General features: G+C 71.5%; 48 protein-coding genes and 1 tRNA gene (1 of these 49 cut by a window edge). 31 read left to right on the top strand and 18 right to left on the bottom strand.

Annotated features, from left to right (window positions below):
* Both ACHUEU_RS06720 and ACHUEU_RS06715 read left to right on the top strand, forming a co-directional pair.
* Nucleotides 1-679, top strand: partial view of a helicase-associated domain-containing protein gene (locus ACHUEU_RS06720; RefSeq protein ID WP_394215135.1) — the end only. Its footprint begins 1,481 nt before the window's first position; the window shows 679 of its 2,160 coding nt (coding positions 1,482-2,160); its start codon lies beyond the left edge, outside the window; it ends in the stop codon at nucleotides 677-679.
* A 187-nt stretch (nucleotides 680-866) separates the two neighbouring features.
* Nucleotides 867-1,130 carry a hypothetical protein gene (locus ACHUEU_RS06715; protein ID WP_394215134.1) on the top strand — a complete coding sequence of 88 codons (264 nt, stop codon included), beginning with the start codon at nucleotides 867-869 and terminating at the stop codon, nucleotides 1,128-1,130.
* Nucleotides 1,131-1,199: 69 nt separating this feature from the next.
* Here ACHUEU_RS06715 and gndA read toward each other — a convergent pair whose 3' ends face one another.
* Nucleotides 1,200-2,663: an NADP-dependent phosphogluconate dehydrogenase gene (gene gndA, locus ACHUEU_RS06710; protein ID WP_394215133.1), complete on the bottom strand. Its 1,464-nt coding sequence runs from the start codon at nucleotides 2,661-2,663 to the stop codon at nucleotides 1,200-1,202.
* A gap of 237 nt (nucleotides 2,664-2,900) precedes the next feature.
* Between gndA and ACHUEU_RS06705 the strand changes: the two genes are divergently transcribed.
* The 5 genes from ACHUEU_RS06705 to ACHUEU_RS06685 all read left to right on the top strand — a co-directional run bounded on the left by ACHUEU_RS06705 (nucleotide 2,901) and on the right by ACHUEU_RS06685 (nucleotide 8,550).
* Entirely contained in the window at nucleotides 2,901-3,740 is an 840-nt protein-coding gene (locus ACHUEU_RS06705) for a hypothetical protein (protein WP_394215132.1), read from the top strand.
* Nucleotides 3,741-3,834: 94 nt separating this feature from the next.
* Nucleotides 3,835-5,499 (top strand): DNA repair helicase XPB, encoded by a 1,665-nt coding sequence (locus ACHUEU_RS06700; RefSeq protein ID WP_394215131.1) that lies wholly within the window; start codon nucleotides 3,835-3,837, stop codon nucleotides 5,497-5,499.
* A gap of 138 nt (nucleotides 5,500-5,637) precedes the next feature.
* Nucleotides 5,638-6,171 (top strand): LapA family protein, encoded by a 534-nt coding sequence (locus tag ACHUEU_RS06695; protein WP_394215129.1) that lies wholly within the window; start codon nucleotides 5,638-5,640, stop codon nucleotides 6,169-6,171.
* Nucleotides 6,172-6,225: 54 nt separating this feature from the next.
* Entirely contained in the window at nucleotides 6,226-6,945 is a 720-nt protein-coding gene (locus ACHUEU_RS06690; RefSeq protein ID WP_394215128.1) for a response regulator transcription factor, read from the top strand.
* A 3-nt stretch (nucleotides 6,946-6,948) separates the two neighbouring features.
* Entirely contained in the window at nucleotides 6,949-8,550 is a 1,602-nt protein-coding gene (locus tag ACHUEU_RS06685; protein ID WP_394215127.1) for a sensor histidine kinase, read from the top strand.
* 20 nt (nucleotides 8,551-8,570) lie between these two features.
* On the opposite strand, the gene ACHUEU_RS06680 is transcribed toward ACHUEU_RS06685, so the two are convergent.
* Both ACHUEU_RS06680 and ACHUEU_RS06675 read right to left on the bottom strand, forming a co-directional pair.
* Nucleotides 8,571-9,125, bottom strand: a complete 555-nt coding sequence (locus ACHUEU_RS06680) for a DUF4031 domain-containing protein (protein WP_394215126.1) — start codon at nucleotides 9,123-9,125, stop codon at nucleotides 8,571-8,573.
* Entirely contained in the window at nucleotides 9,122-10,402 is a 1,281-nt protein-coding gene (locus ACHUEU_RS06675; RefSeq protein WP_394215125.1) for a DUF418 domain-containing protein, read from the bottom strand. The genes ACHUEU_RS06680 and ACHUEU_RS06675 overlap by 4 nt, the downstream gene beginning before the upstream one ends.
* Nucleotides 10,403-10,982: 580 nt before the next feature.
* Between ACHUEU_RS06675 and ACHUEU_RS06670 the strand changes: the two genes are divergently transcribed.
* Nucleotides 10,983-12,656: an HNH endonuclease gene (locus ACHUEU_RS06670; protein WP_394215124.1), complete on the top strand. Its 1,674-nt coding sequence runs from the start codon at nucleotides 10,983-10,985 to the stop codon at nucleotides 12,654-12,656.
* 42 nt (nucleotides 12,657-12,698) lie between these two features.
* On the opposite strand, the gene ACHUEU_RS06665 is transcribed toward ACHUEU_RS06670, so the two are convergent.
* The 4 genes from ACHUEU_RS06665 to ACHUEU_RS06650 are packed head-to-tail and all read right to left on the bottom strand — an operon-like array spanning nucleotide 12,699 to nucleotide 17,788.
* Nucleotides 12,699-13,667, bottom strand: coding sequence for an RNase H family protein (locus ACHUEU_RS06665; RefSeq protein WP_394215123.1), 969 nt, complete (start codon nucleotides 13,665-13,667; stop codon nucleotides 12,699-12,701).
* 48 nt (nucleotides 13,668-13,715) lie between these two features.
* Nucleotides 13,716-14,750 carry an alcohol dehydrogenase catalytic domain-containing protein gene (locus ACHUEU_RS06660; RefSeq protein ID WP_394215122.1) on the bottom strand — a complete coding sequence of 345 codons (1,035 nt, stop codon included), beginning with the start codon at nucleotides 14,748-14,750 and terminating at the stop codon, nucleotides 13,716-13,718.
* A 10-nt stretch (nucleotides 14,751-14,760) separates the two neighbouring features.
* Nucleotides 14,761-15,786, bottom strand: a complete 1,026-nt coding sequence (locus tag ACHUEU_RS06655; RefSeq protein ID WP_394215121.1) for a GNAT family N-acetyltransferase — start codon at nucleotides 15,784-15,786, stop codon at nucleotides 14,761-14,763.
* Nucleotides 15,787-15,811: 25 nt separating this feature from the next.
* Nucleotides 15,812-17,788: a glycoside hydrolase family 2 protein gene (locus ACHUEU_RS06650; RefSeq protein WP_394215120.1), complete on the bottom strand. Its 1,977-nt coding sequence runs from the start codon at nucleotides 17,786-17,788 to the stop codon at nucleotides 15,812-15,814.
* Between the two features lie 329 nt (nucleotides 17,789-18,117).
* On the opposite strand from ACHUEU_RS06650, the gene ACHUEU_RS06645 reads away from it, so the two are divergent.
* Complete coding sequence (locus tag ACHUEU_RS06645; protein WP_394215119.1) at nucleotides 18,118-19,626, top strand: DEAD/DEAH box helicase; 1,509 nt, start codon at nucleotides 18,118-18,120, stop codon at nucleotides 19,624-19,626.
* 70 nt (nucleotides 19,627-19,696) lie between these two features.
* On the opposite strand, the gene ACHUEU_RS06640 is transcribed toward ACHUEU_RS06645, so the two are convergent.
* Complete coding sequence (locus ACHUEU_RS06640; protein ID WP_394215118.1) at nucleotides 19,697-21,253, bottom strand: long-chain-fatty-acid--CoA ligase; 1,557 nt, start codon at nucleotides 21,251-21,253, stop codon at nucleotides 19,697-19,699.
* 142 nt (nucleotides 21,254-21,395) lie between these two features.
* Here ACHUEU_RS06640 and ACHUEU_RS06635 point away from each other — a divergent pair, with 142 nt between their 5' ends.
* From ACHUEU_RS06635 to ACHUEU_RS06615, 5 genes are all read left to right on the top strand, one after another.
* Entirely contained in the window at nucleotides 21,396-21,758 is a 363-nt protein-coding gene (locus ACHUEU_RS06635) for an ArsR/SmtB family transcription factor (RefSeq protein ID WP_394215117.1), read from the top strand.
* On the top strand, nucleotides 21,755-22,741 hold the full coding sequence (locus tag ACHUEU_RS06630) for a cation diffusion facilitator family transporter (protein ID WP_394215116.1): 987 nt from the start codon (nucleotides 21,755-21,757) through the stop codon (nucleotides 22,739-22,741). The genes ACHUEU_RS06635 and ACHUEU_RS06630 overlap by 4 nt, the downstream gene beginning before the upstream one ends.
* Nucleotides 22,738-24,174 (top strand): FAD-binding oxidoreductase, encoded by a 1,437-nt coding sequence (locus tag ACHUEU_RS06625; protein WP_394215115.1) that lies wholly within the window; start codon nucleotides 22,738-22,740, stop codon nucleotides 24,172-24,174. Before ACHUEU_RS06630 ends, ACHUEU_RS06625 begins: the two co-directional genes overlap by 4 nt.
* 193 nt (nucleotides 24,175-24,367) lie before the next feature.
* Nucleotides 24,368-25,399 (top strand): LLM class flavin-dependent oxidoreductase, encoded by a 1,032-nt coding sequence (locus ACHUEU_RS06620; RefSeq protein ID WP_394215114.1) that lies wholly within the window; start codon nucleotides 24,368-24,370, stop codon nucleotides 25,397-25,399.
* A 40-nt stretch (nucleotides 25,400-25,439) separates the two neighbouring features.
* On the top strand, nucleotides 25,440-26,270 hold the full coding sequence (locus tag ACHUEU_RS06615; protein ID WP_394215113.1) for a CPBP family glutamic-type intramembrane protease: 831 nt from the start codon (nucleotides 25,440-25,442) through the stop codon (nucleotides 26,268-26,270).
* 70 nt (nucleotides 26,271-26,340) lie between these two features.
* Here the strand turns inward: ACHUEU_RS06615 and ACHUEU_RS06610 are convergent, their stop codons facing one another.
* The 4 genes from ACHUEU_RS06610 to ACHUEU_RS06595 all read right to left on the bottom strand — a co-directional run bounded on the left by ACHUEU_RS06610 (nucleotide 26,341) and on the right by ACHUEU_RS06595 (nucleotide 29,855).
* Nucleotides 26,341-26,802 carry an SRPBCC family protein gene (locus ACHUEU_RS06610; RefSeq protein WP_394215111.1) on the bottom strand — a complete coding sequence of 154 codons (462 nt, stop codon included), beginning with the start codon at nucleotides 26,800-26,802 and terminating at the stop codon, nucleotides 26,341-26,343.
* 129 nt (nucleotides 26,803-26,931) lie between these two features.
* Nucleotides 26,932-28,575: a chaperonin GroEL gene (gene groL, locus ACHUEU_RS06605; protein WP_394215110.1), complete on the bottom strand. Its 1,644-nt coding sequence runs from the start codon at nucleotides 28,573-28,575 to the stop codon at nucleotides 26,932-26,934.
* A gap of 277 nt (nucleotides 28,576-28,852) precedes the next feature.
* Entirely contained in the window at nucleotides 28,853-29,452 is a 600-nt protein-coding gene (locus ACHUEU_RS06600) for a LytR C-terminal domain-containing protein (RefSeq protein WP_394215109.1), read from the bottom strand.
* A 61-nt stretch (nucleotides 29,453-29,513) separates the two neighbouring features.
* Entirely contained in the window at nucleotides 29,514-29,855 is a 342-nt protein-coding gene (locus tag ACHUEU_RS06595) for a DUF3263 domain-containing protein (protein WP_394215108.1), read from the bottom strand.
* Nucleotides 29,856-29,930: 75 nt separating this feature from the next.
* On the opposite strand from ACHUEU_RS06595, the gene ACHUEU_RS06590 reads away from it, so the two are divergent.
* Together ACHUEU_RS06590 and ACHUEU_RS06585 are read left to right on the top strand one after the other, a co-directional pair.
* On the top strand, nucleotides 29,931-30,608 hold the full coding sequence (locus tag ACHUEU_RS06590; protein ID WP_394215107.1) for a uracil-DNA glycosylase: 678 nt from the start codon (nucleotides 29,931-29,933) through the stop codon (nucleotides 30,606-30,608).
* A 228-nt stretch (nucleotides 30,609-30,836) separates the two neighbouring features.
* Complete coding sequence (locus tag ACHUEU_RS06585) at nucleotides 30,837-31,961, top strand: variant leucine-rich repeat-containing protein (RefSeq protein WP_394215106.1); 1,125 nt, start codon at nucleotides 30,837-30,839, stop codon at nucleotides 31,959-31,961.
* 107 nt (nucleotides 31,962-32,068) lie between these two features.
* Here ACHUEU_RS06585 and ACHUEU_RS06580 read toward each other — a convergent pair.
* From ACHUEU_RS06580 to ACHUEU_RS06570, 3 genes are all read right to left on the bottom strand, one after another.
* Nucleotides 32,069-32,140 (bottom strand) — tRNA-Thr (locus ACHUEU_RS06580).
* A gap of 44 nt (nucleotides 32,141-32,184) precedes the next feature.
* A complete protein-coding gene (locus ACHUEU_RS06575) occupies nucleotides 32,185-32,988 on the bottom strand; it encodes a DsbA family protein (RefSeq protein ID WP_394215105.1) in 804 nt (267 codons plus the stop codon).
* Between the two features lie 119 nt (nucleotides 32,989-33,107).
* A complete protein-coding gene (locus ACHUEU_RS06570; RefSeq protein WP_394215104.1) occupies nucleotides 33,108-34,970 on the bottom strand; it encodes a serine/threonine-protein kinase in 1,863 nt (620 codons plus the stop codon).
* 198 nt (nucleotides 34,971-35,168) lie between these two features.
* Here ACHUEU_RS06570 and ACHUEU_RS06565 point away from each other — a divergent pair, with 198 nt between their 5' ends.
* The 4 genes from ACHUEU_RS06565 (at nucleotide 35,169) to ACHUEU_RS06550 (ending at nucleotide 40,853) form a co-directional block, all read left to right on the top strand.
* Nucleotides 35,169-35,846, top strand: a complete 678-nt coding sequence (locus ACHUEU_RS06565; RefSeq protein WP_394215103.1) for an AIM24 family protein — start codon at nucleotides 35,169-35,171, stop codon at nucleotides 35,844-35,846.
* Nucleotides 35,847-35,881: 35 nt separating this feature from the next.
* Nucleotides 35,882-38,143, top strand: coding sequence for a circularly permuted type 2 ATP-grasp protein (locus ACHUEU_RS06560; RefSeq protein ID WP_394215102.1), 2,262 nt, complete (start codon nucleotides 35,882-35,884; stop codon nucleotides 38,141-38,143).
* On the top strand, nucleotides 38,136-39,164 hold the full coding sequence (locus tag ACHUEU_RS06555; RefSeq protein ID WP_394215101.1) for a transglutaminase family protein: 1,029 nt from the start codon (nucleotides 38,136-38,138) through the stop codon (nucleotides 39,162-39,164). Before ACHUEU_RS06560 ends, ACHUEU_RS06555 begins: the two co-directional genes overlap by 8 nt.
* Nucleotides 39,165-39,386: 222 nt before the next feature.
* Nucleotides 39,387-40,853, top strand: a complete 1,467-nt coding sequence (locus ACHUEU_RS06550) for an FAD-dependent oxidoreductase (RefSeq protein ID WP_394215100.1) — start codon at nucleotides 39,387-39,389, stop codon at nucleotides 40,851-40,853.
* Nucleotides 40,854-40,890: 37 nt separating this feature from the next.
* On the opposite strand, the gene ACHUEU_RS06545 is transcribed toward ACHUEU_RS06550, so the two are convergent.
* Nucleotides 40,891-42,102, bottom strand: a complete 1,212-nt coding sequence (locus ACHUEU_RS06545) for a pyridoxal phosphate-dependent aminotransferase (RefSeq protein ID WP_394215099.1) — start codon at nucleotides 42,100-42,102, stop codon at nucleotides 40,891-40,893.
* A 191-nt stretch (nucleotides 42,103-42,293) separates the two neighbouring features.
* On the opposite strand from ACHUEU_RS06545, the gene ACHUEU_RS06540 reads away from it, so the two are divergent.
* Genes ACHUEU_RS06540 through ACHUEU_RS06525 form a run of 4 tightly spaced genes read left to right on the top strand, consistent with a single transcriptional unit; the run spans nucleotide 42,294 to nucleotide 47,878 of the window.
* Nucleotides 42,294-44,528 (top strand): alpha-galactosidase, encoded by a 2,235-nt coding sequence (locus tag ACHUEU_RS06540; protein ID WP_394215164.1) that lies wholly within the window; start codon nucleotides 42,294-42,296, stop codon nucleotides 44,526-44,528.
* A 42-nt stretch (nucleotides 44,529-44,570) separates the two neighbouring features.
* Nucleotides 44,571-45,485 carry a carbohydrate ABC transporter permease gene (locus ACHUEU_RS06535; protein ID WP_394215098.1) on the top strand — a complete coding sequence of 305 codons (915 nt, stop codon included), beginning with the start codon at nucleotides 44,571-44,573 and terminating at the stop codon, nucleotides 45,483-45,485.
* Nucleotides 45,486-45,498: 13 nt separating this feature from the next.
* Nucleotides 45,499-46,458, top strand: coding sequence for a carbohydrate ABC transporter permease (locus ACHUEU_RS06530; protein WP_394215097.1), 960 nt, complete (start codon nucleotides 45,499-45,501; stop codon nucleotides 46,456-46,458).
* 10 nt (nucleotides 46,459-46,468) lie between these two features.
* A complete protein-coding gene (locus ACHUEU_RS06525) occupies nucleotides 46,469-47,878 on the top strand; it encodes an ABC transporter substrate-binding protein (RefSeq protein WP_394215096.1) in 1,410 nt (469 codons plus the stop codon).
* A 70-nt stretch (nucleotides 47,879-47,948) separates the two neighbouring features.
* Here ACHUEU_RS06525 and ACHUEU_RS06520 read toward each other — a convergent pair whose 3' ends face one another.
* Nucleotides 47,949-49,133, bottom strand: a complete 1,185-nt coding sequence (locus ACHUEU_RS06520; RefSeq protein WP_394215095.1) for an ROK family protein — start codon at nucleotides 49,131-49,133, stop codon at nucleotides 47,949-47,951.
* Between the two features lie 185 nt (nucleotides 49,134-49,318).
* On the opposite strand from ACHUEU_RS06520, the gene ACHUEU_RS06515 reads away from it, so the two are divergent.
* Nucleotides 49,319-50,008 carry a hypothetical protein gene (locus ACHUEU_RS06515; RefSeq protein ID WP_394215094.1) on the top strand — a complete coding sequence of 230 codons (690 nt, stop codon included), beginning with the start codon at nucleotides 49,319-49,321 and terminating at the stop codon, nucleotides 50,006-50,008.
* A 3-nt stretch (nucleotides 50,009-50,011) separates the two neighbouring features.
* Here the strand turns inward: ACHUEU_RS06515 and ACHUEU_RS06510 are convergent, their stop codons facing one another.
* Complete coding sequence (locus ACHUEU_RS06510) at nucleotides 50,012-50,668, bottom strand: PH domain-containing protein (RefSeq protein WP_394215093.1); 657 nt, start codon at nucleotides 50,666-50,668, stop codon at nucleotides 50,012-50,014.
* 49 nt (nucleotides 50,669-50,717) lie between these two features.
* On the opposite strand from ACHUEU_RS06510, the gene ACHUEU_RS06505 reads away from it, so the two are divergent.
* The 6 genes from ACHUEU_RS06505 to ACHUEU_RS06480 form a co-directional block, all read left to right on the top strand.
* Complete coding sequence (locus ACHUEU_RS06505) at nucleotides 50,718-51,344, top strand: hypothetical protein (protein ID WP_394215092.1); 627 nt, start codon at nucleotides 50,718-50,720, stop codon at nucleotides 51,342-51,344.
* Nucleotides 51,345-51,590: 246 nt separating this feature from the next.
* Nucleotides 51,591-52,226 (top strand): DUF47 domain-containing protein, encoded by a 636-nt coding sequence (locus tag ACHUEU_RS06500; RefSeq protein WP_394215091.1) that lies wholly within the window; start codon nucleotides 51,591-51,593, stop codon nucleotides 52,224-52,226.
* Nucleotides 52,227-53,243 carry an inorganic phosphate transporter gene (locus tag ACHUEU_RS06495; protein ID WP_394215090.1) on the top strand — a complete coding sequence of 339 codons (1,017 nt, stop codon included), beginning with the start codon at nucleotides 52,227-52,229 and terminating at the stop codon, nucleotides 53,241-53,243.
* A 93-nt stretch (nucleotides 53,244-53,336) separates the two neighbouring features.
* Complete coding sequence (locus ACHUEU_RS06490; RefSeq protein WP_394215089.1) at nucleotides 53,337-54,140, top strand: hypothetical protein; 804 nt, start codon at nucleotides 53,337-53,339, stop codon at nucleotides 54,138-54,140.
* Between the two features lie 110 nt (nucleotides 54,141-54,250).
* A complete protein-coding gene (pgm, locus tag ACHUEU_RS06485) occupies nucleotides 54,251-55,888 on the top strand; it encodes a phosphoglucomutase (alpha-D-glucose-1,6-bisphosphate-dependent) (RefSeq protein ID WP_394215163.1) in 1,638 nt (545 codons plus the stop codon).
* A 304-nt stretch (nucleotides 55,889-56,192) separates the two neighbouring features.
* The coding region (locus ACHUEU_RS06480; protein ID WP_394215088.1) for a hypothetical protein at nucleotides 56,193-56,570 on the top strand (378 nt) is incomplete at its 3' end.

Below are 56,570 nucleotides of genomic sequence, written 5' to 3'. Positions count from 1 at the left end.
CACCACGGCCTCCGTGCGTCGTGCGCTCGCGGACGGCCGCGACGGCGAGGTGCTGCTGGCGCTGCTGGCGGAGGTCTCCCGCTCCCCCGTCCCGCAGTCGCTGACCTATCTGCTGCGCGATGAGCAGCGGCGCCACGGCCGCGTCCAGGTCTCCCGGGCCACCACCGTGCTCACTGCGGAGGCGGAGGTGCTCGATCTGCTGCAGGTCGCGCCCGAGGCGGCCGCCCTCGGACTGCACCGACTCGCCCCCACGGTCGCCGTCACCCTCTCGGATCCGGGTTTCGCGCTCCAGGTGTCCCGTCAGGCGGGCCTGTCCCCGCAGGCCGTGGGGCCCGACGGCCGTCCCGTGGCGGAGGAGCTGACCCATTCCCTCCGCGGTGGTCCGGTGGAACCTGATCTGGTGACCATCGAGGGACCCGAGCTCCGAGTGCCCGCGGCCGAGGCGGTCGCCCGGCTCCGGGCCGCGGAGGAGGGCGGCGCCGACCTCTCCGTCACCGATCGGCTGCTGGACGCGATCGCCCGCAGCGACCAGATCCCGCTCGGCATCGTCGACGGGCGCGGCGGCGTGGTGGTCACGCAGGCCCAGCCGCTCTCCCTCGAGGGAGGAAGGCTGCGGGCCCGCGAGGCCGGACGCGACGAGGAGTTCACGGTGCTGGTCCACCGGGTGACGCTCGGCTGATCCATCACCTCAGGTCACGGACACGCCATGGGGAGTCCTCCCCATGGCAGGGACCCCCTGGTCCACGTAGTATTTCGCTCGTCAGGTCGGGGAGCGCGCGGACCGCCGAACGCGCGACAGCACCCGACCTGGACAGGGGCCCACTCGCGGGCCCTGCGCTCAGACCATCAGGACGAAGGGGATTCCCATGACCTCACCCACCTCGGGCTACGACATCGAAGGCATCAAGAAGAAGGCGCTGATCTGGACGATCGTCGGCTTCATCTGCGGCGGCGTCATCGCCGGCGTCTTCGGACTGCTCGGCTACCTCAAGGCCGACACCGAGCCGGAGACGGCACAGAAGTTCACGAAGTGGGCGATGATCATCACGATCATCGTGCTGGCCCTCTATGTCCTGCTCTTCGTCGGCAGCATTCTGCTCGGCGTGATGGGTGCGGCCACCGGGATGTGAGCCGCTTTCCCGATGACTGAAGGCCCCGGACCGCGCTGGTCCGGGGCCTTCGGCGTATGCAGGGGCCGGTCAGTCCTGCTTGGTCTCGCGGCGGTCCTCGGTCCACTCCACGTGGAAAGTGCCCTCGGCGTCGACGCGCTGGTAGGTGTGCGCACCGAAGTAGTCGCGCTGGGCCTGCACCAGGGCGGCCGGGAGACGCTCGGCGCGCACCGAGTCGTAGTAGGACAGGGTCGCGGCGAACACCGGGACCGGGTAGCCGCTCGCGGCCGCGAAGGCCACGATGCGGCGCCAGGCCGGGATGCACTTGGCGATCTCGGTGGTGAAGTACTCGTCGCTCAGCAGCAGCGAGAGCTTCGGGTTGCGCGCGTAGGCCTCGGTGATCCGGTCGAGGAAACGGGCCCGGATGATGCAGCCCTCACGCCAGATCTTCGCCATGTCGCCGAGGTCGATGTCCCAGCCGAACTCGTCGGCACCGGCGGCGATCTCGTCGAAGCCCTGCGAGTAGGAGACCAGCTTCGCGGCGTAGAGCGCCTTCTGGAGGTCGTCGATGAACTGCGCGGGATCGGCGATCTCGAGCGTCTGCTCCGCGCCGGGCAGAACGCCGCGTGCGGCCTCGCGCTGCGGGGTGCCGCCGGAGATGGAGCGGGCGAAGGTGGCCTCGGCGATGCCGGTGACCGGGACGCCCAGGTCCAGCGCGGTCTTCACGGTCCAGGCGCCGGTGCCCTTCTGAGCGGCCTGGTCCAGGACGACGTCGACGAAGGGCTTGCCGGAGGTGGCGTCGGTGTGGTGGAGCACCGTAGCGGTGATCTCGATGAGGAAGGACTCCAGATCGCCCTTGTTCCACTCGTCGAAGACGTCACCGATGGCGGAGGCGTCCATGCTCAGGGCCTTGGACATCATGTCGTAGGCCTCGGAGATGACCTGCATGTCCGCGTACTCGATGCCGTTGTGGACCATCTTGACGAAATGCCCGGCCCCGTCCGCACCGACATGGGTGCAGCAGGGCTCGCCGTCCTCGGCCTTGGCGGAGATCGTCTCGAGCATGGGGCCGAGGCGGTCGTAGGAGGCCTTGGTGCCGCCGGGCATGATCGAGGGGCCGTTCAGCGCGCCCTCCTCGCCACCGGAGACGCCGACGCCCACGAAGTGCAGGCCCTTCTCCCGCAGCGCGGCCTCACGGCGGCGGGTATCGGTGAACAGGGCGTTGCCGGCGTCGACGATGATGTCGCCCTCGTCCATCAGGCCCGCGAGCTCGTCGATCACGGCGTCGGTGGGGCCACCGGCCTTGACCATGATGATCGCCGCGCGGGGCTTCTGCAGAGAGGCGACGAAGTCCTCCATCGATTCCGAGGGGAAGAACTCGCCGTCGGTGCCGTGCTCGGCGATGACGGCCTCGGTCTTGCCGACGCTGCGGTTGTGGATCGCGACCTTGAAGCCGTTGCGGGCGAGGTTGCGCGCCAGGTTGGAGCCCATCACCGCCATTCCGGTGACACCGATGTCCGCGGAATCGGCGGGGGACGGAGCGAAGCTGGCCATGGGTTCTCCTCAGGTCGGGTGACTGTCGAGCAGGGCCGCAGCACCGAGACGCTCGGCGGGCGGGGCCCGGCCCATCGTCGACCATCCTAATGAACACCGCGCGCTGACTGCTGCGCGTGCCAGTGCTTGCCGTGTCGGCGGGACCGCGAGGCCCCCGTCCGACGTCTCAGGGATCCTTCCCGTCGACGTACCGTGGGGCCGTCCCGTCCGCCTGCGACCTCCGGAGAGATGCAGCAGATGACCCTTCCCCCGCACGATCCCTCCTCACCGCCCTCGCCCGCAGCGCAGGTCGAGTGGGGCCGGCCCTCCTCCGCGCCGCAGGGCGGTGGGGACGACCTGGACCCCGCCGGGCCCGCGCGGACGCCCGGCTCCGGGCCCGTCCCCGGGAGCGACCTCGGCGCCGACCTCGGCGCAGCGCTCTCCTTCGCCGGCCGGGCCCTGCTGTGGAACCCGGTGACGTACCTGGTCAGCGGGCTCATCTACTGCGTGGTCTCGCTGCTGATCGTCGGCGGCGGCGTCGTCGGCGGCTTCTTCGCGATGTTCGCGTTCCTGGGTGGCCCGGACGTGTCGGACTCCGACGAGCTCGCCGGCATGCTGGCCTTCTACGGGGTCTTCCTCGTCGCGATGCTGCTGCTGATGCCGTTCGCCCTGCTCTGGCAGTCGGGCGCGGCCCGGGCCGCCGGGATCGTCCGCGAGGGCGGCCCGCCCTCGATCACTCAGGCGATGGTCGGCCCGATGCGGGTTGTGCTCACCGCGCTGCTCTACGGCGCGATCGTCCTGCTCGGCACGCTGCTCCTGTACCTCCCGGGCCTGATCGCCGCCGCGCTGTTCCTGTTCGCGATCCCCGCCGCGCTCCGCGGCGCCACCCCGGTCGCGGCCATGAAGGAGAGCCTCGCGCTGGTGAAGGAGAACCTGGGCACCGCGATCGTCTCCTACCTGGTGCTCATGGTCATCACCTCGATCGCCTCCACGATCGTGATCCCCCTCCTCGTGCTCACGCCGTTCCTCATGCTGTTCCAGCTCGGGCTGTACGAACGGCTGAACGGTCGCCGGCTGCCGGAGCCCGCGACGGTCTGAACCGCCCGCCCCAGGATCGCGGGGCCGACGGGGCGAGTCCCGGCTCACCCCGCCGGCCCCTCGTCCGTCCTGCGCCTGCGCGTAGCCTGGAAGGATGACCGACGGCCCCCTCATCGTCCAGAGCGACAAGTCCCTCCTGCTCGAGGTCGACCACCCCGCCGCGCAGACCGCCCGGATCGCGATCGCGGCCTTCGCGGAGCTCGAACGCGCCCCGGAGCACGTGCACACCTACCGCATCACCGATCTGGGGCTGTGGAACGCGCGCGCCGCCGGCTACGACGCGGAATCGGTGGTCGCGGCGCTGGTGGATCATTCCCGCTATCCGGTGCCCCACTCGCTGCTGATCGACGTCGCGGACACCATGGACCGCTACGGCCGCTTGCAGCTGCTCTCGGACCCCGTCCACGGCCTCGTGCTGCACGCCCTGGACCGGCCGGTGCTCGAGGAGGTGTCGCGGGCGAAGCGCATCCAGGGCATGCTCGGCGCCCGGATCGACGAGACCACAGTGGTGGTGCACCCCTCGGAGCGCGGCGCCCTGAAGCAGGCGCTGCTGAAGGTGGGCTGGCCCGCGGAGGACCATGCCGGCTACGTCGATGGCGAGGCCCATCCGATCTCCCTGCGCGAGGACGACTGGCAGCTGCGCCCCTACCAGGCCGACGCGGTGGACGGCTTCCGCCACGGAGGCAGCGGCGTGGTGGTGCTGCCCTGCGGCGCGGGCAAGACCCTCGTGGGCGCCGGCGCGATGGCCGCCATGCAGCGGACCACGCTGATCCTGGTGACCTCGACGGTCTCGGCCCGGCAGTGGAAGAGCGAGCTGCTGGCCCGCACCACCCTCACGGAGGAGGAGATCGGCGAGTACTCCGGGGCGTCCAAGGAGGTGCGGCCGGTGACGATCGCGACCTATCAGGTGCTCACCATGAAGCGAGGCGGCGTCCACCCGCACCTGGAGCTGATGAGCGCCCGCGACTGGGGCCTGATCATCTACGACGAGGTGCATCTGCTGCCGGCTCCCGTGTTCCGGATGACCGCGGATCTGCAGGCCCGACGCCGGCTGGGGCTGACCGCCACCCTGGTGCGGGAGGACGGCCGGGAGGGCGAGGTGTTCTCCCTGATCGGCCCCAAGCGCTACGACGCCCCGTGGAAGGACATCGAGTCCCAGGGCTACATCGCCCCCGCGATCTGCACCGAGGTGCGGGCCACCATGCCGGCCTCGGACCGGATGACCTATGCGATGGCGGAGGCCACGGACCGGCCCCGCCTGGGCGCCGCCCATCCGGCGAAGATCGACGTCGTGCAGACGATCGCACAGCGCCACCAGGGCGAGCCGATGCTCGTGATCGGGCAGTTCATCGACCAGCTGGAGGAGATCGCCGAGCGCCTGGGCGCGGACCTGATCACCGGGAAGACCCCGGTGCGCCGCCGCCAGGAGCTGTTCGACGCCTTCCGGGCCGGTCAGATCGACCGTCTGGTCGTCTCGAAGGTCGCGAACTTCTCGATCGACCTCCCCGAGGCCTCGGTCGCGGTACAGGTCAGCGGCGCGTTCGGGTCCCGGCAGGAGGAGGCGCAGCGGCTGGGACGGCTGCTGCGACCGAAGGCCGACGGCCGCTCCGCGCACTTCTACACCGTGGTCATGCGCGATACCCAGGACCAGGACTTCGCGGCCCACCGCCAGCGCTTCCTCGCCGAGCAGGGGTACGCCTACACGATCGTGGACGCGGAGGAGCTGGAACAGCTGGAGCGTCCTGCCGACGAGCGCTGAGCCCTCCCCCGTCGGCGGTGGGTCCACCCTTGTCGGCCCCTGTCGGCGCCGACGGACGGCCCGGGAGCGCCGGCTGACTAGAGTGGATCGCGTATCCCGTCCGTCGCCGCACCGTCGGCCGTTCCCCAGGAGATCGACATGACCGCATCCGACGATCCCACCCGCCCCGCCGCACCCACCGGCGGGAACGACGCGGCGCGCCCGGGCACTCCCGCGACGGGGCGGCGTGCCGCCGAGGAGCCCGGCGGCGTCCGCGACGGGAAGCCCGCCGCTCCCCCGGCCGACGACGCCCCTCCCGCCGGTCACCGCGGCGCGGACCGACCCGTGGACCAGCAGCGAACCGTGGACCAGCAGCGACCCGCCGAGGAGCAGCAGCTGGTCGAGGAGCCGGTTGGCGGCGGCGCGAAGACCGCCGGCATGTGGATCGGGCTGATCCTCGGCGCGATCATCCTGGTGCTGCTGCTCATCTTCGTGATCCAGAACAACGTCACCGCCGGCTTCCAGTACTTCGGTGCACAGTTCGACCTGCCGCTCGGGGTGGCGATGCTGCTGGCCGCGATCGCGGGCGCCCTGGTGATGGCACTGGTGGGCTCGGTGCGGATGATCCAGATGAGCTGGACGATCCGCAAGCTGCGCAAGCAGCTGGAGAAGATCCACCGCGCCACCCGCTGACCGCACCCAGCTGACGTCCAGCCGATTCCCAAGCTCGAGGAGGACGGTGGTCTCATGACAACGCATGAGGACCAGGACTACGAGGCACGACTCCTCGTCGTCGACGACGAACCCAACATCCGCGACCTGCTCGCGACCTCGCTCCGCTTCGCCGGCTTCGAGGTGTTCACCGCCTCGACCGGCAACGAGGCGATCCGGGAGGCCACGGAGAACCAGCCCGATCTGGTGGTGCTCGACGTGATGCTTCCGGACATGGACGGCTTCACCGTGACCCGCCGCCTGCGCGACCGGGGCGAGAAGTACCCGATCCTCTTCCTCACCGCCAAGGACGAGACGCAGGACAAGGTCGCCGGCCTCACCGTCGGCGGCGACGACTACGTCACCAAGCCCTTCAGCCTCGAGGAGGTCGTGGCCCGCATCCGCGCGGTGCTGCGCCGCACCCACGGCGGCACCGAGGCCACGATCGACAGCTCCCTGGTGGTCGGTGATCTGCGCCTGGACGAGGACTCCCACGAGGTCCACCGCGCCGAGGTGAACATCGAGCTGTCCCCCACCGAGTTCAAGCTGCTGCGCTACCTGATGCTCAATGCCGGCCGAGTGGTCTCCAAGACGCAGATCCTCGATCATGTCTGGGACTACGACTGGTCCGGCGAGGTGGGGATCGTCGAGTCCTACATCTCCTACCTGCGCCGCAAGATCGATGTGATCGGTGATCCGATGATCCACACCAAGCGCGGCATCGGCTACGTGCTGCGCGCCCCCGAAGGTTCCTGAGGGTTGGCCCTGCCGAGCCTGCGCGCAGAGCGGCCCGTGTCCCTGTGGACACGGATCGTCGCTCTGATCTCGCTGCTGCTGGTGCTCGGCACCGTCGTCACCGGGAGCCTGTCGCTGTTCCTGCTGAACCGCACCCTGATCCAGTCGGTCGACAACAACCTGCAGGCCGGGATGGGCGAGATGCTGACCATGGCCCGGCACGAGCTGGCCGGGGATGACGACGCGATCCAGAAGAGCACCTACACCCCGGTCGAGTACGCGGTGGAGATCCGGGACCGGCACGGGCGGCCGATCGAGCAGGCCGTGGTCCACTACGGGCCGGGCAGCGTCACCCTCCGCTTCCCGGACCTGAGCAAGGAGCAGATCCTCCAGCGAGGGGGCCGGCCCTTCACGGTGCTGGACTCCTCGGAGAGCCGCTGGCGCGTGGTCGCCATGCTGAACTCGGCACCCCAGGGGGGCAGCGTCTACGTGGCCCTCCCGCTGACCGGGGTGGACCGCACGATGCACGAGATGGCGCTGATCATCGTGCTGGTGGGCACGCTGGTGGTGCTGGTGGGGATGGGACTGGGCGGCTACGTGACCCATCGCGCGCTGGAGCCGCTGCGCGACGTCGAGGCGACTGCCTCCCAGATCGCCGGCGGCGATCTCTCGCGCCGCGTCCCCGTCACCGACACCAGCCTCGAGGTGCACGCCCTGGCGCTGTCGCTGAACGAGATGCTGGTGCGCATCGAGCAGTCCTTCGCGGCACAGTCCGCCTCGGAGGAGAAGGCCACGATCTCCGAGGCGAGGATGCGCCGCTTCGTGGGCGACGCCTCCCATGAGCTGCGCACCCCGCTCGCGGCGATCCGCGGCTTCGGCGAGCTGTACCGGATGGGCGCCCTGCCGGCGGACGAGGACGTCGCCTCGGCGATGCGGCGCATCGAGGACGAGGCCCGACGGATGGGCTCGCTGGTGGAGAACCTGCTGCGTCTGGCCCGGCTGGACGAGAAGCCGGCGCTCGACCTCGAGCCGGTGGACTTCACCGATGCCCTCTTCGATGCGGCCCAGGACCTGCGCGCCCTGGATCCGGGCCGGCAGGTGATGGTGACCTCGCTGTCGGGGACGCCGCTGTCGGTGCAGCCGCATCTGCCGATCGGGGTGCTCGGCGACGAGGCGTCGCTGCGGCAGGTGATCCTGAACCTGGTGGGCAACGCGAACCGTCACACCCCCAAGGGCTCCCCGGTGGAGATCGCGGTGGGCTTCACCTCACCGGAGAGGGTGCGCATCGAGATCCGCGACCACGGCGAGGGCATCGACGACGACCAGCGCGAGAAGGTGTTCGAACGCTTCTACCGCACCGACTCCTCCCGGGTGCGGGCCGCCTCCCAGGGCGGCGGCGCCGGGCTCGGCCTCTCGATCGCGGCCTCGATCGTGCAGCAGCACCGCGGCGACATCGGGGTCACCGGGACCCAGGGCGGCGGCGCCACCTTCTGGGTCGAGCTGCAGGGCACCGAGATCGCCCCTGAGGAGCAGATCGAGCCCGACCAGCGCCGGGCGCTCGACCACCGCCCCGACGGGGAGGGTTCCCCGCCGTCCGAGGATCCCGAGCCGGGCCCGACCACCTGATCCCCGGCGGACCGGGCGACTCACGGGGTCTGCGCCGGCACGTCCATCACCTGGCCCACGAACCCGTTCCCGGTCCTGGCGCGGGAGAGGTCCTCCAGCCGCGCCAGCATCTCCTCGGCGCTGCGGCGGCCGAGGGCATCACGCGCCTCGATCCGGGCCGCCCCCTGCGGGGCGTCACGGGTGAGGCGGAAGGCACCGGGACGGTCGGGCAGCGGATCCACGTGGCCGAGCATCCCGACGATGAGGTCCTGCGGCACCGGATCCACGCCGAGCTCGGCGGCGTGCTCCGCGCTGCGCCGGGCTCGCGCGGCCGGGCGGTCCCGGAGCGTGATCCGCAGCCCGGAGCCGAGGAGGATCCGCGTGAGCTCGCGGTCGCCCACGAAGACCGCCCCCGCCTCCGCCAGCGCGTCCCGGGCCGCGGTGGGCCAGTCGTAATGGTCGAGGTCGAAGGAGCGCGGCGGCAGACCGGCGCGAGCGGCGGTCTCGTGCAGCTCCGCGAGCGAGGTGTCGGAGATCAGATGCCCCCACAGCATTCCGTGGCGGGGCCAGCGCGGGGTATCGGCGAAGACGGTCATGAGCCGGCTCCCTCGGCGGGGGACGCCTCCGGACGCACACGCTGCGACGCCACAGTGCGGGAGCGGCCGGTGCTGGAGCCGGCCAGGCGCCGCAGCACCACTTCGAGCGGTCCGCGGCGTCCGTGGCGGTGCAGCATGACGGCGAGCGGGATCATCACCAGCCATCCCAGCACTGCGATCCCGGCGGCCCCGGCGCTGCCGACCCTCGCCCCGAGGTCGAGCGTGTACGGCGGGAACAGCGCGAGATACAGCGCCGACTGGGCGATGTAGGCGCTGAGCGAGACGGTGCCGAGCGCCTCGATGCCCCGCACCGCAGCCCCGGTCAGCGAGGTGCTGCTCCCCCGCGGCGAGGCGCTGTCCTGCTGCGGGCCGCGGCGGCGCACCCGTTCGGCCAGCAGGGCCGCGGCGGCGGCGAGGCCGAGCGCCCCGGCCAGACCGGAGAACTGGTGCACCACTCCCAGCACCCCCAGCACCGCGGCGCTGTCGAGCCGGGCGTGAGCGGGGTCCAGCACCAGCACCGCGGTCAGCGGGATCGCGCCGAGCAGACCGCTCAGCAGCCCCCAGCGCATCATCGGGGTGAGCAGGTCGCGGTTGGCCTCGACCTGCTCGAGCAGGTGGATGCGGGCGGCGATCGCGCCCAGCGCCATCGGGGCGAGCAGGGCCACGTCGGAGACCGCTGCGAGGGCGACCTCACGCAGGGCGCCGCCCGCGCGGATCTCCAGCGAGGCGAGGTAGCTGGGGGCCGACGCCGCGGCGTATCCGCTCTGACCGGTCAGGCCGATCGTGCCGTCGATCCAACCCCACACCCCGAGGGCCGGCAGCGTGAGCACCCCGGCCAGCGGCAGTGCGAACCGGTGCCGGGAGATCAGCAGCACCACGAACATGCCGACGATCGCGTAGCCGATGAGGATGTCCCCGGAGAACAGCAGGATCGCGTGGGCCAGGCCGATGCCCAGCAGCACCAGGTGGCGCCTGCCCATCCGCAGGATGAATCCTCGTACGCTCTGCCCGCGGTCCCGTGACCGGCGGTACAGCATCCCGATGCCGTAGCCGAACAGCATCGCGAACAGCGGGAAGCCGCGGTTGTCGGCCAGCAGGGCGATCAGCACGTCGACGAAGCGGTCCAGGCCGGTGCCCTCGCGCTGCTTCAGCAGCACCGTCCACTCCTGGCCGTGCAGCCAGCCCACCATGTTGGCCAGCGCGATGCCCAGCAGCGAGACCCCGCGGGCGAGGTCGGGCCCGCCGGCGCGGCGGACGAGCGGGACGGAGGTCGTCACCGGATCCGACGCCCCGGGGCGGGATGCGCACCGGGGGTGACGGGAGTGGTCCTCATGCGTTCATGGTCCCACAGGGCGGGGTCACGCGCGGTGCGTCAGGCATCGGCGCGTGTGGTCGAGAACGTGGACGAGGTCGAGTGCTCCGGAGAGGTTCGCGGCCGCCGGGCCTGCATGGATCGGCCCGCAGATCGGACCACCCGCCTCCGTCCACATTTTTGTCGCACTCTTGACATTCTTTGTGCCTTCAGAACGACGCCATACACACATTTCGTGGGATTCTCCGACGTGATCTTCCGACCCCATTCGCCACCGACGACCCCCCTTGTGGCCAGCATGACCCGCAATCCCACTCAAGCTCGCCATCCGACAGCTTCAGATGTCTTTGAACTGTGCATTCAAGGAGAAGGTATCGCTCTGGCGCCGCGTTCTCAGGTCTCGGCAATCATCACGAAGCCCCCGCAGCCCCGACCATTCCCCCACAGTGACCGCTTATCCACATACCTGTCCACACTTCATCGAGTTATCCACCAATTTCATCCCAGGGGTGGAGATGTGTTTCGAACCTGCATACGATGAGGGCATGGATTCGACACCGATGCGCAGCGGGGACCACCCTGGCGAGGGCACTCCTCGCCAGGGCGTGGCCGCGCCGTCGGGAGATGTCCTCGAGGACGTGCTGGGGCGCTTCGGCGAGATCGAGGCCGGCCCTACGGCCCGCGCCCTGGTCGCCCAGATCCTCGCCGCGACCCTGATGTCGTTCACCCGGACCCGCTCGGTGCGGGATCCGCTGCCGGACACCGCTCCCGGGAGCGCGGAGGAGGCGCTCGCCGTCCTCGCCGGGCTCGATCATCTGCGCGCTTCCCTCGCCGCGGTCGATGCGACGTGGCAGGTCGCCGCCGAGGAGCGGATCCGGCGCGATGATGCCGCGCGCGGCGTGCCCGCCTCTCAGCAGGGCCGCGGGGCCGGGCAGGAGATCGCGCTCGCACGCCGGATCTCCCCGGCTGCCTCCTCGTTCTCCCAGGCCAAGGCGCGCCGGTTGGTGCAGAACATGCCCGTCGCCGTCGATCGCCTCTGGTCAGGCGCCATGACGGATCAGCAGGCCTCTGCGATCTCCGGTGCCCTCGACGGTGCCGGCGCGGACACCTGTCGCAGGATCGACGACCATCTCCGTGAGCATCCCGAGTTCCTGCAGGGCAAGGGCTTCAAGCGCCTGCAGTCCGACATCCGGGATCTGGTCCAGGCGCTGGAGCCCGAGACGTCCCGCGCACGTGCGGAGCGCGCCGCCCGGTCCCGGCACGTGAGGATGGAACCTCTGGACGACGGGATGGCTCGGGTGACCGCCGTACTGCGCGGGATCGATGCGGTCGGGCTGATGCACTCCCTGCGCACGCGCGCCGAGTCGCTCCGCGCCTCGGGAGCGAGGGACTCCGTCTCGGCCTTGGAGGCGGACCTGCTGGTCGACGACGCCCTCCGGACCGCCCGGCACGACGGGCACAGCACGGGCCGTGACCAGATCGCGGACGACGCCGAGACGTCGTGGCCAGAACGGCCCCGCCTCCGCCCCGGCCTGGACGTCGGCATCGTCATCACCGACACCGCATTGCTGGGGCGGGACGACGCTGCCGAGACCGCCGAACTCGAGGGCTACGGCACCATTCCTGCCCATATCGTGCGGGACAGCCTGCTCGGCCAGCCGCCAGGGCATCTGCGATCCTGCGAGGACGAGCACCCTGACCAGGTGGTCTCGGCCTTCTTTCGTCGGCTGTACCGCAGCCCTCGCACCCACGAACTGGTCGCGATGGAGTCCCGGGCCCGCGCGTTCCCCGCCGGGCTCGCCCGGATGATCCGCTGGCGCGACACCACCTGTCGCACCCCCTGGTGCAATGCGACGATCCGCCATAGCGACCACGTGGTCCCCCACCACCGGGGAGGATCCACCAGCTTCGCGAACGGTCAGGGGCTGTGCGCGCGCTGCAACCTGCTGAAGGAGCACGGTCTGTGGGTCCTGAGCCCGTTGAGCCGCTCACGAACCGGCGATGACGCCTCCGAGTCGCACACGGGCACGGGCACCGACCACTCCGGACCGGCGCTCTCCGACCCGTCGATGCCACCGGGCGCCTGGATCTGGAGCAGCCCGCACGGGGCCGTGGGCACCTCGCCCACTCCGCCCCTGATCACCCCGCGGCCTGCTCCTCCGTCCGAGGGGGACGACCACGAAGGTCCTGCACCCCCCGGGACGCCACCGGCTCGCTAGGCACCCCGAGATCTCACCGTCGCTGCGGCCGAGGGCCTCGCATCAGCTGCCGAGCGGCGTCCCCTGGTGGTGGCGCAGCAGCCATCGACCGTTCTCCCGCACCCACACGGAGGTGCGATCGGCGGTGCCGTCGGGCCCGGTGGTGAGGTAGCGCAGCAGCACCACGCCGGGGGCGATCTCGTCGGCGACGAACTCCTCGGCGTCGACATCCTGGAGCGGGGCGAGGTGAGCGAGGATCTCATCGCGGTCGAAGCGGCGTCCGCTCGCGCCGACCTCGCTGAACGCGGGATGCAGCAGCTCGGCGGCGCTCGGCGGATCGGCGCGCAGCCGGTCACCGAGCAGCGCCAGCTCCCGCGCGGTGATCTGTTCGACGTCGGTCGCGCCCGGGGCGTCGGCCACCAGCGCGGTCTCCTCGACAGCGGTGGAGCAGCCCGCCGCGGGCACCGTGGATGGCTGGTCGAAGAGGCTGAAGAGGTCGTCGCCCGGCTCATCGGCAGAGCCGGCGGCACCCGACGGCGCGACGGGCGCTGCTCCCGCTCCCCCACCGCCGCGGTAGCCGGGCCCCACCTGCGGGTCCTGCTGCTTGGAGAAGGCGGTGGCGGCGGCGTTGGCGCGCACGTCGGCCGCCTCGTTCATCGCATGTCCGGAGTGGCCCTTGACCCATTCGAACTCGACGCTGCGCCCGGCGAGAGCGCGGTCGATGTCCTTGAGCAGCTCGACGTTCATCACCGGCTTGCCGTCCTTCTTGCGCCAGCCCTTGCGCTTCCAGCCCGGCATCCACTTCGTGACCGAGTTGATGACGTACTGGCTGTCGCACAGGATGTGCAGGTGCTGGTCGGCGTCGACGGCGGTGGCCTCCAGCAGGTCGAGCACGGCCTTGAGCTCGCCCATGTTGTTGGTGCCGTGGGGCCAGCCGCCCGCGCGCCAGGTGTTCTCGTCGATGTACCAGGCCCAGCCGGCCGGGCCGGGGTTGCCGAGGGCGGAGCCGTCGGCGGCTGCAGTGATGCTCATGGGCTCAATGCTTCCACAGCGGGCGGAGCCGGCGGACCATGCCGGGCCTCACACCCAGCGGGCCACGGTCATCCCGGCGGTGGTGGGCGGCCGGTCCATCGCGGCCATCGCGGCAGGCAGCTCGGCGGCGTCGATGACGCGGCCGACGGTCCGGGACAGGTCCAGGCGGCCCTGGGCGATATCGGCCAGGAGCTCGCCGTACTCCTCGACGGCGAGTCCGTGGCTGCCGAGGATCTGCAGCTCCTGGGCGATCACGCGTCCCATGGGCAGGGACGGGTCGGCGTCCTCCCCCAGCAGCAGCCCCACCTGCACGTGACGGCCGCGGGGCCGCAGCGACGCGATCGCGGCGCGCGCGGTCGCGGCGGAGCCGAGCGCATCGAGGCTGACGTGGGCCCCGCCGGCGGTCCTCTCACGCACGCGCTCGGAGACATCCGGCGAGGTGGCCAGGGCGGTCGCCCCGAGCGCCTCGGCGGCGGCCAGCGCGGCCCGGGAGACGTCGACCGCGATCACCTCGGCGCCGGCGGCGAGCGCGATCATCACGCAGGCCAGGCCGAGCCCGCCGCAGCCGAGCACCACGACCTGTTCGCCCGGCCGGACGGCCGCCTGGGCGCGCACGGCGTGATGGGCCGTCCCCACCCGGCAGCCGAGCCCGGCCGCGAGGGTCATGTCGATCCCCTCCGGGAGGGCGACGAGGTTGTGGTCCGCCTCGACCACCACCACCTGCTCCGCCCAGGCGCCGGGCAGGTCGAAGCCGGGCTGGCGCTGCTGCGGGCACACCTGCGGGGCGCCGGCGAGGCACTGCTCGCAGTCGCCGCAGGCGAGGATGAAGGGGGCGGTGACCCGGTCGCCCACGGCGAAGCCCCGGACCTCCTCGCCGACCTCGGCGACCACGCCCGCGAACTCGTGGCCGGGGATGTGCGGCAGCTGCACCGAGTCGTCGTGCCCCTGCCAGGCGTGCCAGTCACTGCGGCACACGCCGGCAGCATGCACCGAGATCACCGCCCCGCGGGGCGGGCAGACCGGGGCCGGCACCTCCACCAGGGCCGGCACGGCCCGGAAGGCGTCGAAGCGCACTGCTCTCATCGACCGCTCCTCAGACCAGCTGGCCGACGGGCTTCTCAAAGGTGGCGTACACGGCGTCCCGGGCGAAGCCGAGGGCGTCGTACAGCCGCGTCGCGCCGGTGAGGGACTCGGCGTCGACCTCGAGCTCGGCGCTCGCGTATCCCTTCTCCGCCGCGGCGGAGAGGGTGCGGGCGAGGACCGCGCGCGCGAGCCCGCGACCTCGGGCCTGGGGGCGGGTGCCCACCAGGGCGATGTGCAGCACGCCCGGCTTGTCCTCCGAGGCGATGACGTAGGCGAGCACGGTGCCGTCGGCGTCGAGCGCGATGCTGGAGAGCTCGCGCCGTGCGGTGTGCGAGAACCACCAGCGGTTCCAGCGCTCCGCGGTGACGGGGGCGGAGCCCCAGTGGTCGGCGAAGGCGGCGAGATGGGCGAGGCGGGTGACCTCGGAGGCATCGTCCGCGGGGGCGATCACCCGCACCTGCTCGCACTCGATCTCCGGCAGGGCGGCGCCCGGCAGCTCACGGCGCATGACCAACCAGCTGCGGGCGCGCTGGTAGCCGCGGCTCTCCAGCAGCGGGCGCACGTCCGCGCCCCCGGTGAGCGGGGCGCCCTCCCCCGCGTCCAGATCGGGGTCCCGGCCGCCGGCGGCGCGGAAGACGGCCTCGGCCCCTGCGGAGTGGCGCTCGGCGGCGAGCTGCGCGGCACGCTGCTCAGCCCAGACGAAGAGCTCGGCGCCCAGTCCCTGGCGGCGACGAGCGGGATCGACGCCGCCCATCAGCTGGCAGCGCACCCGGTCGTCGCGGTCCAGTGAGGTGTGGACATCGACGACGGTGAAGGCGATCAGCACGCCCTCGTCGCGGACGGCGAGGGTGTCGCTCTCCAGGTCCAGTCCCGGCATGGTGAGCAGCTCACGGATGCTGATCTCCTCGGCGGGCTCGCCGAGATCGTCGGCCGCATCGATGCGGTTCAGCAGCGCGGTGAGCGCGGGCGCGTCCTCGAGGGTCAGCGGGGTGCGGGTCAGCGGGCGGTCGGCGAGGGAGGTGTCGGTGGAGGTCACCGGACAAGTGTAGGGAAGCGACGCGTCAGGCCTCGCGCTCGTACGCGGCGACCTGCTCCTGCACCGCACGCAGCCGCGCCAGGTCCAGCTTGCGACCCCGCGCGAAGTCCACGATGCCGTTCTTCTCCTGGAACACGTCGGTCAGCTGCGTATAGCAGTAGCCGAACATCAGCGGGTCCTCGAGCAGCACCCGGGTGAGCCCCTCGAAGCGCTCGTAGAGCTCCTCCTCGCTGCGCACCCGCGCGCCGTAGCCCCAGGACGCTGCGGCATTGCTGCCGGCCCGCTCGGCCGCCTCGGCCTCGCGGGCCTCCTCTTCGTTCCACCAGATCCCGCCGTACTCGGAGACGAAGTAGGGCTGGCCGGTGAAGGGCAGGGAGAAGGTGCCGTCGGCGAAGGGCATCTCGGCGGGGGCGAGCTCGCGGCGGTTCGCGAACGGGGCTCCGTGGGCGAGCCCGGACTGCTCGTCGCGGAAGCGCCGGGGGTCCTGCTCGTAGGAGTGGGAGTCGTAGATGTCCGCGCCGCGCACCCGGTGGGAGTAGCCGGAGGCGTCGAGCACGGGGCGGGAGGGGTCGGCGAGCTTGGTCGCGTCGTACATCGCCTGGGTGACGTCGTCGAGCTGGGTGAGGCGGTCGTGGCGCACCTGGTGGGTCTCGTTCAGCGGGCACCAGCCGATGATGCTGGGGTGGCTGAGGTCCCGCTGGACGGCCTCGACCCACTGGCCGATGAAGGAGGCCGTCGGCTGCTGGTTCTCCCCCATCGGCCCGAAGCCGGAGCTGCCCCAGTCCCCGAACTCGCCCCAGACCAGGTAGCCGTGCAGGTCCGCCCAGAACAGCATCCGCTGCTCGAAGACCTTCTGATGCAGTCGCGCGCCGTTGAACCCGGCCTCCAGCGCAAGGCGGATGTCGGTGGTCATCGCCTCGTCCGAGGGGGCGGTCATGAACGTCTCCTCCCAGTACCCCTGGTCGAGCACCAGGCGCTGGAAGACCTTCTCGCCGTTGAGGCGGAACTCGTGATCGCGCAGGGTGGTGGCGCGCAGGCCCGCGTAGGAGCGGACCTCGTCCAGCACGGCGCCGTCGGCACCCAGCAGACGGGCGGTGAGGGTGTACAGCTCGGGCGCGCCGGGCCCCCAGAGGCGCACCTCGTCCACGGGGATCACCAGCTGGAGCTGCGGGGCGAGGTCGAGGTCGGCGGCCACCTCGGCGCGGCAGACCTCCTCCCCGCCGGGGACGGCGGCGATCACCTCGAGGCGGGCGCCGCGGGGGGAGCGGGCCAACGGCGCGGTGATCGCGAAGGCGTGCCCGGCCAGCGACGGGATGATCCGCAGGCAGCGGATCTCGTCGACAGGGACGCCCTCGAGCCAGACGCTCTGCCAGATCCCGGTGGTGCGGTGGTAACTGGCATGGGTGGCGTGGAACCAGGTGGACTGCTTACCGCGGGCCTGAGGGACGTCATGCCGGTCCCGGGCACGGACCACGATCTCCACCTCGCTGCCGGGGCCCACACCCGGCACGGCGGAGAGATCCGCGGCGACGGGGGTGAAACCTCCGCGATGGCGGGCCACCTCCACCCCGTCCGCCCACACCGTCGTGTCGTGGTCGACCGCTTCGAACCGCAGTATCGGGCGCAGGCTCTCCCAGTCGGCAGGGATCACCACCGTGCGCCGGTACCAGACGGCATGGAGGAAATCGCGGTTCCCGATCCCGGAGGCCTCGGTCTCCGGGGCGAAGGGGACGGTGATCGTCTGCGCGAGCTCGCGCTCGAGCAGGCCGCGCTCCCTCCCGGAGTCCCCCTGGTCGATCTCGAACTGCCAGCTGCCGTTCAGGCTCAGCCAGGCGGGGCGCTGCAGCTGGGGGCGGGGGTGCTCCGGTCGGGGGACGTCGACGGCGGCCGACGGCGGGGCATCCAGGAGGGCGGCGAGCTCCTCGGCCCGGGCGACCAGGGCGGAGAGCGCAGCGGGCAGAGTGGGCGGCACAGGGCTCTGCGCAGGGGTCTGAGCGGACACGGGCTGCTCCTCGGCTCGGGATCGACGTCGATCGGATGCCCTCATTCCATCGCATGCGCGCGGTTCCTGCCACGCGGTGGTATCTCACACCCGCACGGCGAAGCGTCGCGCGCCGGGGCGCCTGCGGCTACTGTGAGCAGCAGTGCCGTCATCCCGCCGCGGCACAGGTCCCGAGCGGACAGCCCCGATCCGGCCCGACGCCCCGCGTCGCGCTCGCAGGTCGGCAGGCTCCGCTGCGGTGACAGCGCCGGCCGAGGATCACTGCCCAGTGCAGTGCTGCCCGACGGCGCCCCGGGTGGGATTGCACCACAGAGAACGGATCACCCTTCGTGACCACCCCTGATTTCGCGCGCCTCGGCGTGCCGCCCGTCCTGATCAGCGCCCTGGCGCCTCGGGGCATCGTCGAGCCCACCCCGATCCAGGCCGCGACCCTGCCGGACTCCCTGTCCGGTCGCGACGTGCTGGGCCGCGGCCGCACCGGCTCGGGCAAGACCTACGCCTTCCTGCTGCCGCTGGTGGCCCGCCTGATCGCGCAGCCCCGCCGTCGCGTCGCGCGCCGTCCCCGCTCCCTGATCCTCGCGCCCACCCGCGAGCTCGCCTCGCAGCTCGCCGACTCGCTGCAGCCGCTCGAGGCGGCCACCGATCTGCGCAGCACAGTCGTCTTCGGCGGTGTGGGCCAGAACCCGCAGGTGAAGGCGCTCGCCGGCGGCATCGACGTGCTCGTGGCCTGCCCCGGGCGCCTGCTGGACCTCATGAACCAGGGCCACGTGGACCTCGGCGCGGTCGAGATCACCGTGATCGACGAGGCCGACCACATGGCCGACATGGGCTTCCTGCCGATGGTGCGCAAGATCCTCGCGAAGACCCCGCCGAAGGGCCAGCGGATGCTGTTCTCCGCGACCCTCGATTCCGGGGTGAACAAGCTCGTCAAGGAGTTCCTCCACGAGCCGGTCACCCATTCCGCGGATCCGGCCACGAGCTCGGTCGGCACCATGGAGCACCACGTGCTCGAGGTCTCCCCCGCCACCCGCTTCGACGTGCTGCAGGACCTGGCCGCCGCGCCGGGCCGCACCATCATGTTCACCCGCACCAAGTACGGCGCGAAGAACCTGGCCCGGAAGCTCGCCGCTCGCGGCGTGGACGCGGTGGACCTGCACGGCAACCTCTCCCAGAACGCCCGCACCCGGAACCTCGAGGCCTTCGGCTCCGGCACCGCGACGACGATGGTCTGCACCGACATCGCCGCCCGCGGCATCCATGTGGACGAGGTGGCCCTGGTGGTCCACGCCGATCCGCCCGTCGAGCACAAGGCGTACCTGCACCGCTCGGGCCGCACCGCCCGCGCCGGTGAGTCCGGCACCGTGATCACCGTGCAGGTCCCGGAGCAGAAGCGCGACGTCAGCGATCTGATGCGCAAGGCGGGGATCCGACCCACCCACCACGCCGCGGTGACGGCCGCGAGCCCCGTGCTCGTCGACCTCGCCCCCGGCGAGCGGGTCGAGACCCATGAGCCGCGCCAGCCCGAGCCGCCCGTGGACCAGGCGCGCCTGAACGGCGAGCGCGGCGGCGGCCGCGGTCGTGGTGGCCGTGGCGGTCGCCCGGCCGGTCAGGGCCGTGGTGAGGGCCAGACCTCCCGCGGCGGCCGCCGCGGCGGCGCCCAGTCGGGTCAGCGCGAGCAGGTCGGTGCCGGCAGCGGCTCCCGCTCCGGTGGTCGCGGACGCTCCGGCCAGGGTCGCTCCGGCGGCCGTCAGGGCGGGTCCTCCACCACCTACTCCACCTCGAGCGGGGAGCGCGGCTCCGGCGGACTCGCCGCCCACTCCTCCGGGCGCGGCCGCTGAGCAGGCCCCTCCGGTCTCGACGGGACCCCGGCAGACCTCCCTCGCGGGACGGTCCGCCGGGGTCCCCTCGTCAGCGCAGCTCGCGCTTGAGGATCTTGCCGGTGGAGGTCATCGGCAGCTCCTCGTCGATGACGATCTCCCGCGGGTACTTGAAGTCCGCCATCTGCTCCTGGGCCCAGTCCCGCAGCTGCTCGGAGGTGATCGTGGCGCCCTGCTCGAGGATCACGTGGGCTTTGATCTCCTCACCCAGGCGCTCGTGCGGCACTCCGATGACGGCGACGAGGGAGACCTGCTCATGGGTGAGCAGCACCTCCTCCACCTCCCGCGGATACACGTTGTACCCACCGCGAACGATCATGTCCTTGGCCCGGTCCACGATGAAGTAGAAGCCCTCCTCGTCCCGTCGCCCCAGGTCCCCGGTGCGGAACCAGCCGTCCCGGATCGCGGCGGCGGTCTCCTCGGGGCGGTGCAGGTAGCCCGTCATGATGTTGTGCCCGCGCACCACGATCTCGCCGATCGCGTCGGGCTCGCTGATGCGGGCCCAGTCCGGGTCGGCGGGATCGATGAGGTCCATCTCCACTCCCCAGATGGGCAGCCCGATGGACCCCGGGCGCGGGCGTTCAGCGAGGGAGAAGCTGGCCACCGGCGAGGTCTCGGAGAGGCCGTAGCCCTCCATGATCGAGACGCCGAGCTTGTCCTGGACGCCGCGCAGGATCTCCACCGGCAGCGAGGAGCCGCCGGAGACGCCGAGGCGCAGGTGCTCGGCGAGGTCCCCGACCTCGGCCTCGCCGTCGGTCAGCAGGCGCAGCAGGGCCCACCACATGGTGGGGACGCCGGCGAAGACCGTCACCCGATGGGCCAGCAGCAGATCCAGCGCCTGGCGGGGTTCGAAACGGGGCAGCAGCACCAGCGTGGCACCCGTGGAGAAGCCGGCGTTGAGGTTCACCGTGGCCCCGAAGGTGTGGAACAGCGGCAGGGCGACCAGGTGCACGTCCTCGCCCGGCACGGTGCCGAACAGGCGGTTACAGGTCAGGGCGTTCATCAGCTGGTTGGAGTGGCTGAGCTCGGCACCCTTGGGATGCCCGGTGGTGCCGGAGGTATAGAGCACCACGGCGGTGTCGGTCTCCCGGCGCTGGACCGTCTCGAAGCGGTCGGGGAGCTCCGCGACCGCGCCGGCGAGGGTGGGCACTCCCTCAAAGGGGCTCTCGGCCTGCGGGTCGGCGGTCATGAGCACCACCTGCGGGGGTCGGGCAGCAGCCTTCGCGCCCTCGACGACGAAGCGGCCGATGGGCAGCTCCTCGCTGCCCTCGAACGCGAAGACGACCGCGGCCTCGGCGTCGTCGAGGTAATAGGTCACCTCGCGGGACTTGTTCAGCACGTTCAGCGGCACCACCACCGCCCCGGCCTTGAGGATCCCGAAGTAGACGATCGGGAACTGCGGCAGGTTCGGGCAGCTCAGCGCGACCCGGTCCCCGGGCTCCACCCCGAAGGAGACGAGCAGGTGCGCGACGCGATTGGCGGCGGCGTCCACCTGGGCGTAGGTCAGCGAGGTCTCGCCCAGCACGAGGGCGGGCCGATCGGGGACGGTGCGGGCGCTGTCCTCCAGCACCACGGCGAGGTTGTACATACCAGTCCTTTCCGGACGACGGTGTCACGGAGCCACAGCATAGAGCCGCCCGATCCCGAGGCACTCGGCACTCCGCAGCGGTGACGCCACATCGACACTTCGTTGATTGCGTGAATGACGAAAAATGGGAGAGGATGGCCCCATGACCGCTCCGTCCGCTCCGCCGCCCACCGAACCGCAGCTCGCCGCCGCGGCGGACACCTTCGCGATGCTCGCCAGCCCCGCCCGGCTGCAGCTGGTGTGGCTGCTGAGCTCGGGGCGCTTCGATGTGGGAGAGCTGGCCGCACGGGTGGGGCTCAGCCTGCCCACCACCAGCCAGCATCTGCGCAAGCTCCGGCTGGCGGGCATCGTCTCCGCGACCCGCGAGGGGAGACACAGCTACTACACCGTCGAGGACCCGCACGTGGTCGAGCTGGTCGAGCAGATCTTCGAGCACATCGCCCCCGACGGCTCCCTCGCCCCCGATCCGCCCGCCCCCTCTGCCACCAAGGACTCCCGCGCATGACCTCTCCGGCCCCGACCCTCCCCGACGCCGGTGCGCGCGTCGATCTGCGCAGGTACGCGTGGCTGTCGATCGTGGTCGCGATCCTCACCATCGTCCTGAAGACGAGCGCCTGGGCGATGACGGACTCCGTCGGACTGCTCGCCGACGCCGCGGAGTCGACCGTGAACCTGGTCGCCGCCGTGGTGGCGCTGATCGCCCTGACCGTCGCCGCGCGGCCCGCGACCGAGCGCTTCCTCTACGGGCGTGCGAAGGCCGAGTACTTCTCCGCCGCTATCGAGGGGCTGATGATCTTCGTGGCCGCCGCGGTCATCATGGTCACCGCCGTCGAACGCTTCATCAACCCGCGACCGCTCGAGAACCTCGGCGTGGGACTGCTCATCGTCGTGATCGCCTCGCTGCTCAACGGCGGCGTGGCGCTGGTGCTGCTGCGCGTGGGGAGGACCCACAACTCGATCACCCTGCGGGCCGACGGCACGCACCTGATGACCGACGTCGTCACCAGCGCCGGGATCCTCCTCGGGGTGGGGCTGGTGGCGCTGACCGGCTGGGAGCGGCTCGATGCCGTCGTCGCCTTCGCCGTCGGCGTGAACATCATCGTCACCGGCATCGGACTGCTGCGGGAGTCGCTTTCCGGCCTGCTGGACAAGGCGCTGCCGGACGCGGACCACGAGATCATCACCGAGGTGCTGCGCCGCCGCACCGACGGCACCATCACCTTCCACGGCCTGCAGACCCGCGAGGCCGGACCGCAGAAGTTCATGAACGTGCACGTCCTGGTGCCGGACGAGTGGACGGTCAAGCAGGGCCATGACTACATCGACGGTCTCGAGGACGAGCTGCGCGACTGCCTGCCGGACCTCACCGTGCTCACCCACCTCGAACCGATCTCCGACCCGGCCTCCTATGCGGACATCCCCGAGCAGCACGTGCCGATCCACGGCGACGACCATGACCCGACCCGGCCACCCGAGGAGGCCCCATGACCCGCACCGATCCGACCTCCCCCGAGACCCTCGCCGCCCGGCTGCGCGAGGCACTCGGCGAGGACGCCGTCGTCGCCGCGCCCGAGGCTCGCTACCGCGGGGATCGGGCGGAGCCCGGTGCCCCGGACACCCGGTTCCTGCTGGTGCTCCCCCACGACGTCGAGGGCGTCCGCGCCACCCTCCGCCTCGCCCACGAGACGGGCACCCCGGTGGTGCCGCGCGGTGCCGGCTCCGGCCTCTCCGGGGGCGCGGTCGCGATCGACGGCGGGATCGTGCTGGGACTGGAGCGGCTGACCACGATCCGCGAGATCGACCCCCTGGACGAGATCGCGGTGGTCGAGGCCGGGGTGATCACCGCCGATCTCTCCGCCGCGCTGGCGCCGCTGGGCTTCTTCTACGCCCCGGATCCCGCGAGCGTCGCGATCTCGACCATCGGCGGCACCATCGCCACCAACGCCGGCGGCCTGCACTGCGCGAAGTACGGCGTGACCCGTGAGTCCGTGCTGGCGCTCGAGGTCGTGCTGGCCGACGGCACTCTGCTGCGCACCGGGCACCGCTCGCTCAACGGCGTCACCGGGCTGGACCTCACCCAGCTCCTGGTCGGCTCCGAGGGCACCCTGGCCGTGGTGGTCGCGGCGACCGTGCGGATCCGGCCCGTCCCGGTGGCGCGGTGCACCGTGCTGGCCCGCTTCTCGAGCACCGCGCACGCCGCCGAGGGGGTGAACGCGATCTCCCGCTCCCCGGTGCGTCCGGCCGCGACCGAGCTGCTGGACTCCGGTGCGGTGGCGGACATCGACGCGCACAACGGCTCCTCCCTCGGCAGCGATCCGGACACCTCCGTCGGCACGAGCCACCATCAGCGCCCGCGGAGCTCCGGCGGGGCGGTGCTGCTGCTCGAGCTCGATGGCTACGGCATCCAGGAGCAGGCCGCGGATCTCGTCGACGTCCTCACCGGGGCGGGCGGGAGCGTACAGGTCATCGAGGACGAGGCGGAGGCCGAGCACCTGTGGGAGCTGCGCCGGACCAGCCATGCCGCCGGCGGTGGTCGCAGGCGGCTGAACGAGGATGTGGCGGTGCCGAAGTCCCGCCTGGTCCGGATGCTGACCGCGCTGGAGGAGATCGGCCACCGCCACGGAGTGGCCACCTCGGCCATCGCCCATGCCGGCGACGGCAACCTCCACCCCTCGCTCTCCCTGCCCGGCGTCCCCGAGGATCCCGCCGCCGCGCTGCCGGCTCCGATCCTCGCGGCGGCCGATGAGGTGGTGCGGACAGCCCTGGACCTGGGCGGCACCATCAGCGGGGAGCACGGGATCGGGACCGCCAAGCAGCACTGGCTGGACCTCGAGCTGTCCCCCACCTCACGGAGCCTCCAGCGCCGCCTGAAGCAGGCCTTCGATCCGCGCGGCCTGCTCAACCCCGGCAAGGCCCTCTGAGGGCGGTCCCCGTCGGCGGACCGGTGGCCCTGGCCCTGCTGGTGCTCGGGAACATCCTGCTCAGCCTCGGGGTCCAGGTCGGCTGAGCGCCCGCCGAACGCCGCCGGGCACAGGGATCTTCCCGGGATCGAGGTCGACAAGCTCTCACTCCGCTCGGGACCACGCAGCGGGGTCCCTGGATAGCCTGAACTGTATGAACGCTCCCCATGTGCCGCTGTCGATCCTCGATCTCGTCCCCATCTCCGAAGGCATGACCACCCGGGAGGCGATCAACGCCTCGATGGAGGGGGCGAAGGTCGCCGATCGCCTCGGATACGAGCGGCTCTGGTACGCCGAGCATCACAACACGAACGCCCTCGCGTCGAGCGCGACCTCGCTGCTGATCGACCGGGCGGCCTCGCTGACCGAGCGGATCCGGGTCGGCTCCGGCGGGATCATGCTCCCCAACCATTCCCCGCTCGCGGTCATCGAGCAGTTCGGCTCCCTGGTCCAGTTCCATGGGGACCGCATCGACCTGGGCCTGGGTCGGGCCCCGGGCACCGATCAGCTCACCGCTCAGCTGCTGGCCCGCACCTCCGCGGAGCCGGCCGCCTTCATCGCCGCCGTCGAGCAGATGCGGGACTGGTCCCGCCAGGAGTCCAGCGGCTCCTCACCCATCACGGCGGAGGTCGCCCGCGGCACCGAGGTGCCGATGTGGATCCTGGGCTCGACCGCCAATGGTGCCCGTCTCGCCGCCCAGCTGGGCATGCCGTTCTCCGTCGCCTCCCACTTCGCCCCCTTCCAGTACCTGCACGCGCTGGACGTCTACCGCGAGAACTTCAACCCCGACGCCGACTCCGCACAGATCGCGGCACCCCGCACCATGGTCGGGGTGAACCTGGTGGTCTCCGAGACCGACGAGGAGGCGCAGCGGCAGTTCACGACCCTCCAGCAGATGTTCCTGGGGATCGTGACCGGGCAGCGGCAGAAGATCCAGCCGCCGCGCCCGATCGAGGAGGTCGCCCCGGGCCATCTCCTCTCCCAGATCGATCAGACCCTGTCGATCAGGGCGGTCGGCTCCCCCGCCACCGTGGTGCGCCAGCTGGAGGAGATCGTGGCCGCCACCGGCGCCGACGAGCTTATCCTCACCGGCTACTACTTCGATCCGGCCGATCGCCTGCGCGGCCTCGAGCTGCTGGCCGAGGCCTGGGGTCTCGACCGCGCCGCAGCGGACCCCGCCCCCTGATCTCGGCGCGGCGACCGCCCGGCCCTGGCATGCTGGGGCCATGGCGACGCCGCCTCCTGCCCCGGAACCTGCTCCCCTGCCGGCCACCCCGCGGATCGGTCTGCTGCCGGCCGCGGGGGTCTCGGCTTCCGCCTTCGCGCTGTTCGGGCTGCAGCTGGCGGGCTGGGGCCATGGGCTCCTCGCCCTCAGCCTGCTCGGCGCGCTGCTCATCTCCCGCGAGCTCGCCAAGGACCTGCTGCTCATCGGGCTCGGGATCGCGATCGTCTCCACCACCTCGGTGAAGGCGGATGTGCACTGGGATCGGTTCTTCACGATCGGCACCGTGCTGCTGCTCGCCGTCGCCGTGCCGCTGCTGGTGGACCGGCTGGTCCTGCGACGGCGCGCGATCCGTTTCCCCTGGCTCTCCGGACGGAGATGGAACCGCTGGCAGTGGGGGTACATCATCGCCGTCCCGCTGCTGGGCTGGCTGCTGCTGCCGTTCTACTTCATCACCTCGGGCGCGTACCAGAACTGGCCCCACATCACCGACGCCGGAGAGCTGGGGCGCTTCCTGGTGGGCGTGAACTTCGTGGGCACCTGGGACGAGCTGTTCTTCATCTGCACCTGCTTCGCGCTCCTGCGGCGCCACCTCGGGCTCTGGCCGGCGAACATCCTGCAGGCGATCACCTTCGTGTCGTTCCTGTGGGAGCTCGGCTACCAGGAGTGGGGGCCGCTGCTCACCGTCCCGTTCGCGCTGCTGCAGGGCTGGCTGTTCACGCGGACCGGCTCCCTGCTGTACGTCCTGGTCGTGCATCTGCTCTTCGACGTGGTCGTCTTCCTCGCCATCGTCCATGCGCACAATCCCGGGATGATCCCGATCTTCCTGGTCTGAACCGTCGTCCCGGACGATGCATGGTCGGTGCACCCCTCGACCCCTGTGTGAGCACCCGTTCGGCTCGCCCTCAGCGATCGGCGAGCACGGCTCGGATCGCCTCGAGCGTGGCCGGGACCCCGGTGCGTGCGGCGTCCCGGCGTCGGGCGATCTCGGCCCCGGCCCGGTCCCCGAAGCGTTCGGCGAAGTACTCCTCGAGGGCCGGCAGGGTGCGGGAGTACTGCGTGAGCTCGGTCCCGCCCCCCGCGGCCGGTCGCATCCGGTACCCCCATTCGACACGGCCGGGGCCCACGGACCAGGCGAAGTGCTCGCCCGGGATATCGGCGATGACCTCGGAGGTGGTCTGCCACTCCCGTTCCGTGGTCCGGTTGTAGCCCGTGAAGCGCGCCCCCACGCCTCGCTGCGCACCCTCCCATTCGCAGCGTTCACACTGCTGGCTCCATTCGCCCGTGCGGGTGACGTCGCTGAGCAGCGCGTGCACCTGCTGCGGGGCGGCCGGGACGCTGATCGTCTCCTGGATCTCATAGGTCATGTCCCCATGGTGCCCTGCCCGGCCGGGGCATCCGGGCCCGGCACAGCGACGGGCCCCGACCCTCGGGAGGAGGATCGGGGCCCGTCGAGCGCTCGGGTGCGAGCGGCAGGAGTCAGCCGTGGGGCTGGATCACATCATGCCGCCCATGCCACCCATTCCGCCCATGCCGCCCATGTCGTCGCCACCGCCGGCCGGAGCGGGCTCCGGCTTGTCGGCCACGACGGCCTCGGTGGTGAGGAACAGGCCCGCGATGGACGCCGCGTTCTGCAGCGCGGAGCGGGTGACCTTGACCGGGTCGATGATGCCGGCGGCGACCAGGTCCTCGTACCCGCCGGTGGCGGCGTTCAGGCCCTGACCCACGGGCAGGCCCTTGACCTTCTCCGCCACGACGCCGCCCTCGAGACCGGCGTTGACCGCGATCTGCTTGAGCGGGGCCTCGACGGCGACCTTGACGATGTTCACACCGGTGGCCTCGTCACCCTCGAGGACGAGCTTGCCGAAGGTGTCGGCACCGGCCTGCAGCAGCGCGACGCCGCCACCGGCGACGACGCCCTCGTCCACGGCGGCCTTGGCGTTGCGCACGGCATCCTCGATGCGGTGCTTGCGCTCCTTGAGCTCCACCTCGGTGGCGGCGCCGGCCTTGATGACGGCCACGCCGCCGGCCAGCTTCGCGAGGCGCTCCTGGAGCTTCTCGCGATCGTAGTCCGAGTCGGAGTTCTCGATCTCAGTGCGGATCTGGGACACGCGAGCGGCGATGCGCTCGGCGTCGCCGGAGCCCTCGACCAGGGTGGTCTCGTCCTTGGTGACGACGATCTTGCGCGCCTGGCCCAGCAGCTCGAGACCGGCGGTCTCCAGCTTGAGGCCGACCTCCTCGGAGATGACCTGGCCGCCGGTGAGGATCGCCATGTCCTCGAGCATCGCCTTGCGGCGGTCGCCGAAGCCGGGGGCCTTGACGGCCACGGACTTGAAGGAGCCCTTGAGCTTGTTGACGACGAGGACCGCGAGGGCCTCGCCCTCGACGTCCTCGGCGATGATCGCCAGCGGCTTGCCGGCCTGGATGACCTTCTCCAGCAGCGGCAGCAGGTCCTTGACGGAGGAGACCTTGGAGGACAGCAGGAGGATGTAGGGATCCTCGAGCACGGTCTCCTGGCGGTCGGCGTCGGTGACGAAGTAGGGCGAGATGTACCCCTTGTCGAACCGCATGCCCTCGGTGAGCTCCAGCTCGAGGCCCATGGTGTTGGACTCCTCGACCGTGATCACGCCCTCCTTGCCGACCTTGTCCAGGGCCTCGGCGATGAGCTCGCCGATGGCCGGGTCGGCCGCGGAGATGGCGGCGGTGGCAGCGATCTGCTCCTTGGTCTCGATCGGGTGCGCCTGCGCGAGCAGGGTCTCCGAGACCGCGGCCACGGCCTGGTCGATGCCGCGCTTGAGCGCGATCGGGTTGGCGCCGGCGGCGACGTTGCGCAGGCCCTCCTTGACCAGTGCCTGGGCGAGGACGGTGGCGGTGGTGGTGCCGTCGCCCGCGATGTCGTCGGTCTTCTTGGCGACCTCCTTCACCAGCTCGGCGCCGATCTTCTCGTAGGGATCGTCGAGTTCGATCTCCTTGGCGATCGACACGCCGTCGTTGGTGATGGTGGGGGCGCCCCAGGACTTCTCGAGCACGACGTTGCGGCCCTTGGGGCCGAGGGTGACCTTGACGGCGTCGGCGAGCTGGTTCATTCCCCGCTCGAGGCCGCGCCGGGCCTCCTCGTCGTAAGAGATGAGCTTGGCCATGATGGAATCTCTCCCGTGTGGTGTGGTGTCCACCCGACCCTGTGCCCGCGACGGACGAGCGCCACCACCGTGTTCATGTCCCACGGTGACGACACCCTCACGGGGCCGGAATGTTCGTGGTCGGCGCGGCGGCGGACCGCCGGCCGATCATGCCATCGGGAGCGTGAGCTCGGCGCGCAGGGCGCTGTCACTCTCGTTGCCCGAGTGCCAGATCATCATAAGCACTCGAAGGCCGAGAGTGCTAACTCTGCGCTCCGGGCGGACAGCCGCGAGGCGCTCAGCCCTCGTCGCCGCCCTCGTCGCCCTCACCGGGCAGCTCGACCGCCAGGTACGTCACCGGCGCGCTGTACTCGTCGCTCTGGCGGGCCTCACCGGCGCCGACCTCCGCGGCGAGGGCCTGCGCGGTCTCCGCATCCTCCTCGTCGCGGTAGAAGACCACCGGCTCCTCCTGGAAGTTGTCCGCCGTGGCGACGCTCACATCGTCCCAGCCGTCCTCCTCGAGGGTGTCCCGCCAGGTGCCGGCCAGACCGCCCTGCCCGCCGGCGTTGACCACGAGCAGCGGGGTGGACTTGTCGGCCTCCGGGGCCGGCTCTTCCGTGGGCTCGCCCTCGGCCTCCTCGGCGGAGGTCTCGGCCGCCTCGCTCTCGGAGGCGGCAGCGGTGGTGGGGTCATCGGCGCGATCGTCGCCGGTGCCCCCCATGCTCCCGATGAAGAAGAGGAGCACCACCAGCAGCACCACCGCGGCGCCGATGATGATGATGTACAGCAGGTTCTCCCGCCAGAAGGGCAGCTCGGCGCGGTGGGCGCCGTGGAAGGACACGGCGTCCGCCTCATCGTCGAATCGGTCCGGGGGGTACGGATACTGGGAATCAGCCACGGGCCCATTAAACCTGCTCGGCAGGATCTGGGTGGAGAGCACACGCCCAGGAACCGGGTGCTCAGGCCACGCGGTGGTCCCCGCCGGCCGTCGCCCCGCCCGATTCGGAGGTGCGGCGACCGCGCAGCCGGTGCACGAGGGACGGGGCGGCGCGCAGTGCGGCCGGCTCGTCGAGCAGGGCGTTCAGCCGCACGAAGTAGGCGACCTTGGAGATGCCGAGCTCTTCGCGGATGGCCCGCTCCTTGGCCCCGACATAGCGGAAGGTGCGGCCCTCCAGGGCGAGGATCAGGCGGTCACGCTCGCTGAGGTCGTCCGGCGCGGCGACGCCCGGGCCCTCGGCCGCTCCCGCCGGCGCCTGCTCGCGCGGGGCGCGGGCAGCGGAGGAGTCAGGACCGGGGGGCATGTGTCCAGGGTACGGGGCCCGGAGCCGCTCCGTCCGCGGCGCGCCGCCCTTCGGCGCGGATGGGAGACTGGCGGCATGCCGCACCTGCCGACCGAGACGCTCGCCGCCGACTGGGCCCGGGCCCTGGCCCCCGTCGAGGACCGCCTGGCCGGGATCGAGGAGTTCCTCCGCGCGGAGGCTGCGGCCGGGCGGGGCTGCCTGCCCGCTCGTGAGCAGGTGCTGCGGGCCTTCTCCCGCCCGCTCTCCGAGGTGCGGGTGCTGATCGTCGGCCAGGACCCGTATCCCACCCCCGGCCATCCGATCGGGCTCTCCTTCGCGGTGGAGCGCGACGTGCGCCCGCTCCCCCGCTCGCTCGGCAACATCTTCACCGAGCTCGAGAGCGACCTCGGTCTCCCTCGCCCCCCGCACGGGGACCTCAGCGCGTGGCAGGACCAGGGCGTGCTGCTGCTGAACCGGGTGCTCACGGTCGCCCCCGGGGCGCCGGCCTCGCACCGCCGGCGCGGCTGGGAGGAGTTCACCGAGCACGCCCTGCGGGCGCTGGTCTCGCGGGGCGGCCCTCTGGTGGCGATCCTGTGGGGCCGCGACGCGCAATCGCTGATCCCGCTGCTGGGCGAGGTCCCGCACCTCGCGAGCCCCCATCCCAGTCCGCTGTCCGCCTCCCGCGGGTTCTTCGGCTCCCGGCCGTTCTCCGGCGCGAACGCGCTGCTCGAGCAGCAGGGCGGGGCCCCGATCGACTGGCGGCTGCCCGCCTGATCCCGGGCGGCCGCGACGGAGGAGCCTGCTCCCGGCTGCGCGCTCCGGGGCGGACCCTGCGGTGCGACCGCAGCACGGGCTCCGTGAGATGCCTCCGCCGCCACCGCACCGCTCGGGGACCCGATGTGTCATTCTCGGGGGTCTGCAGTCGCCCCGGGCCCGAGGCCCCGGTTCGACGCGCCGACGGGGTGCAACCCCGCCGGCGGCACTTGACGAAGGGAGACCCCGGTGGCAGAGCCCCGCTCAGCAGCCCAGGAGGCCGGTGATCCGAGCACCAGCCCCGAACGCCTCCTCGCGCTCACCGAGAAGCATCCTCAGCTCCATCGGCTGATCGTGCTGAACCCGTCATGCCCCGAGGTGGCGCGGCAATGGATCCTGGCGACGAACCCGTGGGCCAGGCGCGCCCATGACGAGGCCCACGGGGAGCACTCCGCCGCCGAAGCGGACGAGGAGCTGGGCACCGAGGCGCCCGAGGCCGGGGATCCCGGCGCCGAGGAGCACGACGAGGGCTCCGTCTGGGGCGATCTCGGGACCGGTTCCGCCGCCTCCGTGGCCGACACCGCCCCGCAGGAGATCCCGGAGCCGGCCCCGACCTCCACGGTGCGGATCGCCGAGGACTCCGCCGTGGTCCCGCTCGGCTCGCCGTCCGGGGCGCCCGCCGCCGCCTGGACCTATGACGCCCCACCCGCCCCGGGAGCGCATCCCCCCGCCGCCACTCCCGGCGTCGGCATCCCGCCCACGGAGAGCGTCCCGCCCACGGAGGGCACCCCGGACCAGGACGACGGCTCCCGCAGCGGGCGCCGCGCCTGGTACGCCTGCGGCGGCTGCCTGCTGCTCGCGCTGGTGCTGGTGGTCGTCATGGCGCTGGTGGGCCGTGCCTGGCTCACCGGCGACGACGAGGAGTACCAGCGGGACAGCTCCACCACTGCGGAGGAGGAGTCCCCCTCCGCACAGCCGACGGAGGAGCCCACGGAGCAGGAGACCACCCCGGACCCCGTCTCCCCCGCCCCCGAGGACGCGCGCGAGATGACCGAGCTGCGCTCCCCCACCGGGAACATCTCCTGCCTGCTGGAGGAGGACTCGGTGTCCTGCTCCGTCCTGGAGCACGACTACAGCGGCAGCGGTGTCGAGGGCTGCGAGGCCGGACCGTTCTCGATCACGGTCGCCGAGGGGGATCCCGCGCGCGCCTGCGGCTCGTCCTTCCTCAGCGAGGAAGGCACGACCCTCGAGTACGGCGACAGCGCGAGCTTTGGGAACATGGCCTGCACCAGCCGCTTCGACGGCATGACCTGCTGGAACACCCTCACCGGCAAGGGCTTCATGGTGAATCGGGCGACGTACGAGACGTTCTGACCCCGGCTGACGTCGCCATCGTCGTCAATTCCCGCTGCGCCGCGGAACAGCCTCTCCCCGGACCTCATCAGAAGTGATGTTCTCCCAGGTGAGGGGCTGTTTCTTCGAGCTGGAGACGGGAATCGAACCCGCAACCACCTGTTTACAAGACAGGTGCGCTACCGTTGCGCCACTCCAGCGAGCGGGACCGGCCGACGGATCGGCCGGCCCCGGCAAGTGTAGGTCAGCCTTCGCCGCCGTCGGACGGTGCCGCACCGCCGGCGGCCAGCACGGCCTCCCGCAGCGCACCGGGCTGGCTCCAGGTCTCGGCCTCGAGGGGCGTGCCGTCGATCTCGATGTACGGGGTGCCGCCGCCGTTCTCGGCGCCGTAGGGGTCTGCCACCCGCTGCACCCACGGCGCGTACGTGCCCGCGCTCATGCACGACTGGACCGCCTCGGAGGCGCCGGCCTCCTGCGCGTATCCCCAGATCTCCTCGTCCGTGAGCCCGGCAGAGCCCTCGGCGGGCTGGTTGGCGAACATCAGCTCCTGGAAGGCCATGACGTTGTCGGGGTCGTCCTCGTAGACGCACACCATGGCGGCGGCCGCACGGGTGGAGTAGTCGCCCGTGGTGGACTGGGGATCCAGGAAGTTGCGCGGCACCAGGTGCAGCGTCATCTCCTCCTCCGCGACCATCGTCGCGAGATCCTCCCCGTTGATCTCCTCGAACTGCCCGCAGAAGGGGCACATGAAGTCCAGGTGGAGCTCCACCACGGGCTTCCCGGAGTCCGCGGGAGCCCCGAGCACGAGATACGGCTGGTCCGCGCTCATGCCCTCTGGCACCGCGACCGGGCCCGCGGGTCTCGTCGCCTGGTACACGAAGTACCCGGCGGTGGCGACGATCGCCACCGCGACCACGGTGATGACGGCGATCACGACGGTGCGCACGGTGCGCTGGCGAGAGAGCTCGGCCTGGCGCTGCTTGCGCAGCGCCTCCCGCTGCGCTTCGCGACGCTCCTGTGCTGACTTGGACGGACCGGACGCGGCCATGGGATCTCCTCGCCCCGGAAGGGCTGCGGTGGGTGACGGGTCGGGGACGAGTTTAACGGCCCTCACCTGAACGGCAGAGCGTGTGATCGAGCACTCCGAGAGTCCGGGCGCTCGAGCGCTCACCCTCTCCAGATCGCGATGTCGTCGAGCCGCGGACCGCGGGGGAAGGGGAAGTAGTCGACCATCCCCTCGCGGGCCAGCACCGTGGTGAGCACGGCGCCCAGCAGCAGGAGCAGGAGCCCCAGCACCACGGCGCTCCAGAGCCGGTCCGGTGCGGCGGCGTCCAGCATCCGGTGCGCTCCGTTGCGGGTGGTGGGGCTGCCCAGACCCACCCACGTGATCAGCAGCGTGATCGCCATCGCGAGGGCGAAGGCGGCCCCGTCCGGCGGGGCGATCCCGCGCAGCAGGGTCCAGCCCGCATCGAAGGCGATGCCCACCAGCACCCCGAGGATCAGCGGGAGCAGCGCCTGCAGCGCGATCTCCCCCAGCCCGAACACGGCCCGGAAGGGACTGGCCAGACCAGCCCGCCAGCGCGGACCGGTCCCGGCGGCACCCCGTATCCGCTGCCTGCTCACGCTTCGGTGCGAGCGCTCCCACGTCCGCGCCATCGCGCCCAGCACCAGCAGCACGGCGAGGGACATGTAGGGGGCGACCGCGGCGAGGGACACGATGAGCAGGTGCCCGAGCCATACCAGCAGAGGCCGGCGCGGGGGCGGCTCCGGCCAGGCCCCGGGAAGCATCGGCTGACCGCCGAGGGGACCGGGGGGTCCGGGGGCCGGCTGCGGGGGCGCGACCATCGACTGCTGGCCCGGGAGCACCGATCCCGCGCCGGCGGACGGTGGGACGACGGGCAGCGCTCTGGTGGGAGCTCCCCTGACCGGAAGCGCCTCGGTGACCGGCTCCGCGGGCGTGGTGACGCGCGGCAGCGTCTCGGTGTGCTGTTCAGCGGGCTGCTCAGCGTCCGCGACCGGCAGCGCGACGGTCCCCGGCTCCTCGCCCTCCGCGGGCTGCGCGTCGCTCTCCTGCGCATCGTCGCCGGCGCCGGCTGCGCCCGCCGCACCGGCCCGGAGGAGTTCCGTGCCCCCAGGGTCGTCGTACCGGGTCAGATCGAGCGCGGCCAGCCGCTCCAGCAGCTGCGCGGGCTCGGGTCGCTGCGCGGGATCGGGCTGCAGCGCCGAGCGCAGCCACTGGGCGAGCTCGGTGGGGACGCCGTCGATGTCGATCTCTCCGCGATCGGCCCGCAGGAACACCAGGTCGGCGCGGCCGCTCCCATAGGGCTCCCGGCCGGTGGCCGCGAAGGCCAGCAGCGCTGCCCAGGCCCACCAGTCCCCCGCCTCGCCGGAATGGTCCGTGCGGATCACCTCGGGGTCGAGGTAGGCGGCCGTGCCCATCACCAGCCCGGTCGAGGTCAGTCGCGACTCCTCGGCGGCGATCGCGATCCCGAAATCGATGATCACCGGATCCAGCCGGTCGCCCTCGGGGTCGAAGCCGGCGAGGTCGGCCTCGGTGGCGCCGCGCAGCATGACGTTGCCGGGCTTGAGGTCGCGGTGGATCACGCCGGCGCTGTGGATGGCCCGCAGGGTCTCCCCCAGCACCAGTGCGATCTCACGCACCGCCTCGGGGTGCAGACCGCCGTGGGTGCGCACCGCGTCCTCGAGGGTGGGCCCCGGGATGAACTCGGTGACCACGAAGGCCTCCGGGGAGTCGAGCTCGGCGTCGAGGATCCGCACGATGTTGTCGCTGCGCACCAGCTTCTGCGCCCTCACCTCATGGGCCAGCCGTTCGCGGGCGCGCACGTCCTCGGAGATCTCGTGGCGCAGCAGCTTCAGCGCCACGTCGTTGCCGTCGGCGTCGTGCGCCCGGTAGACGATCCCCATGCCGCCCGTGCCGATCTGCCCGAGGATCTCGTAGCCCGACTCCTGGGCGAGCGCGGTCAGCCGGGGGTCATGGGCTGCGCGGCGGGGCGTGCGGGACGGAGGCATGCCCGCCATGCTACGAGGCGCAGGGGCCCGATCGCTGCTGCTTCACCGCACCCCCACAGGGCCCGCACGTGGAGGACCCTCTCGGGGGGCTCGCCCGGCCACCACCTGCCGTGAGACGATCAGCGCGCGGCGCGGTGGGCGCCGTGATGCCGCCGGCCCGCAGCGCGGCATCGACGAGCGACGGAAGGCACAGCCGCCATGCGATCGAACCTCTTCGATGCGTCCAACCAGGAGCGCCAGACCACCGAACGGTGGGCCCTGCAGTCCAGCAAACTGCTGCGCTGCTCCTTGGACCCGCAGGCACCCGAGATCGTCTCCGCCTCCGGTGCGATGGTCGCCTACCAGGGGCAGATGGACTTCTCGTACCAGGGCTCCGGCGGCGGCATGAAGCTGCTGAAGAAGATGGCCACCGGCGAGGGCGGCGACATGATGCGCACCCGCGGCCAGGGCGAGATCTTCTACGCCCGCCAGTCGAACGAGATCTTCCTGATCCAGCTCGAGGGCGAGGCGCTCACCTTGAACACCAGGAACATGCTCGCCTTCGACAGCACCATCCAGTGGGACATCAAGTCCCTCGGCGGGGCCGGATTCATGGCCGGCGGCCTGTTCAACCTGGTCCTGCAGGGCCAGGGCATGGTCGCGGTGACCTCCGACGGCCCGCCGATGCTGCTGGACTGCTCCCAGCAGCCCACCTACGTGGACCCGCAGGCGGCGGTGTGCTGGTCGGCGAACCTCCAGCCGCAGATCAAGAACGACTTCAAGATGAGCTCGCTGATCGGGCGCGGCTCCGGCGAATCCTTCCAGCTCGGCTTCCACGGTCCGGGCTTCGTGGTGGTGCAGCCCTCCGAGGGAATCCCGGTCACCGCCGCTTCCTGAGCCCCCGTCCGCTGCGGCGTGTCTACCATGATCCAGTGACCTCCACACCTCCGCAGGCCCTGGTCGACGAGCTCGCCGCTCTCGGCCCCCGGGGTCGACACCGGGCGGCGGCCTCAGCGGCGAGCATGTTCGCCGCCGACGTCCCCACCTCCGCACCCGTCGTCGATCCCGTCCCGGCGATCCTGGACGCCGAGGACTGGTCGCAGCTCTCGGCCGGCCTCGTCCAGCGCATGCGTCTGCTCGACACGCTCCACGCGGACCTCTACGGTCCGCGCACGGTGCTCGGCGCGGACATCGCCCCGGTCGCGCAGCTGCTGCAGGACCCCGCCTATCTCCGCACCGCGACCGGGATCCCGTCCCGCGGCAGCCACTCCCTGTTCGCGCTGACCACCACGGTGGCCCGCACGGCCGACGGGTCCTGGGTGGTGCTCGAGGACGCGGTGGACGTGCCCGACGGCGCCGGCACCACCCTCGAGCTGCGTCGGGTGCTCTCCCGCTGTGCGCCTTCGCTGTACCGCTCCACGCCGCTGCGCCGGCTGCATCCCTTCTTCGACACCATCCGCACCTCGCTGCACCAGCGGACTCGCTCCGAGGGACGGGCCGGCCGCACCGTGGTCCTCACCGAGGACTCCGAGGATCCGATGCGCGGCTTCGACCACAGTTGGCTGGCGAACCTGCTGGGGGCACCGCTGGTCTCCGTCGGCGACCTCCGCACCGGCTCGGGCACCCTGACGCTGCGGCTGCCCGGACTGGACTCGGACCCCGGGGACGCGGTCGACGCGCTGCTGCGACTGGTGCCCTCCCGCCTGCTGGATCCCCTCGACCTGGGGCCGACCCCGCTGGGCGGCGTGACCGGCCTGGTCGAGGCCGCCCGCTGCGGGGACGTGGAGATCTTCAACCCGCTCGGCGCGGGGCTGCTGGAGAACCCGGATCTGCGGGCCGCCCTGCCCGACCTGTGCCGGCAGCTGTTCCACGAGGACCTGCTGCTGCGACCGGCCGAGCCGGGCCTCGAGCAGGCCGGCTGGCTCAGCATGGATCCCGCCGGCGGGGACGAGCTCATCGAGCGCCCGCTGGTGCTCCGTCTGCTGGTGATGGGCACCGAGGACGGCTACGAGGTGCTGCCCGGCGGGGTCGGCATCACCGCCGATGACGGGCCCGAGACGCTCAAGGACGTGTGGGTGACCGTGCCCGAGACCTCGGCCGTCCCCGCCGAGGGCGAGCCGGAGCCGGGAGCCGCGGACCCGGCACCGACCACTGCTCGCGGCGTGCTGACCGCCTACCCGGCGATGACCCGTTCGATCGGCTCGGACCTGTTCTGGTTCGGCCGCTATCTCGAGCGGGTGGACTCCACCGCCCGGCTGCTGCGCGCGGTGCTGGACACCGTCAACGATCTCGACACGGAGCGCGGCCCCGGGGCCCGGACCGCCCAGACCGTCCTGCTGGGCGCGGTCACCGACGTGACCACCACCTATCCGGGTTTCCGCGGGCTGGACCTGGACTCCCACGAGGCGGTGAGCGGGGAGATCGAGTCCCTGCTGACCAGCCGCGGCAGGCCCGGCACGCTCGCGCAGTCCTATGCCGCGCTCACCCACACCACCCGCACCCTGCGAGATCTGATCTCGGACGACATCTGGCCGGTGATCGCCCGGATGAACCAGCGCCTGCGGGCCCTCGGCGGCCAGGACACCCAGCCCGTCGAGCAGCGGCTGACGGACATCGTCGACGGCTGCCTGACCCTCTCCGGCGCCGTCGCCGACTCGATGCCCCGCAACCTGGGCTGGGACCTCACCGAGGCCGGTCGCAAGATCGAACGCACCATGGGTCTGCTGGCCCTGCTCCGCGCCGTCCTCGGCCACCGGCGCACCCGCGCCGCCGAGGCCCGGATCGCCGGTGCGGTCGCGCTGGTCACGGAGAGCGGCGCCTCGTACCGGCGCGCCTATCACGCCGCGATCCAGCCGGAGCTGCTGCTGGAGCTGCTGCTGACCGACACCACCCTGCCGCGCTCGATCGCCTTCCAGCTGGAGCGGCTGGGCCTCGCCCTGGACCGGCTGCCGGACGTGGCCCCCTCCCCGGAACTGCGTGCCCCGCTGATCGCGCTGCGCTCGCGCCTGGGCGGCTGGGAGGCGCGGGAGCTGCTCCGCCCGCTGGGCGGAGAGGCGGCCGACGGCGCACCGACCGCGCTCCTGGAAGAGGTCGACGCCGCGATGGACACCCTGCGGGAGCTGGCCACCGCGCTCGAGAACCGCTTCTTCCATCCCTCGGAGTCCACCTCGAGATGGGGGATCGACGATGTCTGAGCACACTGACCACGCACCTGCCGCGGGGGCGGTCCCCTCGCGCAGGTCGCGCCGGCGCCCGCTGCTGCCGCTGCGGGACGAGGAGGGGGCCGCGGGCGAGCCGATGCTCTACCGCGTCCACCACCTCACCTCCTACCACTACGCGAAACCGGTCTCGCGCAACTACGGACGCGCGCACATCGAACCGCGGGCCACGCCGCACCAGCGGGTGCTCTCGCACGAAGTGGTGGTCGACCCCGCGCCGGCCCGGCTCACGGCGCACACCGACTTCTACGGGAACTCCTCGACCTATCTGCTGGTCGACTCCCCCCACACGCAGCTCGACGTCCACTCCCATGCCCGGGTCACGGTCGCCGAGCGCCGCTACCCGCTCGAGCCCATTTCCCGCCCCTGGGAGCAGTGCCTGCCGGAGCACTGGGGCTCGCTGCTGCCCGAGGCGAGCCTGGACTTCGTCCACCCCTCGCCGCGGATCCCGTCCGGCACGGCGGCCCGTGAGATCTCCGCGGAGGTCTTCACCCCGGGCCGTGCGATCGGCGAATGCCTCGCCGACCTCACCGCCCTGATCCACACCGACTTCACCTACGACTCCGCCGCGACCACCGTCTCCTCGACCCTCGAGGAGGTGCTCGCCGCCCGGCACGGGGTCTGCCAGGACTTCTCGCACGTGGGCGTCGCCGCGGTGCGTGCCGCCGGGCTCGCGGCCCGGTACGTCTCCGGCTACCTGCGCACCGCCCCGTCGGCCGAGGGCGCGCTGGGCACCGCCCCGGTCGGGGAGATGATCGGCTCGGCCGCCTCCCACGCCTGGCTGAGCGTGCTGGTCCCGGGCACCGGCTGGGTGGACATCGACCCCACCAACCGCACCTTCGTGGACCAGCGCTTCGTGACCACCGCCTGGGGGCGGGACTATGCGGATGTGCCCCCGCTGAAGGGCATCGTCGTCGGCCCGCCGGGAGCGACCAGCACCCTGGACGTCTCCGTCGGGGTGGTGCCCGAGCCGCCCGCCGGCAGCAGCCCGGGATGAGCGAGGCGCGGATCCCGTCCGCCGGGATCGCTCTGCCCGCACTCACCGCCCCGGCGGTTCGCCGCTCGCGCCCACGTCGGCCAGCTCACAGTGGCCGGGGCCATGCCGAATTTCGCATATAGAGTGGTGCGGAAATCCGTGCAGAGCGGAGCGCGGCGCGTGGACCGCAGCCGCCCCGACCCGCATCCGACCCGGCGCGACGCGCCACGAGACCGAGGTGAGATGTCCTCCTCCCAGCAGCCCTTCCGCCTGGCCGTGATCGGCTCCGGCCCCGCCGGCGTGTACGCCGCCGATACCCTGCTGCGCAACAAGCAGGTGAAGAACGGGGAGCTCGAGGTCTCCATCGATCTGTTCGACCGCCTGCCGGCCCCCTTCGGCCTGATCCGCTACGGCGTCGCCCCCGACCACCCGCGCATCAAGGGGATCATCACCGCGCTGCACCGCATCCTGGGTCGCGGGGACATCCGCTTCCTCGGTGACGTCGAGTTCGGCACCGACCTCACCCTCGAGGACCTGCGCCGCCACTACGACGCGGTCATCTTCGCCACCGGCGCGCTGAAGGATGCGGAGCTGACGATCCCCGGCATCGAGCTCGCCGGCTCCCACGGCGCCGCCGACTTCGTGGCCTGGTACGACGGCAACCCGGACTACCCCCGCAGCTGGGAGCTGGACGCCGAGCAGGTCGGCGTGATCGGCAACGGCAACGTCGCGCTCGACGTGGCACGGGTGCTGTCCAAGGGCGCCGACGAGCTGCTGCGCACCGAGATCCCCGCCAATGTGTACGCGGGCCTGCAGGCCGCCGCGACCACCGATGTGCACGTCTTCGGCCGCCGCGGCCCCGCCCAGACCAAGTTCTCGCCGCTCGAGGCCCGCGAGCTCGCCCACCCCCAGGGCCTGCAGGTCGTGATGGACCCGCGCGACCTGGAGCAGATCACCGAGGCCGAGTGGGAGGCCATCCGGGCCGACAAGCGCACCGACCAGGTGGTGCAGATCTTCACGGGCTGGCTCGAGGAGCAGCAGCGTCGCGAGGCCGCCGGCGAGGAGCCGACGGACCGTGCGGGCGGCCCGGTGCGCCGCCGCCTCCACATGCACTTCTGGCATCGTCCCGTCGAGGTCCTCGGCGAGGACGGGCAGGTCACCGGCATGCGCTTCGAGCGCACCCGGCTGGATGCCGAGGGCAACGTCGAGGGCACCGGCGAGATGGTCGACTACGCCCTCGGCGCCGTCTACCGCGCCGTCGGGTACCACGGCTCCGAGCTGCCGGACGTCCCCTACGACGCCCGCCGCGGCGTGATCACCAACGCGGCCGGCCGCGTCACCGGGCCCGACGGCGCCGTGCTCCCCGGCCTGTACGCCAACGGCTGGATCAAGCGCGGTCCGGTGGGCCTGATCGGCGCGACCAAGTCCGACGCCCTCGAGACCATCGCCAGCCTGGTCGAGGACATCGAGTCCGGCGCCCTGGCCTCCGCACTCGAGCGTGACGGCGATGCGATCCTGCGCCTGCTGGAGGACCGCGAGGTGCCGTACACGACCTGGGACGGCTGGATGGCGCTGGACGAGCACGAGAAGGCCCTCGGCGCCGCCGCGCTCGACGCCGACGGCGAGCCCCGCACCCGCATCAAGGTCGTCGAGCGCGAGGAGATGGTCCGCGTCTCCCGGGACGCGGTGCACCAGCCCTCCCCCGCCTGAGGCCCCGCCTCCCGCACCTCGGCCGGCGCGCGCCGGCTCAGCGGCGGATGGTGGCGAGGAAGTCGCCGATCCGGTCGATCGCGTCGGTCAGCACCTCGACCGACGGCAGGGTGACCAGCCGGAAGTGGTCGTGGGTGGCGAGGTTGAAGCCGGTGCCCTGGGTGATCAGCAGCTTGTGGGCCCGCAGCAGGTCGTAGGCGAACTGCTCGTCGGTGTCGATGCGGTACATCTCCCGATCGATCCTCGGGAACATGTACAGCGCGCCCTGCGCCTTCTGGACGCTGATCCCCGGGATCGAGGTCAGCCCCTCGAAGGCCACGTCCCGCTGTTCCCGCAGCCGGCCGCCGGGCAGGATGAGCTGGTCGATCGACTGCTTCCCGCCCAGGGCGGTGGCCACGATGTGCTGAGCGGGCACGTTGGGGCACAGCCGCATGTTGGAGAGCACGTCCAGACCCTCGATGAAGCTCTCGGCGTCGTCCTTCGGTCCGTACAGCGCCATCCACCCGGCCCGGAACCCGGCCACCCGGTAGGCCTTCGACAAGCCGTTGAAGGTGATGGTCAGCAGATCCGGCGCGAGCTTGGCGATGTGGGTGTGGACCGCGTCGTCGTAGAGGATCTTGTCGTAGATCTCGTCGGCCAGGATCATCAGCCCGTGCTTCCGGGCCACCTCGACGATCTCGCGCAGCACATGCTCGGGGTACACCGCCCCGGTGGGGTTGTTGGGGTTGATCACCACGATCGCCTTGGTCCGCTCGGTGACCTGGTCCGCGATGTCGGAGACGTCGGGCCACCACTGCTGCTCCTCAACGCAGCGGTAGTGCACCGCGCGTCCGCCGGCGAGCGCGACCGAGGCGGTCCACAGGGGGTAGTCGGGCGCGGGCACGAGCACCTCGTCCCCGTCATCCACGAGCGTCTGACAGGTCATCTGGATCAGCTCCGAGACGCCATTGCCGAGGTAGATGTCGTCGAGCTCCATCCCCGGCATGCCCTTGGTCTGGTAGTACTGCGCGACCGCCCGGCGCGCCGAGACGATGCCCTTGGAGTCCGAGTAGCCCTGCGCCGTGGGCAGGGTGCGGATCATGTCGACCAGGAGCTCGTCGGGCGCCTCGAAGCCGAAGGGCGCGGGGTTGCCGATGTTGAGCTTGATGATCGTGTGCCCCTCGGCCTCCATCCGGGCGGCCTCCGCGGGCACCGGTCCTCGGATCTCATAGCACACGTCGCGCAGCTTCGAGGACTGGGTGAAGATCATTCTGGGGCTCCTGGCCTGGTCGGGGTTCAGCGACAGGGTACTGGGGACGGATTCGGACCCGCAGCCGAGCGCGCCACGGCGAGATGGCACTTGACAGGGACGCACTTACTTTCATACTTTTAGTAATGCGAGGGTGCCGCCGCCCTCCCCTGAACGTCAACGCGCAGCAGCCCTGGAGGCCCTCGATGTCCATGCGTCGGATCCCCGTCGACACCACCGTCACCGCCCCGCGCCCCGGCAGGACCCAGCGCCTGCACCTCCGCGCCGCGGGGGTCTCCGTGGTCCTGGACGTCACCGACGGGCGGATCCCGGCGGTCGCCCACTGGGGCGCGGAGCTCGGTGAGCTCGGCGCCGCCGGCCTGGATGCCGTGTGCGAGGCCACCGTCGATCCCGTCCCGCAGAACGCGGTCGACGTGCCGGTGCGGATCGGGCTCCTCCCCCAGCAGTCCGACGGCTGGATCGGCCGTCCCGGCCTCAGCGGCTCACGACCCGATGGCTCCGGCTGGGTGCCGCGCCTGGTGACCGACGGCATCGAGCTCGACGGACACCCGCTGACCACGGCGCACGCGGAGACCGGCGCCGCGACGGTGCGCTTCGCACTGGCCGACGAGGAGCAGGGCCTGGACGTCGGCCTCGAGGTCCAGCTGCTGCCCACCGGACTGCTGCGCCTGCGCGCCACCCTCACCAACACCGGTGCCTCCGCCTACTCGCTCGATGAGCTGACCCTGGCCCTGCCGGTCCCGGCGGACGCCGACGAGCTGCTGGACTTCGCCGGACGCTGGACGAAGGAGCGCACCCCGCAGCGCCGCGCCTTCACCGTCGGCACCCACCTGCGCGAGAACCGCCGCGGCCGCACCGGTGCGGACGCCGCGCACGTGCTCCACGCCGGGCGGGCCGGCTTCGGCTTCCGGGGCGGCGAGGTGTGGGGGGTGCACACCGCCTTCTCCGGCAACCACCGCCACCTCGCCGAGCAGATCAACACCGGGCGCAGGGTGCTGGGCGGGGGCGAGCTGCTGCTGCCCGGCGAGGTGCGCCTGGAATCCGCGGAGCAGTACGAGGGGCCGTGGCTGTACGCCTCCTACGGGGAGGGACTGGATGCCGTGGCCTCCCGCTTCCACCGTCACCTGCGCTCCCGTGAGCACCATGTGGACCGTCAGCGGCCGGTCACCCTGAACGTGTGGGAGGCGGTCTACTTCGACCACGACCTCGCCCGCCTCACCGCCCTCGCCGACCGGGCCGCCGATCTCGGGGTGGAGCGGTACGTGCTGGACGACGGCTGGTTCGGCTCCCGCCGCGACGACTTCTCCGGGCTCGGGGACTGGGTGGTCTCGGACGAGGTCTGGCCGGACGGCCTGGACCCGCTGATCGCTCACGTCACCGGGCGCGGCATGGAGTTCGGGCTGTGGTTCGAGCCGGAGATGGTCAATGAGGACTCCGAGGTCGCCAGGGCGCATCCCGAGTGGGTCCTGGGCCCGTCTCCCGCGACGCTGCCGCTCGAGTCCCGCCATCAGCAGGTGCTGAACCTGGCGCTCCCGGAGGCCTACGCCCACGTGCGCGACCAGATGATGGCCCTGCTGGACGAGTACGACATCGCGTACCTGAAGTGGGACCACAACCGCGACCTGCTGGAGGCCGCGACCCGCGACACCGGCCGCGCGGCGGTGCATGAGCAGACCCTGGCCGCCTACCGGTTGATGGACGAGCTGAAGACCGCCCACCCGGGCCTGGAGATCGAATCCTGCTCGTCGGGAGGGGCGCGGGTGGACCTCGCCGTCCTCGAGCACACCGACCGGGTGTGGGTCTCGGACTGCATCGATCCGCTGGAGCGAGCGCAGATGAACCGCTGGACCTCGCAGCTGATCCCGCTGGAGCTGATGGGCAGCCATATCGCCTCCGGCCGCTCCCACACCACCGGTCGCCTGCACACCCTCTCCTTCCGGGCGCACTCGGCACTGTTCGGGCACCTGGGCATCGAATGGGACCTCGCCGAGGCGAGCAGGGAGGAGCTCGCCGAGCTGCGGGCCTGGATCGCGCTCTACCGGGAGCGCCGTGAGCTGCTCTTCCGCGGGGACCTGGTGCGGGCCGACCGGGGCGAGAGCCCGCTGTGGATCCAGGGCGTGGTCTCCCCGGAGCGGGACGAGGCCCTGTTCTCGCTGACCGCCGTGGGCCGCTCCGCGACCTCGCTGGACGCGCGCCTGCGCCTGCCCGGGCTCGACCCTGCCGCGACCTACCGTCTGCGTCCGCTGCTGATCGGCGAGCGCCCCTCGAACCTGTTCCCGCCGCCGTGGATGCAGCGTGCCCTCGACGAGGACGGCCTGGTCCTGCCCGGTGCCGTGCTGGTCCGCTCCGGGCTCGCCGCCCCGCTGTTCGATCCCGAGCAGGGAATGCTCCTCTCCCTCGTCCGCGAGCCCGCGCCCGCGCGCTGATCCGTACTGACCCGACCCATCCCCCACAGAAAGAAGGAAGCCATGTCCACCGCGACGACGTCGACGCGGTCGGCTCCCACCAGGCGCCGCCGGAAGGACGACACGAAGCTCGCGCTGATGTTCATCGCGCCCGCGACCGTCGGCCTGCTGGTGTTCCTCGTGTGGCCGCTGCTGACCGGCATCTACTACTCGTTCACCGAGTACACGACCCTCACCCCGCCGCAGTGGGTGGGGCTGGCCAACTACCAGGAGCTGCTGGCCGATCCGACCTTCTGGACCGCGCTGCGGGTGACCTTGGTATACGTCGCCATCAATATCGCGGTGCAGACCGCCGTGGCGCTGGTGATCGCGGTGCTCATGCAGCGCCTGACCCAGTCCACGATCCTGCGCTCGCTGGTGCTCGCGCCGTATCTGGTCTCCAACGTGGTCGCCGCGATCGTGTTCCTGTGGATCCTGGACACCCAGCTCGGCATCTTCAACATCTTCCTGCAGTGGATCGGCTTCGACCCGGTCGCGTTCTGGGCCAGCGAGACCTGGGTGATCCCCACGATCGCACTGGTCAACGTCTGGCGTCACATGGGCTACACGGCGCTGCTGCTGTTCGCGGGCCTGCAGTCCATCCCTTCGAACCTCTACGAGGCCGCCCGCACCGACGGCGCCGGAGAGATCACCATGTTCCGGCGGATCACCATCCCGCTGCTGCGGCCCATCCTCGCGCTCGTGCTGATCATGACGATCATCGGCTCGTTCCAGGTCTTCGACACCGTCTCGGTGACGACCCAGGGTGGTCCGGCTGACGCCTCCCGCGTGCTGCAGATGTACATCTACCAGAACGCCTTCGCCGAGTACGAGTTCGGCTACGCCTCGGCACTGTCCGTTGCGCTGCTGGTGATCCTCATGATCGTCACCTTCACCCAGTACTGGATGAGCAATGCCGGCAAGTCGGACCTGGACTGAACGGAGTACTACGATGACCACGACATCACGCACCGTCGCCGACCTCGCCCCGCGCCCGCCCGGCACCTCGGATCAGCCCACGCCCCGGCGCTCTCGGAAACAGATCCCCTGGGGGAAGATCGCGGCCTGGGCCGCGATGGTGATCTTCCTGCTGATCACTCTGTTCCCCTTCTACTGGATGCTGCGCACCGCGCTGTCCAGCAACAACGCTCTGGCCACCGATCCCTCCAGTCTGCTGCCCGTGGGTCTGAACTTCGGCGGCTTCGAGCGCGTCTTCGGGCTGCAGGACGTGGAGACGGCGATCTCCCAGGGTGGCAGCGGCGCTTCGATCAACTTCTGGCGCTACCTGCTGAACACGGTGATCGTCGCGACCGCGGTCACCATCGTGCAGACCTTCTCCTGCGCGATGGCCGCCTACGCCTTCTCCCGGCTGCGGTGGCGTGGCCGGGAGCTGGTGTTCCTGATCTTCCTGGGCTCGCTGATGATCCCGCAGATCTTCACCCTGCTGCCGAACTTCATCCTGATCAAGAACCTGGGCCTGGTGGACACCCTGCTCGGGATCATGCTGCCCACGCTGTTCATCTCCAGCTTCGCGATCTTCTTCCTGCGACAGTTCTTCAACAACGTCCCCCGCGAGATCGAGGAGGCCGCTCTGATCGACGGCGCGAGCAAGGTGCGGGTGTTCTTCACCCTCATCCTGCCGATGTCCAGCGCGCCGTTGGCCACCCTCGCTCTGCTGACCTACATGACCGCGTGGAACGAGTACTTCTGGTCGCTGATGGTCTCCTACACCGACCAATCCCGAGTGCTCACGGTGGCGCTGGGCGTCTTCCGCGCCCAGTCACCCGGCACCGGCCCGGACTGGTCGGGGCTGATGGCCGCGACCCTGGTCGCAGCCGCCCCCATGCTGATCCTCTTCGCCCTGTTCGCGAAGAAGATCGTCAACTCCATCGGTTTCACCGGGATCAAGTGAGGTGCCCCAGATGAACTCCCGAAATCACCATGCCCGCACCGGTTCGCCCACGGGGATCGGCAGCGCCCTGACCCGTCGTCGTCTGCTGCAGGGTTCGGCAGCTCTCGCCGCCGGCACGATCGGCGCCGGCGCCGTGAGCTCATGCGGCGGGGTGGCAGCCCCGCCTGGCGCCACCGAACTCGACTACTGGCTCTGGGATGCGAATCAGCTGCCCGCCTACTCCGCGGCGATCGATCTGTTCATGGAGCAGAACCCCGATGTCTTCGTGCGGGTCACCCAGCTGGGCTGGGGCGACTACTGGACGAAGCTGACGGCGAGCTTCGTGGCCGAGGCCGGGCCCGATGCGTTCGCGAACCATCTCGCCCGTTACCCGGAGTTCGTGACGCTCGGGGTGATCGCACCGCTGGACGGCCTGGCCCCGCTCGACGCGATCCCGGCCGATCACTTCCAGGAGGGCCTGCAGACGCTGTGGACCGGTCAGGACGGCACCCGCTACGGGATCCCCAAGGACTACGACACCATCGCGGTGCTGTACGACAAGGCGATGCTCGCCGAGGAGGGCCTGACCCCCGAGGACCTCGGGGACCTGGACTGGAATCCCGAGGACGGCGGCAGCTTCGAGAAGATGCTCGCGCGCCTCAGCGTCGACGCGAACGGTGTCCACGGCGACGAGGAGGGTTTCGATCCCACGAACGTGGCGCGCTACGGCATGGCCGCTGATGCCGGGATCGACTACACGGGACAGACCGCCTGGTCGCCGTTCGCGCTCTCGACCGGGTGGTACTTCACCGATGCGGAGACCTGGGGCACGCAGTTCAACTATGACGACGAGCGCTTCGCCGCCACCATGGACTGGTACTTCGGATTGGTGGACAAGGGCTTCTTCCCGCCGTTCGGCACGTTCGGGGACTCCTCTCCCCCCCAGACCCAGGTGCAGTCCGGCAAGGCGGCCCTCGCGCTGGCGGGGTCGTGGATGATCACGACCTACAACAACCTGGAGGGAGTGGAGCTGGGCATCGCTCCGCTGCCGGCCGGACCGGTGGGAACCCCGATCTCGATGTTCAACGGTCTCGGGGACTCGATCTCCGCGCAGTCGCGGCACAAGGAGGAGGCGGCCCGTCTGATCGCCTTCCTCGTCTCCGACGAGGCGCAGCAGATCATCGGCGAGCGCGCCCCGTTCTTCCCGTCCACCGACGTGGGCACCGAGGCGGCCATCGCCGCATACGCGGACGACGGGCTGGATGTCACCCCGTTCACCAACCGGGTCGAGCGCGGGGAGACAGGACTGTACCCGCTGGTGGAGAACTCCGCCTCGATCACGACGATCATGCAGACCGCCTTCGACCGGTGCTGGTTGCGGCAGATCGACGGGGCGGACTTCGCCTCGTACAACGAACGGGTCAACGCTCTGTTCGACTGACCATGGTCGACTGACCATCGCCACAGGCGTCGCCACAGGCGTCGTCTCCTGAGCAGTCGTCGGCCCCGCCCTAGAGGACGGGGCCGACGAACTCCTGGATCGCGATGACGGCGGATCCTCGCGCCCATTCCTCGAAGTCCCCGCTCAGCACCCGCACGACCAGGCCCTGCTGAGACGTGGCGATCGCGGCCCGCAGAGCGTCCTCGAACGCGGACCCCGCGGCGCGCACCAGGTCGACGTTCTCACCACCGAGCACGATCACCTCGGGATCCACAACAGCCGCCAGTCCGGCCGCCGCGGCGGCGAGGGCGTGGGCCAGCTCTCGGGCGATCACGAGCACCTCGGGATCCTCGGCCGCGAGCTTCCGTCTCAGTTCCTCCATGCCCTGCTCCGCGGTGATCACCTCGGCGGCGCGGGCCCTGCGCAGGATCGAGCTGGTGCTCGCCACCTCCCGGATCGGCAGCGGGGTGCCATCTCCTCGGCGACCGATCGGGAGGAGCCCGGTGAGCCCCGCCACGTGGCTCTGCCCGGTCACCAGGCCGTCATCGATCACGGTGGCGATGCCGACGCCGGCTCCGACGGTGAGCACGGCGAAAGAGCTGTAGGACCGGCCCATGCCGAACCAGTGCAGACCGTTCACCATCGCGACCAGGTCGTTCTCCACCACGACCGGCAGCTGGAGGCGGGCTTCGAGCGCGGTGGCGAGATCATGCTCCCGCTCCCAGCCCAGCAGGTAGGAGGAGATCACCACGCGCCGGTGCGCCACGGGGCCGCCGAGGCTCACCCCGATGCGCGCCACGCGCGGATGTGCCTCGAGCAGTGCCTGCACCAGCTCGACGATGACCTCCTCGACAATCCCCGGTGACGTCTCCGTCAGCGGCAGCGCCAGCTCCTCGAGGACATTGCCCCGCACGGTGGTGGCCACGGCGTGAACGCCGTCGGCGGTGACCTTGACCCCGATGAAGCGCGGGCCACGATTCTCCTCGATGTCGAGCGGCTCCTGCGGGCGGCCCTTGGGCCGGGCGACCGTCTCCAAGGTGCGGAGCTGACCGGCCTCGAGCAGGTCCCGGGTGACGCGGGTGACGGTGGGGGCGGAGAGGCTCAGCCGCACGGTGAGATCGCGGCGGGAACGCGGGCCGAAGCGCAGCAGGTCGCGGTAGACCGCACGCGCGCTGCCACCACCGAGCTCCCACGTCCTGCTCTCCTGGTCCGCGTCGAGTTCCCGACCTGCGTTGACATCCTGGTCCCGTTGCATCCCGCGAGCTTATCGACGGGCGACGTCCGGCGGTCACAGCGGGGCCGGTGAGCCGGTGCTCAGGCGCATCGACGATCGGCTCTCCAGCCCACAGGTGGAGCGGCCGGCCGGTTTCTGACATGCTTCCGGTGACGCATCCTCCGGTCGGCGTGCCCGCCGGCCGGACCACGCCTCCAGGGGGACACATGAGCGAATCCAGCGCCGCTGCGGACGATGAGCAGGTCACGATCTACACCGCGTACGAGATCGACTTCATGCTCGGCCTGCGCGACACGGAGAACGGACGGATCACCCGCGAGCAGATCGGGCTGCGCAGCGCCCCCGAGGAGGCGCACGAGTTCGTCACCGCGGCCGTCACCTCCGGGCTCCGCGCCCGCGGGAAGGTGGAGCGCTCAGGGGACGGACAGTGGCTGCTCGGCGAGGAAGGCCAGGTCATCGCGACCACGCTGACCGCCGCTGACCGCTGGCTGGGCATCGCCCTGGCCGAGGGTGAGGCGATGCGCATGGCCTTCATCATCAAGGCCCACGAGGCCATCATCATGCTCACGCAGGACGAGCTGGACTCCTTCGTGGTCACCGCGCTGCCCGGTCCGGAGCAGGTGCCCGCCTCGGTCGCCGACATCGTCCTGGCCTTCCTCGAGGGCGGCAACGAGCGCACCGTCTCGCTGCGCCGCACGGACGTCGCCGTCCCGCAGGACGCGGTCCCGCTGATGTTCCATGTGGAGGCGGACGGCAGCTGGAAGTCCGGCCACCTCCCGCTCGACGAGGACGGGGTGCTGAGCGTCACCGACGTGGACGCCGAGTCCGTGACCGAGGCGGCCCGCGTGCTGTGGGAGGACGGAGCCAGCCACGCTCCGGGCGGTGCCACCGCCTGACGCTCAGAGGCGGCGACCCGCAGCCTGCTCCCGTCGGCGCAGCTCGCTGCGCAGGGCCCTGATGTCCTGGCCGGAGGGCTGGGAGTAGGTCCAGACGTGCCGGTCGAAGGCGGGCATCACCACCCGGGAGCCGTCGCGCAGCCGCAGCGCCGCGGTGAGCCAGTGCACCAGATGCACCGCACGGGACTCGACCGCGACGATGTCCCGCCACTCGACCCGCCGGGAGCCGAGGGCCCCGACCACCTGCAGCCCGTCCTCCGAGATCTCGACCCGGGAGCGGACGGTGCCCAGTGCGACGACGCCGAAGCGGAGGCCGAGCAGCAGCAGGATCACCGCGAGCGCGCCCAGGGCGAGCAGCAGCATCAGCAGCCCGACCCCCGGCGAGCGCCCTTCCTCGAGCGCGGCCGGCAGCAGCACCATCACGATGCCGGCGATCACGGCACCGCCGAGCAGCACCGCGGAGACCGCCGCGCGCAGCGCCGTGTCCCGGGTGGGGGCAGCGGGGAACAGGGCCCGCACCGTGCCGGTCGATCCGCCCTTCGGTCCAGGGACGCCCCGCAGCTCGGAGACCATGCGCTCGACCGTGGCACTGCTGCGGCGGTAGTCGGGCAGGGCCGTGCGGGGCCCGGTCTCGGGGCCGATCTGCCGGGGGATCGTCATGAGCCCAGCGTAGTGCGGCGGTCCAGGGACGGCGCGTAGTGTGCGGAGCATGTCCTCGCACGACTCGTCCGCTCCCCGCTTCCGCCGTCCCGCCCCGCTGTACGCCTCGGTCGCCGAGGCCATCCCGGGCGAGCCGGATCCCGCCACCTCGTCCGACCTCGCGCACGATTCCGCCCGCGCCCTGCTCGACGGGGTCTTCCACAGCTCGGATGCCGAGGTGGTCGAGCGGGTCGTCGCCCTCGCCGCCGAGGACGGGCTGACGGACCTCGCGGCCCTGTGGTCCGGAGCCCCCGCCACCTCCCTGCCGGGTGCGCTGTGGCGGTTGTACGTGCTGCACACCTGGTCGCAGACCAGCGGCGATGACATGGCGCGCCGCTATCGGGCGGGGTCGCGCACCGTGCCCGGGCTGCGCTACCTCTCCGGCTTCGCGGAGCCGCCGGACGTCGACCAGGTCCACCGCTCCATGGACGAGATCCTGCGCGGGGCGTTCACCGGGGATCTCGGCCTGGCGCTGCGGCGCGCCGGTGCGGTGGCCATGATCGTGGCGCACGGCACCGCGCACCTGGCCGACGAGGACGCCGACGACGACCGCACCCTGCAGGCCGAGCGTCTGCTCAGCACCGGTGAGGACCTGACCGCTGCCGGACGCCAGGCGGAGGCGGGGCAGCTGGACTGAGGCCCGCAGCGGCCGCGGTGAGGTCCGTGCCATGACGTCGCGGTCCCGGCTTGCGTCCACCGCCCCGTCGTACCCTACGATGGGAGCGCGTCGGGCCGCGGTTGCCCCGGGCTCCAACATTTGCCGCTTCGAGCGGCCTTCGCGCCGACAGGCGCATCCCGGTCCGGCGCCCCAGCATCCAGTCCGCCCTCGCCGCACCGGCACCAGCGGCGTGAGGCGCCCGGCGGCGCGGGGAGGGGGCCCGTGATGGCGCAGTTCCTCGACCGACTCTTCCCCCAGCGCAGCGAGCGTCCCCTGTACGACCTCTTCGCGGAGCTCGCCGAGCTGCTGGTCCAGTCGGCCGGCACCCACTCGAAGCTGCTCGGCCACGGCATGCGCGAGCGCACCCGCCTCGCGCCCCGGCTGCACGAGCAGTCGACCGTCGCCGAGGAGCTGTGCCGTCGCATCGCCCAGCGGCTCGCCCACTCCCTGATCACGCCCTACGAGGCGGAGCTGCTCTACGACTTCGCCCTGACCCTCTCCGACACCCTGGACTCCATGGAGCACACGGCCGAGCTGCTGGTCATCTCCCAGATCGGCGCCCTGCCCACTGCGCTGCTGGAGGCCGCCGAGGGCGTCGAGCGGGCGGCGGAGCTCACCGTCGCGGTCACCTGGCAGCTCTCACGGGTGCGGGACCTGGGCGACCACTACGAGCAGGTCCGCAAGCTCAAGCGGCAGGGCGACCGGCTGGTGCGCCGCGCCCTCGGCGAGCTCTACACGCGCGGCGGCTCGGCACAGGAGCTGCTGCCCCAGCACGATGTCGCCGAATCGATCCGCCAGACCATCACCCTGCAGGAGCGCAGCGCGCGGATCGCCGATCTGCTGCGGGTCAAGGACTCCTGAGTGGCCCCGACCCTGCTGACGCTGGTCGTCCTCACGGCACTGGCGATGGCCTACATGAACGGCTTCCACGACGCCTCCAACGCCGTCTCCACCACGATCGCCACCCGGACCCTGCGGGAGTCGACGGCGCTGGTCATGGCCGCGCTGCTGAATCTGCTCGGGGCGCTGCTGGGGATGGCCCTGCTCGTGGTCACGGCGGAGTGGGCGGTGCGCCTGCTGGGGATGATCCCCCTCACCGAGGCGACCGCCGGCAGTCCCGACCGGCTCGGTCTGGCGCTGCTCGCGATCATGCTCGCGACCATCGTCTGGGACCTGCTGACCTGGCGGCTGGGGATGCCGGCCTCCACCTGGCACGCCTTCTTCGGGGCCACCCTCGGCGTCACCCTCGTGATCGGCGCGACCGCGGCCTGGGGGCAGCTCGGGGCCGTCCTCATCGTCTCCCTGGTGGGTCCGGTGCTGTCGGCGGGGCTCGCCTTCGCCCTGATGCACGGTCTGCTCCGCCTGGGGCGGCACGAGCGGCTGCAGCGCGGTCATCTCCGCTTCGCCCAGACCCTCTCCGCCGGGGCGGTCGCCACCGGGCACGGGATCAACGACTCCCGGCTGCCGTTGGCGGTGGTCGTGGTCGCGGCCACGGCGACCGGCTCCACGCCGATGGGGATGGTGGGGATCATGGTCGCGATCGCGGTCGCGGTGGGTGCCGGCACGCTGGGGGGAGGCCATCGGATCATCCGCACCCTGGGGCGTCGTCTCACCGATCTGACGGTCGCCCCGGGGCTCGCGGCGGAGATCTCCGCAGCGACGACCATGTCGCTGAGCCTGTTCGGGGTCAGCTCGCCCATCTCCACCTCCCATGCCCTCGCCTCCAGCGTGGTCGGGGCGGGCGCCGCCGAGGGCCTGCGCAACGTGCGCTGGCGGGTGGCGCGGAACATCGTGCTGACCTGGCTGGCCACGCCGCTGGCGTCGGCCCTCGTCGGCGCCGCCCTGATCGGGATCGCGCTGGAGTTCACCACGTCCTGAGCGCGGCGGCGCGCGAGGACCCGACGCTGCTGCCCGGGATCCTCGGAGGAACGGCCACTACGCTGAGGGGATCCGAATCGCGAAGGAGTCCTGATGTCCGACGGTGAGTCCCCGACGCCCGCCCCGCGCCGGCGTCCCAGCTACGGACTGCCGGGGCCGACCTCCCCCGCTCCCGACGCCGCACCGTCCTTCGGGGACTCGTCCTACGGGGACTCGTCCTATGGGGCCTCGTCGTACGGCGGCCCGCCCTACGGCGCTCCGTCGGACCCCGTCCCCGGTGCACATCACGGATATGACGCACCCGCCGGCGGCGGTGCGACGTCGTACGGGCCGCAGACGGGACCGCTGCCCGCCTCCGGTGCCCCCGGCCCCGCCCCTCACCGCCGGCGCGGACTGCTGCCGCTGATCATCGGTCTGGTGCTGCTGCTCGTGATCGGTCCCACCGCGACCATCGGCGGCATCGTGTGGTCCGTGGGCTCCCTCACCGGGGACGCCGCGTCCGGGCCGACGGTGATCGACGGGGCGAGCGGCGAGGTCGACGTCTCTGCGAACGAGATGCTCATCGTGTACGTGCCCCAGGAGGATGCCGCCGGCGCCGAGTGCAGCGCCGAGGGGTCCGAACCCGGCGTGGTGAGCGTGGTGCCCAGCACCTCCTCGGTCACCTTCGGGGACGGTTCCCGGTACGAGCAGAAGATCGGGGTCGCCGTCCTCGAGGACACCACGGTGACGATCTCCTGCACCGGCACCGACGCTCCCGCCTATCTCGGCCCGTACAGCCTGCTGGGGATGGCGGCGCCACTGCTGATCGGCCCGATCATCGGCCTCGTCGCCGGTCTGATCGGACTGGTCCTCACGATCGTCGGGATCGTGCTGCTGGTGCGCTCGCGCCGGCCCTGAGGCGCGCCTGCGCCCGTCGTCTCAGCAGGCAGGCGCAGCCCCGCCTCGAGGTCCGACCCTGACCTAGAGTGTGGGGCAGGACCCCGACCCTCGAGGATGGAGTGGTGATGATGCACCCCCGTGCAGGCCAGAAAGCGCTGGAGGAGGACCTCGTCGACGTCGACGCGCTCCTCGACGCGTACCACGACAACCATCCGGACCCCGCGGACCCCGACCAGGCCGTCGCCTTCGGCACCTCGGGGCATCGCGGCTCCTCCCTCGATGTGGCCTTCAACGAGGATCACATCGCCGCGACCACGCAGGCGATCGTCGAGTACCGCGCGGCGCAGGGGATCAGAGGGCCGCTGTTCATCGGCCGCGACACCCACGCCCTCTCCCGTCCCGCCTTCGACACGGCGCTCGAGGTGCTGGCCGCCAACGATGTCGCCGCCCAGGTGGATTCCCGGGACGGCTTCACCCCCACCCCGGCGATCTCCCACGCGATCCTGACCCACAACCGGGGCCGGTCGGCGACCAGCCCCGGGCGGGCCGACGGCATCGTGGTCACCCCGAGCCACAACCCTCCCCGTGACGGCGGCTTCAAGTACAACCCGCCCCACGGCGGCCCGGCGGACACGGACGCGACCTCCTGGATCGCCGACCGCGCGAACGAGCTGCTCGCCGCTGGCCTGCGCGGCGTGCGCCGCCACGGCCGGCAGAAGGCGCTGCAGGACGCCGAGCGCTACGACTACCTCCACACCTATGTGCAGGACCTCCCCAGCGTCATCGACGTCGAGGCGATCCGCCGGGCCGGGGTGCGCATCGGCGCGGATCCGCTGGGCGGCGCGGCGGTCGACTACTGGGCGGAGATCGGGGAGATGCACGACCTCGACCTCACCGTGGTCAACCCCGAGGTGGACCCCCGATGGTCCTTCATGACCCTGGATCGCGACGGCAAGATCCGCATGGACTGCTCGAGCCCGTGGGCGATGGCCTCGCTGCTCGAGAAGCGCGACGAGTACGACATCGCCACCGGCAACGACGCGGACGCGGACCGCCACGGGATCGTCACCCCCGACGCCGGGCTGATGAATCCCAACCATTACCTCGCCACCGCGATCCGCTACCTGTTCGCCCACCGGCCCCACTGGCCCGCGACGGCCAAGGTGGGCAAGACGCTCGTCTCCTCCAGCCTGATCGACCGGGTCGTCAGCTCGCTCGGCCGGGAGCTGTACGAGGTGCCGGTGGGCTTCAAGTGGTTCGTGCCCGGACTGATCGACTCCTCCGTCGGCTTCGGCGGCGAGGAGAGCGCCGGCGCCTCCTTCCTGCGCCGCGACGGCTCGGTGTGGACCACGGACAAGGACGGCATCATCCTCGCGCTGCTGGCCTCGGAGATTCTCGCAGTCACCGGCCGCTCCCCCAGCACGCTGCATGCCGAGCTGGTCGAGGAGTTCGGCACCAGCGCCTATGCCCGCATGGATGCCCCCGCCAACCGTGAGCAGAAGGCGAAGCTGAAGGCGCTCAGCGCCGAGCAGGTCAGCGCGACGCAGCTGGCCGGGGAACCGATCACCTCGGCGATCACCGAGGCGCCTGCCGGGGGCGCCATCGGCGGCCTGAAGGTGTCCACGGAGTCGGCCTGGTTCGCCGCCCGGCCCTCCGGCACCGAGGACATCTTTAAGATCTACGCCGAGTCCTTCCAGGGCGAGGAGCACCTGGGACAGGTGCAGGACGCCGCGAAAGCCCTCGTGGACGAGGTCCTCGCCGACTGACCCCGCGGCCACCCGGACGCCGGATCCTGCGAACCGGGATCCGGCGTCCGCATACCCGGCGACGGGACGCGAAGATCACCATGTGCACGGGTCGCTGGTAAAGCTTCGGTCAAATCGGGGTCACCATAACGTCTGTCACGTCCGCGTGGCGCCATGCACAGCGCCCTTGCGCGGTCGGATCCCCCGGGGGAAGCATGGGGTCGAAAGTAAAGTTTCCGTAGGGTATTGTGCTTCGTCGGGCCCACCGGAGACACCACCGACCGCAGCCGTCGAGCTCGCGAGAAGGAGAGGGGGGACCACGCCTATGCGCCTGCGCGCGCGCCTGTGCACATACTCAGCAGCCATCGTCGTCGCGGCCCCCTTCCTGGCCGCGCCCGCCCTTGCCGAGGTCCCCGACAGCGATGCCGTGTCGTCCTCGCAGTCCACCCCGGACGATGCCCACCGCGGCGACGGGGCGGCGAGCGGGACCTCGTCCACCGACTTCGAGAACGCTGAATCCGCCGATGACGGCGACGAGGCTCCGCCACAGGACGCCTGCGATACCGACCCCGTGCCCCGCTTGCTGCAGACGGACCCCGCCCAGAACTGCGACGACGGGGGCGAGGACGAGGACGACGGCGACGACGAGAGCAGCTCGCCCACGGAGAACCCGGAGCAGCCCACCGACGACCCCGCGACCGAG

Source organism: Brachybacterium vulturis (assembly GCF_043641765.1).
Lineage (GTDB): Bacteria > Actinomycetota > Actinomycetes > Actinomycetales > Dermabacteraceae > Brachybacterium > Brachybacterium vulturis_A.
Note: the sequence above shows the minus strand (reverse complement) of the source record. Positions and strands in the feature narration are given on the sequence as shown.

What these genes read in the sequence shown, in the direction of transcription:
- ACHUEU_RS06715 (WP_394215134.1), top strand. Translation starts at nt 867, where the DNA reads ATGACCTCACCCACCTCGGGCTACGACATCGAAGGCATCAAGAAGAAG.
- gndA (WP_394215133.1), bottom strand. Translation starts at nt 2,663, where the DNA reads ATGGCCAGCTTCGCTCCGTCCCCCGCCGATTCCGCGGACATCGGTGTC.
- ACHUEU_RS06705 (WP_394215132.1), top strand. Translation starts at nt 2,901, where the DNA reads ATGACCCTTCCCCCGCACGATCCCTCCTCACCGCCCTCGCCCGCAGCG.
- ACHUEU_RS06700 (WP_394215131.1), top strand. Translation starts at nt 3,835, where the DNA reads ATGACCGACGGCCCCCTCATCGTCCAGAGCGACAAGTCCCTCCTGCTC.
- ACHUEU_RS06695 (WP_394215129.1), top strand. Translation starts at nt 5,638, where the DNA reads ATGACCGCATCCGACGATCCCACCCGCCCCGCCGCACCCACCGGCGGG.
- ACHUEU_RS06690 (WP_394215128.1), top strand. Translation starts at nt 6,226, where the DNA reads ATGACAACGCATGAGGACCAGGACTACGAGGCACGACTCCTCGTCGTC.
- ACHUEU_RS06680 (WP_394215126.1), bottom strand. Translation starts at nt 9,125, where the DNA reads ATGACCGTCTTCGCCGATACCCCGCGCTGGCCCCGCCACGGAATGCTG.
- ACHUEU_RS06670 (WP_394215124.1), top strand. Translation starts at nt 10,983, where the DNA reads ATGGATTCGACACCGATGCGCAGCGGGGACCACCCTGGCGAGGGCACT.
- ACHUEU_RS06665 (WP_394215123.1), bottom strand. Translation starts at nt 13,667, where the DNA reads ATGAGCATCACTGCAGCCGCCGACGGCTCCGCCCTCGGCAACCCCGGC.
- ACHUEU_RS06660 (WP_394215122.1), bottom strand. Translation starts at nt 14,750, where the DNA reads ATGAGAGCAGTGCGCTTCGACGCCTTCCGGGCCGTGCCGGCCCTGGTG.
- ACHUEU_RS06640 (WP_394215118.1), bottom strand. Translation starts at nt 21,253, where the DNA reads ATGTACAACCTCGCCGTGGTGCTGGAGGACAGCGCCCGCACCGTCCCC.
- ACHUEU_RS06635 (WP_394215117.1), top strand. Translation starts at nt 21,396, where the DNA reads ATGACCGCTCCGTCCGCTCCGCCGCCCACCGAACCGCAGCTCGCCGCC.
- ACHUEU_RS06630 (WP_394215116.1), top strand. Translation starts at nt 21,755, where the DNA reads ATGACCTCTCCGGCCCCGACCCTCCCCGACGCCGGTGCGCGCGTCGAT.
- ACHUEU_RS06625 (WP_394215115.1), top strand. Translation starts at nt 22,738, where the DNA reads ATGACCCGCACCGATCCGACCTCCCCCGAGACCCTCGCCGCCCGGCTG.
- ACHUEU_RS06620 (WP_394215114.1), top strand. Translation starts at nt 24,368, where the DNA reads ATGAACGCTCCCCATGTGCCGCTGTCGATCCTCGATCTCGTCCCCATC.
- ACHUEU_RS06615 (WP_394215113.1), top strand. Translation starts at nt 25,440, where the DNA reads ATGGCGACGCCGCCTCCTGCCCCGGAACCTGCTCCCCTGCCGGCCACC.
- ACHUEU_RS06610 (WP_394215111.1), bottom strand. Translation starts at nt 26,802, where the DNA reads ATGACCTATGAGATCCAGGAGACGATCAGCGTCCCGGCCGCCCCGCAG.
- groL (WP_394215110.1), bottom strand. Translation starts at nt 28,575, where the DNA reads ATGGCCAAGCTCATCTCTTACGACGAGGAGGCCCGGCGCGGCCTCGAG.
- ACHUEU_RS06595 (WP_394215108.1), bottom strand. Translation starts at nt 29,855, where the DNA reads ATGCCCCCCGGTCCTGACTCCTCCGCTGCCCGCGCCCCGCGCGAGCAG.
- ACHUEU_RS06590 (WP_394215107.1), top strand. Translation starts at nt 29,931, where the DNA reads ATGCCGCACCTGCCGACCGAGACGCTCGCCGCCGACTGGGCCCGGGCC.
- ACHUEU_RS06575 (WP_394215105.1), bottom strand. Translation starts at nt 32,988, where the DNA reads ATGGCCGCGTCCGGTCCGTCCAAGTCAGCACAGGAGCGTCGCGAAGCG.
- ACHUEU_RS06570 (WP_394215104.1), bottom strand. Translation starts at nt 34,970, where the DNA reads ATGCCTCCGTCCCGCACGCCCCGCCGCGCAGCCCATGACCCCCGGCTG.
- ACHUEU_RS06565 (WP_394215103.1), top strand. Translation starts at nt 35,169, where the DNA reads ATGCGATCGAACCTCTTCGATGCGTCCAACCAGGAGCGCCAGACCACC.
- ACHUEU_RS06555 (WP_394215101.1), top strand. Translation starts at nt 38,136, where the DNA reads ATGTCTGAGCACACTGACCACGCACCTGCCGCGGGGGCGGTCCCCTCG.
- ACHUEU_RS06550 (WP_394215100.1), top strand. Translation starts at nt 39,387, where the DNA reads ATGTCCTCCTCCCAGCAGCCCTTCCGCCTGGCCGTGATCGGCTCCGGC.
- ACHUEU_RS06545 (WP_394215099.1), bottom strand. Translation starts at nt 42,102, where the DNA reads ATGATCTTCACCCAGTCCTCGAAGCTGCGCGACGTGTGCTATGAGATC.
- ACHUEU_RS06540 (WP_394215164.1), top strand. Translation starts at nt 42,294, where the DNA reads ATGCGTCGGATCCCCGTCGACACCACCGTCACCGCCCCGCGCCCCGGC.
- ACHUEU_RS06535 (WP_394215098.1), top strand. Translation starts at nt 44,571, where the DNA reads ATGTCCACCGCGACGACGTCGACGCGGTCGGCTCCCACCAGGCGCCGC.
- ACHUEU_RS06530 (WP_394215097.1), top strand. Translation starts at nt 45,499, where the DNA reads ATGACCACGACATCACGCACCGTCGCCGACCTCGCCCCGCGCCCGCCC.
- ACHUEU_RS06525 (WP_394215096.1), top strand. Translation starts at nt 46,469, where the DNA reads ATGAACTCCCGAAATCACCATGCCCGCACCGGTTCGCCCACGGGGATC.
- ACHUEU_RS06520 (WP_394215095.1), bottom strand. Translation starts at nt 49,133, where the DNA reads ATGCAACGGGACCAGGATGTCAACGCAGGTCGGGAACTCGACGCGGAC.
- ACHUEU_RS06515 (WP_394215094.1), top strand. Translation starts at nt 49,319, where the DNA reads ATGAGCGAATCCAGCGCCGCTGCGGACGATGAGCAGGTCACGATCTAC.
- ACHUEU_RS06510 (WP_394215093.1), bottom strand. Translation starts at nt 50,668, where the DNA reads ATGACGATCCCCCGGCAGATCGGCCCCGAGACCGGGCCCCGCACGGCC.
- ACHUEU_RS06505 (WP_394215092.1), top strand. Translation starts at nt 50,718, where the DNA reads ATGTCCTCGCACGACTCGTCCGCTCCCCGCTTCCGCCGTCCCGCCCCG.
- ACHUEU_RS06500 (WP_394215091.1), top strand. Translation starts at nt 51,591, where the DNA reads ATGGCGCAGTTCCTCGACCGACTCTTCCCCCAGCGCAGCGAGCGTCCC.
- ACHUEU_RS06490 (WP_394215089.1), top strand. Translation starts at nt 53,337, where the DNA reads ATGTCCGACGGTGAGTCCCCGACGCCCGCCCCGCGCCGGCGTCCCAGC.
- pgm (WP_394215163.1), top strand. Translation starts at nt 54,251, where the DNA reads ATGCACCCCCGTGCAGGCCAGAAAGCGCTGGAGGAGGACCTCGTCGAC.